Annotated in this window: 52 protein-coding genes (2 of these 52 cut by a window edge); 14 read left to right on the forward strand and 38 right to left on the reverse strand. The window is 63.5% G+C overall.

Annotated features, from left to right (window positions below):
- Positions 1-759 carry the 5' portion of a DHA2 family efflux MFS transporter permease subunit gene (locus tag EJ079_RS32240; RefSeq protein WP_127811146.1) on the reverse strand. It extends 684 nt beyond the left edge of the window, so 759 of the gene's 1,443 nt are visible here — the first part of the coding sequence; the start codon lies at positions 757-759; its stop codon lies off the left edge, out of view.
- 369 nt (positions 760-1,128) lie between these two features.
- On the opposite strand from EJ079_RS32240, the gene EJ079_RS32245 reads away from it, so the two are divergent.
- A complete protein-coding gene (locus EJ079_RS32245) occupies positions 1,129-2,145 on the forward strand; it encodes a Zn-dependent oxidoreductase (RefSeq protein ID WP_127326990.1) in 1,017 nt (338 codons plus the stop codon).
- A gap of 7 nt (positions 2,146-2,152) precedes the next feature.
- Here the strand turns inward: EJ079_RS32245 and EJ079_RS32250 are convergent, their stop codons facing one another.
- The 6 genes from EJ079_RS32250 to EJ079_RS32275 form a co-directional block, all read right to left on the reverse strand.
- Complete coding sequence (locus EJ079_RS32250) at positions 2,153-2,857, reverse strand: cyclase family protein (RefSeq protein ID WP_164873898.1); 705 nt, start codon at positions 2,855-2,857, stop codon at positions 2,153-2,155.
- Positions 2,854-3,792 (reverse strand): ABC transporter permease, encoded by a 939-nt coding sequence (locus tag EJ079_RS32255; protein ID WP_127811148.1) that lies wholly within the window; start codon positions 3,790-3,792, stop codon positions 2,854-2,856. Before EJ079_RS32255 ends, EJ079_RS32250 begins: the two co-directional genes overlap by 4 nt.
- The gene (locus EJ079_RS32260) at positions 3,789-4,763 is read right to left on the reverse strand and encodes an ABC transporter permease (RefSeq protein ID WP_127811149.1); all 975 of its coding nucleotides are present in this window, start codon (positions 4,761-4,763) and stop codon (positions 3,789-3,791) included. Before EJ079_RS32260 ends, EJ079_RS32255 begins: the two co-directional genes overlap by 4 nt.
- Positions 4,756-6,246 (reverse strand): sugar ABC transporter ATP-binding protein, encoded by a 1,491-nt coding sequence (locus EJ079_RS32265; protein WP_245481771.1) that lies wholly within the window; start codon positions 6,244-6,246, stop codon positions 4,756-4,758. The genes EJ079_RS32260 and EJ079_RS32265 overlap by 8 nt, the downstream gene beginning before the upstream one ends.
- Positions 6,247-6,259: 13 nt before the next feature.
- Positions 6,260-7,336, reverse strand: a complete 1,077-nt coding sequence (locus EJ079_RS32270; protein ID WP_127811150.1) for an ABC transporter substrate-binding protein — start codon at positions 7,334-7,336, stop codon at positions 6,260-6,262.
- Between the two features lie 62 nt (positions 7,337-7,398).
- Positions 7,399-8,646, reverse strand: coding sequence for an enolase C-terminal domain-like protein (locus EJ079_RS32275; RefSeq protein ID WP_127811151.1), 1,248 nt, complete (start codon positions 8,644-8,646; stop codon positions 7,399-7,401).
- A gap of 150 nt (positions 8,647-8,796) precedes the next feature.
- On the opposite strand from EJ079_RS32275, the gene EJ079_RS32280 reads away from it, so the two are divergent.
- On the forward strand, positions 8,797-9,558 hold the full coding sequence (locus EJ079_RS32280) for a GntR family transcriptional regulator (RefSeq protein WP_081738640.1): 762 nt from the start codon (positions 8,797-8,799) through the stop codon (positions 9,556-9,558).
- A gap of 130 nt (positions 9,559-9,688) precedes the next feature.
- Here EJ079_RS32280 and EJ079_RS32285 read toward each other — a convergent pair whose 3' ends face one another.
- The 7 genes from EJ079_RS32285 to EJ079_RS32315 all read right to left on the reverse strand — a co-directional run bounded on the left by EJ079_RS32285 (position 9,689) and on the right by EJ079_RS32315 (position 18,172).
- Entirely contained in the window at positions 9,689-10,567 is an 879-nt protein-coding gene (locus EJ079_RS32285) for an SMP-30/gluconolactonase/LRE family protein (RefSeq protein WP_127811152.1), read from the reverse strand.
- Positions 10,568-10,614: 47 nt separating this feature from the next.
- Complete coding sequence (locus EJ079_RS32290) at positions 10,615-11,577, reverse strand: 3-keto-5-aminohexanoate cleavage protein (protein ID WP_127268274.1); 963 nt, start codon at positions 11,575-11,577, stop codon at positions 10,615-10,617.
- Positions 11,574-12,521 carry a 3-hydroxyacyl-CoA dehydrogenase gene (locus EJ079_RS32295; protein WP_127811153.1) on the reverse strand — a complete coding sequence of 316 codons (948 nt, stop codon included), beginning with the start codon at positions 12,519-12,521 and terminating at the stop codon, positions 11,574-11,576. The genes EJ079_RS32290 and EJ079_RS32295 overlap by 4 nt, the downstream gene beginning before the upstream one ends.
- Before the next feature lie 10 nt (positions 12,522-12,531).
- Positions 12,532-13,338, reverse strand: coding sequence for an SDR family oxidoreductase (locus EJ079_RS32300; protein WP_127382824.1), 807 nt, complete (start codon positions 13,336-13,338; stop codon positions 12,532-12,534).
- A 13-nt stretch (positions 13,339-13,351) separates the two neighbouring features.
- Positions 13,352-15,436: an ABC transporter permease gene (locus tag EJ079_RS32305; RefSeq protein WP_127811154.1), complete on the reverse strand. Its 2,085-nt coding sequence runs from the start codon at positions 15,434-15,436 to the stop codon at positions 13,352-13,354.
- A complete protein-coding gene (locus tag EJ079_RS32310; RefSeq protein ID WP_127811155.1) occupies positions 15,433-16,965 on the reverse strand; it encodes a sugar ABC transporter ATP-binding protein in 1,533 nt (510 codons plus the stop codon). The genes EJ079_RS32305 and EJ079_RS32310 overlap by 4 nt, the downstream gene beginning before the upstream one ends.
- 79 nt (positions 16,966-17,044) lie before the next feature.
- Positions 17,045-18,172, reverse strand: a complete 1,128-nt coding sequence (locus EJ079_RS32315) for a sugar ABC transporter substrate-binding protein (RefSeq protein ID WP_127398449.1) — start codon at positions 18,170-18,172, stop codon at positions 17,045-17,047.
- 219 nt (positions 18,173-18,391) lie between these two features.
- Between EJ079_RS32315 and EJ079_RS32320 the strand changes: the two genes are divergently transcribed.
- From EJ079_RS32320 to EJ079_RS32355, 8 genes are all read left to right on the forward strand, one after another.
- Complete coding sequence (locus EJ079_RS32320) at positions 18,392-19,066, forward strand: GntR family transcriptional regulator (RefSeq protein WP_013533053.1); 675 nt, start codon at positions 18,392-18,394, stop codon at positions 19,064-19,066.
- Positions 19,067-19,298: 232 nt separating this feature from the next.
- Positions 19,299-20,126, forward strand: a complete 828-nt coding sequence (locus tag EJ079_RS32325) for a phosphogluconate dehydrogenase C-terminal domain-containing protein (RefSeq protein WP_127811156.1) — start codon at positions 19,299-19,301, stop codon at positions 20,124-20,126.
- A 328-nt stretch (positions 20,127-20,454) separates the two neighbouring features.
- Positions 20,455-21,396, forward strand: a complete 942-nt coding sequence (locus EJ079_RS32330) for a D-ribose ABC transporter substrate-binding protein (protein ID WP_127269049.1) — start codon at positions 20,455-20,457, stop codon at positions 21,394-21,396.
- 95 nt (positions 21,397-21,491) lie between these two features.
- Positions 21,492-22,136, forward strand: coding sequence for a DUF2291 family protein (locus EJ079_RS32335; RefSeq protein WP_127398397.1), 645 nt, complete (start codon positions 21,492-21,494; stop codon positions 22,134-22,136).
- Positions 22,133-23,689, forward strand: a complete 1,557-nt coding sequence (locus EJ079_RS32340) for a sugar ABC transporter ATP-binding protein (protein WP_127811157.1) — start codon at positions 22,133-22,135, stop codon at positions 23,687-23,689. The genes EJ079_RS32335 and EJ079_RS32340 overlap by 4 nt, the downstream gene beginning before the upstream one ends.
- Positions 23,682-24,746, forward strand: a complete 1,065-nt coding sequence (locus tag EJ079_RS32345) for an ABC transporter permease (protein WP_127811158.1) — start codon at positions 23,682-23,684, stop codon at positions 24,744-24,746. The genes EJ079_RS32340 and EJ079_RS32345 overlap by 8 nt, the downstream gene beginning before the upstream one ends.
- A gap of 2 nt (positions 24,747-24,748) precedes the next feature.
- Positions 24,749-25,783, forward strand: coding sequence for a Gfo/Idh/MocA family oxidoreductase (locus EJ079_RS32350; RefSeq protein WP_127811159.1), 1,035 nt, complete (start codon positions 24,749-24,751; stop codon positions 25,781-25,783).
- Entirely contained in the window at positions 25,780-27,618 is a 1,839-nt protein-coding gene (locus tag EJ079_RS32355; protein ID WP_127811160.1) for a hypothetical protein, read from the forward strand. The genes EJ079_RS32350 and EJ079_RS32355 overlap by 4 nt, the downstream gene beginning before the upstream one ends.
- Positions 27,619-27,628: 10 nt before the next feature.
- On the opposite strand, the gene EJ079_RS32360 is transcribed toward EJ079_RS32355, so the two are convergent.
- The gene (locus tag EJ079_RS32360; protein WP_023808899.1) at positions 27,629-28,342 is read right to left on the reverse strand and encodes a transcriptional regulator NanR; all 714 of its coding nucleotides are present in this window, start codon (positions 28,340-28,342) and stop codon (positions 27,629-27,631) included.
- A gap of 174 nt (positions 28,343-28,516) precedes the next feature.
- Between EJ079_RS32360 and oiaX the strand changes: the two genes are divergently transcribed.
- The 4 genes from oiaX to dhaL all read left to right on the forward strand — a co-directional run bounded on the left by oiaX (position 28,517) and on the right by dhaL (position 32,913).
- Positions 28,517-29,767: a 3-oxo-isoapionate-4-phosphate decarboxylase OiaX gene (oiaX, locus tag EJ079_RS32365; RefSeq protein ID WP_127811161.1), complete on the forward strand. Its 1,251-nt coding sequence runs from the start codon at positions 28,517-28,519 to the stop codon at positions 29,765-29,767.
- Positions 29,768-29,771: 4 nt separating this feature from the next.
- The gene (locus EJ079_RS32370; protein ID WP_127811162.1) at positions 29,772-31,106 is read left to right on the forward strand and encodes a four-carbon acid sugar kinase family protein; all 1,335 of its coding nucleotides are present in this window, start codon (positions 29,772-29,774) and stop codon (positions 31,104-31,106) included.
- 130 nt (positions 31,107-31,236) lie between these two features.
- Positions 31,237-32,244 (forward strand): dihydroxyacetone kinase subunit DhaK, encoded by a 1,008-nt coding sequence (locus EJ079_RS32375; protein ID WP_127395895.1) that lies wholly within the window; start codon positions 31,237-31,239, stop codon positions 32,242-32,244.
- 27 nt (positions 32,245-32,271) lie between these two features.
- Positions 32,272-32,913 carry a dihydroxyacetone kinase subunit DhaL gene (gene dhaL / locus EJ079_RS32380; RefSeq protein ID WP_127811163.1) on the forward strand — a complete coding sequence of 214 codons (642 nt, stop codon included), beginning with the start codon at positions 32,272-32,274 and terminating at the stop codon, positions 32,911-32,913.
- Positions 32,914-32,938: 25 nt separating this feature from the next.
- On the opposite strand, the gene EJ079_RS32385 is transcribed toward dhaL, so the two are convergent.
- From EJ079_RS32385 to EJ079_RS32495, 23 genes are all read right to left on the reverse strand, one after another.
- On the reverse strand, positions 32,939-33,376 hold the full coding sequence (locus tag EJ079_RS32385) for an RpiB/LacA/LacB family sugar-phosphate isomerase (RefSeq protein WP_013533067.1): 438 nt from the start codon (positions 33,374-33,376) through the stop codon (positions 32,939-32,941).
- Positions 33,377-33,409: 33 nt separating this feature from the next.
- Positions 33,410-34,177, reverse strand: coding sequence for a triose-phosphate isomerase (locus EJ079_RS32390; protein ID WP_127811164.1), 768 nt, complete (start codon positions 34,175-34,177; stop codon positions 33,410-33,412).
- Between the two features lie 57 nt (positions 34,178-34,234).
- Positions 34,235-35,173 carry a TIM barrel protein gene (locus EJ079_RS32395; RefSeq protein ID WP_127811165.1) on the reverse strand — a complete coding sequence of 313 codons (939 nt, stop codon included), beginning with the start codon at positions 35,171-35,173 and terminating at the stop codon, positions 34,235-34,237.
- Entirely contained in the window at positions 35,173-36,690 is a 1,518-nt protein-coding gene (locus tag EJ079_RS32400) for a glycerol-3-phosphate dehydrogenase (RefSeq protein ID WP_127811166.1), read from the reverse strand. Before EJ079_RS32400 ends, EJ079_RS32395 begins: the two co-directional genes overlap by 1 nt.
- Positions 36,687-38,246, reverse strand: coding sequence for an FGGY-family carbohydrate kinase (locus EJ079_RS32405; protein WP_127811167.1), 1,560 nt, complete (start codon positions 38,244-38,246; stop codon positions 36,687-36,689). The genes EJ079_RS32400 and EJ079_RS32405 overlap by 4 nt, the downstream gene beginning before the upstream one ends.
- 96 nt (positions 38,247-38,342) lie before the next feature.
- Positions 38,343-39,290 (reverse strand): D-ribose ABC transporter substrate-binding protein, encoded by a 948-nt coding sequence (locus EJ079_RS32410; RefSeq protein ID WP_023756738.1) that lies wholly within the window; start codon positions 39,288-39,290, stop codon positions 38,343-38,345.
- Between the two features lie 32 nt (positions 39,291-39,322).
- Positions 39,323-40,453, reverse strand: a complete 1,131-nt coding sequence (locus EJ079_RS32415) for an ABC transporter permease (RefSeq protein WP_127811168.1) — start codon at positions 40,451-40,453, stop codon at positions 39,323-39,325.
- Positions 40,454-40,479: 26 nt separating this feature from the next.
- A complete protein-coding gene (locus EJ079_RS32420) occupies positions 40,480-42,021 on the reverse strand; it encodes a sugar ABC transporter ATP-binding protein (RefSeq protein WP_127811169.1) in 1,542 nt (513 codons plus the stop codon).
- A complete protein-coding gene (locus EJ079_RS32425) occupies positions 42,018-42,674 on the reverse strand; it encodes a DUF2291 domain-containing protein (RefSeq protein WP_127811170.1) in 657 nt (218 codons plus the stop codon). The genes EJ079_RS32420 and EJ079_RS32425 overlap by 4 nt, the downstream gene beginning before the upstream one ends.
- Before the next feature lie 33 nt (positions 42,675-42,707).
- Positions 42,708-43,718 carry a sugar-binding transcriptional regulator gene (locus tag EJ079_RS32430; RefSeq protein ID WP_127326964.1) on the reverse strand — a complete coding sequence of 337 codons (1,011 nt, stop codon included), beginning with the start codon at positions 43,716-43,718 and terminating at the stop codon, positions 42,708-42,710.
- Positions 43,719-44,141: 423 nt separating this feature from the next.
- Positions 44,142-45,800 (reverse strand): glycerol-3-phosphate dehydrogenase/oxidase, encoded by a 1,659-nt coding sequence (locus EJ079_RS32435; RefSeq protein WP_164874024.1) that lies wholly within the window; start codon positions 45,798-45,800, stop codon positions 44,142-44,144.
- A 50-nt stretch (positions 45,801-45,850) separates the two neighbouring features.
- Positions 45,851-46,627 carry a DeoR/GlpR family DNA-binding transcription regulator gene (locus EJ079_RS32440; protein ID WP_127269804.1) on the reverse strand — a complete coding sequence of 259 codons (777 nt, stop codon included), beginning with the start codon at positions 46,625-46,627 and terminating at the stop codon, positions 45,851-45,853.
- A complete protein-coding gene (locus EJ079_RS32445) occupies positions 46,624-48,159 on the reverse strand; it encodes an FGGY-family carbohydrate kinase (protein WP_127811172.1) in 1,536 nt (511 codons plus the stop codon). The genes EJ079_RS32440 and EJ079_RS32445 overlap by 4 nt, the downstream gene beginning before the upstream one ends.
- Before the next feature lie 391 nt (positions 48,160-48,550).
- The gene (locus EJ079_RS32450; RefSeq protein ID WP_127811173.1) at positions 48,551-49,099 is read right to left on the reverse strand and encodes a flavin reductase family protein; all 549 of its coding nucleotides are present in this window, start codon (positions 49,097-49,099) and stop codon (positions 48,551-48,553) included.
- Positions 49,100-49,162: 63 nt separating this feature from the next.
- A complete protein-coding gene (locus EJ079_RS32455) occupies positions 49,163-50,383 on the reverse strand; it encodes an acyl-CoA dehydrogenase family protein (protein ID WP_127382048.1) in 1,221 nt (406 codons plus the stop codon).
- A gap of 25 nt (positions 50,384-50,408) precedes the next feature.
- Positions 50,409-51,197, reverse strand: coding sequence for an alpha/beta hydrolase (locus EJ079_RS32460; RefSeq protein ID WP_127811174.1), 789 nt, complete (start codon positions 51,195-51,197; stop codon positions 50,409-50,411).
- A 27-nt stretch (positions 51,198-51,224) separates the two neighbouring features.
- Positions 51,225-52,241 carry an alcohol dehydrogenase catalytic domain-containing protein gene (locus tag EJ079_RS32465; RefSeq protein WP_127811175.1) on the reverse strand — a complete coding sequence of 339 codons (1,017 nt, stop codon included), beginning with the start codon at positions 52,239-52,241 and terminating at the stop codon, positions 51,225-51,227.
- Between the two features lie 12 nt (positions 52,242-52,253).
- Entirely contained in the window at positions 52,254-53,279 is a 1,026-nt protein-coding gene (locus EJ079_RS32470) for a branched-chain amino acid ABC transporter permease (RefSeq protein ID WP_127811176.1), read from the reverse strand.
- A complete protein-coding gene (locus tag EJ079_RS32475) occupies positions 53,276-54,139 on the reverse strand; it encodes a branched-chain amino acid ABC transporter permease (protein ID WP_127811177.1) in 864 nt (287 codons plus the stop codon). Before EJ079_RS32475 ends, EJ079_RS32470 begins: the two co-directional genes overlap by 4 nt.
- Complete coding sequence (locus EJ079_RS32480) at positions 54,126-54,854, reverse strand: ABC transporter ATP-binding protein (RefSeq protein ID WP_127396228.1); 729 nt, start codon at positions 54,852-54,854, stop codon at positions 54,126-54,128. Before EJ079_RS32480 ends, EJ079_RS32475 begins: the two co-directional genes overlap by 14 nt.
- Positions 54,851-55,579, reverse strand: coding sequence for an ABC transporter ATP-binding protein (locus tag EJ079_RS32485; RefSeq protein ID WP_127396229.1), 729 nt, complete (start codon positions 55,577-55,579; stop codon positions 54,851-54,853). Before EJ079_RS32485 ends, EJ079_RS32480 begins: the two co-directional genes overlap by 4 nt.
- A 25-nt stretch (positions 55,580-55,604) precedes the next feature.
- A complete protein-coding gene (locus EJ079_RS32490) occupies positions 55,605-56,912 on the reverse strand; it encodes an ABC transporter substrate-binding protein (protein WP_127811178.1) in 1,308 nt (435 codons plus the stop codon).
- 63 nt (positions 56,913-56,975) lie between these two features.
- A protein-coding gene (locus EJ079_RS32495; protein ID WP_127396231.1) for an SDR family NAD(P)-dependent oxidoreductase crosses the window boundary here: on the reverse strand, positions 56,976-57,414 show its 3' portion. 380 nt of this gene lie beyond the right edge of the window; the window shows 439 of its 819 coding nt (coding positions 381-819); its start codon lies off the right edge, out of view — the gene reads right to left on this strand; its stop codon occupies positions 56,976-56,978.

The following is a 57,414-nucleotide window of genomic DNA, read 5'->3' on the forward strand; positions in this document are numbered from 1 at the left end:
GAAGGCGAGCAGCAGTAGGATCGCCGCGGCCAACACCAACGCTGTCGCCGAAACGGAGATGATCGGCCTACCGATGCTTTCCAGTCCGAACTGCAGCAGCGCGACTCCGCATCCGACCATCAGGAACCCGGCGAAGTCGAAGCGTTGCATCGCTTCCTCGCGGAAATCGTCGACGAAGCGCAGCGCCGCCAGAATGCCGAGACAACCGAAAGGCACGTTGACATAGAATATCCAGCGCCACGATGCATAGGTGGTCAACAGGCCGCCGAGCAGCGGCCCGATCACAGGCCCCATGATGGCGGGCAAGGTCATGTAGGTCATGGCGGTGATCAACCCGCTGCGCGGAAAGCTGCGCAGCAGGATCAGCCGCCCGACCGGCGTCATCATGGCGCCGCCCAGCCCCTGCAGGGCGCGCATCGCCAAAAGCATGCCGAAACTGTTGGCCATGCCGCACAGCGCCGAGCCGAGGGTGAAGGTGAAAAGCGCCAGCGCGAACACTTTTCGTGCGCCGAACCTGTCGGCGAACCAGCCGCTGACGGGAATGAATACGGCCAGCGTCAGGATGTAGGTGGTGATCGCCAGGTTCAGCCTGACCGGCGTCGTGTCGAGGCTGCGCGCGATGGCAGGGATCGCGGTGGTGATGATGGTGGAATCGAGCTGCTCCATCAGAAAGGCGATGGCGACGATGATTGGAATAATCAGTCTCAGCCTCGGATCGCGCTCGGTGGCAAATTGAGGCTGTTCCAATGCTGTTGCCATTCCGTCATGCAGGCGGCTGCCCCATTCCAGATGGCGCGTCCGCGTTCAAAGGCAAGGTCGCCTTCCGTGCGGCAAGCCGGCCGAGGCCCCGATCACACAGCTTATGGTCCGACGGATAGGCAAGCGGTAGTCATTTCCTCCTTGATGGAAGTCAACAAATTTTGACTGCCCGCCCCTTCGAGAGGAAACCGGCAAGGACAGCGCTTTGAGCGTCCAAACTGCGGACGCCAGGGCATTTGCGTTTCAGTGAACGCCAGTTCCGATTTCGTGTCGCAACGTCGGGTAAGAGGCTGTCTAACAGCCGCCATGAGCGCTTGACGAAACAGCGAGATTGAGCCACTTGTCGACTAGTATACAAGTGGTGAGGCCATGCTTGAAGTTCTCGTTCGCGCGCCGCAGTCGCTGGAAGTCCGGCAGGGCACGATACCCCAGCCCGGCGCCGGCGAAGTTGTCGTTCATGTCAGCCGTGCCGGCATCTGCGGCTCCGACATTCACATCCTGCATGGCTCCAATCCGTTCGCCGTCTATCCACGTATCATCGGCCATGAATTCGCCGGCACCGTAACAGCGCTCGGACGCAATGTGACCGGCATTGCGACGGGAGACCGTGTGGTGGTCGATCCCGTGGTGTCGTGCGGCCACTGCTATCCCTGCCGGGTCGGCCGCTCCAACGTCTGCGCCAACCTCGAAGTGATGGGCGTTCACCGCGACGGCGGTTTTCGCGCCTTCGTCGCGGTGCCGGCGGCAAATGCCATACCGGTTCCAAGGGATATGCCGTTTGGGCTGGCGGCACTGGCCGAGCCGTTTTCCATCGCCGCCAATGTGCTTGATCGTACCGGTTGCGGACCCGAGGACACGGTGCTGATCTATGGCGCCGGCACGGTCGGCGTCACTGTCCTGCAGGTCGCCAAGCTCAAGGGCGCACGCTGCATCGTTGCCGATATCGACGAAGCCCGCCTGGAGCGAGCGCTCCGCTTCGGTGCCGACAGGGTGATCCACTCCGTGCGCGATCCCGTGCCGGCCGCGGTGCGCGGTGAAAATGACGGTCTTGGCCCGACGCTGGTCATTGACGGCGCCGGCATTCCCGCACTTCTTGACGAGGCTTGCCGGCTGGCCAGCCCGGCGGGCCGCATCGGCCTGCTCGGCTTTTCGGACGCCCCATCCAACCTCAGCCAGCAGGAAGTGGTGCGCAAGGAACTGACCATCGTCGGCTCGCGCCTGAACCGCCGGCTGTTGCCGCGCGTCGTCGAATGGCTGGCCGACAAGCGGCTCGATCCGCAAGGCATGATCACGCAGGTGTTCGCGGCGGCGGATGCACGCGCAGCCTTCGACTTGATCGAGAAGGAACCGGAGCGAACGCTCAAGGTTCAGCTGGACTTCTCGTAAGCCGGAATTAGCCCTCGACCAGCGCGACGGCGCGCAGTGGTGATCCGGTACCGCCTTCGATCGCCAGCGGCAAGCTGATCAGGAAGCACCGAGGCGGCAAGTCACCAAGCCGTGCGAAATTCTCGCCGATCAGGATGCCGGCTGAAAGCAACGTACTGTGCGCCGGGAAATCCTCGCTGCCGAAACAATCGATCGACAGGCAGTCCGAGCCAACGATGCGCGCACCGCGCTCGACCAGCAATTCGCTTGCTTGCCGCGATAGGCCGGGCCAGTCGGCGAGAAACGCGGCCGGATCGTCCCAGAACCGGTCCCAGCCGAAATGGAAGAACACGGCGTCGCCCTGCCGTACGCAGCCATGTTCGGCCTCGAAAGCGAAGATAGCATCCGGCTCGACCGCCTGCCGGGGACGACAGCCACGCGCATCGATCGTCACCATGCGGCCGAAGAAACGCTCGACCGGAATGCCGGAGATGGCAGCACCGCCGCGGATGAAATGGACCGGCGCGTCGAAATGCGTGCCGGTGTGCTCGCTCATAGCCAACGCATGATTGCAGGCGACATCGCCGCGGTCATAGGATTCCACCATCTCCTGGCAGTAATGCGGGTGCGTCGGCCACACCGGCATGCCGGGCTTCATCGGATGCGTCAGATCGACGAAAGAAACTGCCTTTGTTTCGAACAGCCCGGCGAGCGTATCGGTGGCGGGTTTCATCTGACGCGAGGCCTCGGCACGAGAGCGACGATCAGGATGATCAGCACGCCGGTCAAAAGGAAGCGCACGCCTGCCTGGATGCCAAAGGTGTTGAGCATGGTAGACATCAGGTTGAAGAACAACGCAGCCCCCCATATGCCTACCGCGTTGGCCTGCCCACCAGCGACGCTGGTGCCGCCAAGCACCACCACGGCGATCGATTCCATCAGATAGGCGTCACCCATGTTGAGTGCTGCCCCGCCGCTGAAGCCGGCAAGCAGGAAGCCGGCGAGCGCCGCCGCCGTGCCGCACAGCATATAGGCAATCAACCGCACCCGTGCGACGTTGATGCCGGAAAGCCGCGCCGCCGGTTCGCTCTGGCCGGTGGCCAGCACTTGCCGGCCCCAGACCGTGCGTTTGAGAGCGATCATGGCGGCCAGCGTCAGCAGCATCACCGCGATCGGCATGAATTGCACGCCGCCAAGGTTCATCGAGGTGAACCGGGAAAGGCCTGCCGGCGGCTTCAGCGTCGCCTGGCCGCCGAAATTGAAGGCAAGCGACTGAAAGACGAAGCTCCAGGCGAGCGTCGCGATGATCGGCGGCAGCCTGAGCGCGACGATGGCAAGGAAGTTCGCGGCACCCGCGACAGCGCCGACGGCAAGTGCTGCAAGCAGGCCAGGCAGCAGCATGCCGTCGGACCCTTGCATGACCGTCATCGACACATAGGCGGCCAGCGTCAGCACGGATGGCACGGACAGGTCGATATTGCCCGGCCCGGAGGCGACCACGAACATCTGCCCGGTTCCCACCACCACGCTGAAGGCACCGAAGGCGAGCGCGCCCGACAGCGTGGCGCCGGCACTGCCGATGCCCGAATAGGCTGTCGTCGCCAGCCACATTGCGAGCGCCACGATGAAGCCGTAGGTCCACGGGGCGAGGCTCAATCTTCGGGTCATCGCGTCCGCTCCGACAAAAGCACGCGCCCGGCCAGCACGAGAAACAGGATGACGCCCTGGGCGCCGATCTGCCATGTCGGCGGCACCTGCAGGAAAGACAGAAGCGAGCCCGCGAGCGACAGCGTCAGAGCGCCGATCACCGTGCCGACCGGCGAGACGACGCCACCGGTGAAAGCGCCGCCGCCGAGGATCACCGCGCCGACGCCGAGCAGCGTATAGGCCGGCGCGACATTGGCGTCGCCCGATGTGGTGAGGCCGGTCAGCGTCAGCCCGGCCAGACAGGCGAGCAGGCCGGCGACCGCATAGACCGCGACCCGGATGCCGATAACGGACCAGCCGGCGCGCTCGACGGCGCGCGGATTGCCGCCTGCGCCGCGCAGCACCACCCCGTAGGAGGAGCGTGAGATGACGAGATGGCCGGCGAGTGCCGCCAGTGCCGCCAGCCAGATCGACAGCGGCAGCAAAGGCGGCTGCCAACTCATGAAGGCGGCAAGCCATGCAGGTGCCGAGCCACCCGGTGCCGGCAACAGGATGACGGCGATGCCGAGCCAGATGAAGGACATGCCCAGCGTCACGATGATCGAGGGCAATTGCCGGGCATGAATAAGCAGGCCGAAACCGGCATAGGCGGCGATCAGGACGATGTAGCACAGCGCCGCGATTGCCGGCGCGTCCCCGAGATAGAGCGCCGTGACGCAGGTGATCAGCCCGACAAAGGCGCCGTTCGACAGGTCGATGTCGCCCAGCATGATCACCATCATCTGCGCCAGCGCGGCAAAGACCAGCGGCACCGAGAGCTTGAACAGCAGATGGAAGCCGAAATAGCTCATCGCCGCCGGGCGGATGCTGAAGATGATGGCCAGCATAACCAGCAGCGCGATCGCCGGCAGGCCGACCTGCAGCGCATTGAGCAAGGCCGGGCGCGCCTTGGAGGACGATCGGGCGGGAGGACGGGCTACGGCGTCAGACATGCTCGCCTCCGAACGACGCCTGCAGGATACGGCCGGTCTCGATGGCCTCATCTTCCAGCCTGGTCACGGCGCGGCCCTCGCGGAAGACATAGATGCGCTCGCAATTGGTCAGCTCTTCGAGCTCGGTTGTGTACCAGACGAAGGCGCGTCCGTTCTCGGCCTCCGCGCGGATCAGCCGGTAGACCTCCTGCTTGGTGCCGACATCGACGCCGCGCATCGGATCGTCGAGGAAGATCACCTCGGCGTCCGACGCCAGCGCACGAGCGAACAGCACCTTCTGCTGGTTGCCGCCGGACAGCGACATGATCGGCGTGTCGATCGAAGGCGCCTTTACCTTGAGCCGCTCCGACCAGGTCTCGGCCAGCTTGCGAGCGGCGGCGCCTGAAATCATGCCGCCCCGCGTCAGCGCATTCAGGCTGCGGATGGTCAGATTGTCGGCGATAGACCACAGTGAGAACACGCCTTCAGAGCCGCGGTCGCCGGCAACATAGGCACCCGGCAAGGCCTCGCGCTGCCGGCGCGCGGCATAGAACATCGCGCGCAGCCGCTCGCGCTGGCCGTGGCCGTCGAGCCCGGCGAAACCGATGATCTCGCCCTTGCCGACTTCGATGGTCAGATCAGCGGTGTCGCGGCCGGCATGCCGGATAACCGGAGCTTGCACCGACGACGCCTTGCCTACGGAGCGATCGCGGGGCCGCTCGATGCTGCCCATCAATTCGACAAGCGCGGCGCGCGACAGGTCGGCGGTCGCCCGCTCGGCGACGACCTTGCCGTCGACCATGACGACGGTGCGGTCGCAGACGGCGAGGATCTCGTTCAGTCGATGGGTGATCAGGATGCAGGCGATACCACGTCCGGCGGCACGACGAATGTAGGTGAGCAGTTGCTCCGTCGCCTCATGGCCGAGCGCCGATGTTGGCTCGTCGAGAATGACGGCGCGCAATTTGACGCTGGTCTGCGTGAAGGCGCGGGCGATCTCGACCATCTGTCGCTCGCCGATCGACAGGTCGGCGACCTTCCTGTCGAGGTCGATTCCGTGGCCAGGGAAGATCTCGTCCAGCACCGGACCGATTACCTGGCGCGCGCGCCGCCGCCAGCCCAACCCACGCAAGGACCTGTGCACGATGCGGGTGTTTTCCGCCGACGTCAAATTGGCGCAGAGCGACAGTTCCTGAAAGATACAGCGCAGACCGGCCTGCTGGGCACTGGCCGCACTCCAGGCACCGATCTCACGTCCGCCGACGCGAAAGCTGCCGCTGCTGCGCTCGATGGTGCCGGCCAGCACGTTCATCAGCGTCGACTTGCCGGCGCCGTTGTGACCGACCAGGCCAACGACCTCGCCGGGGTTCAGATGAAAATCCACGCCGCCCAAGGCATGCACGGCATCATAGCTCTTGCGGACATTGCCTACCTCGACAAGAGGGCTGTCAGCATCGCCTCTCTCTGCTGCGTCCTTTTTGGGCGACGTGGGATCGTTCATCATTCGGCCATGCTGCTCATTTCGGCGCGGGTACGCCGGGCAGAGGTTCTTTCTTTACGTTGGCGTCGATGATCTTGGCCACCAGCTCCTGCGGATATTCGGCATTGACAACGCCGCCTGCGGGAACCGTCTTCAGCCAGGCGTCGAGGTCTGGCTGATTGATCTGCAGGAGCGGCACCTCGACGAATTTCGGCACCTGCTTGCCGGCCAGGATCTGCTGCGCGACCCAGAACGCGACCTGCGAGACGCTGGGCGTGGCGCCCAGCGAGAAAGTTTCGTAGCCGCCGGCATCATGCTCCTGCTTCCACAGCGCCAATTCGTCCTGGCGGTTGCCCATGATGATGATCGGCAGCGGCCGGTTGGCGGCCTTGAATGCCTGCGCCGCGCCATAGCCGTCGCCGCCCTGCGTCAGCACCGCATCGACCTGAGGCAGCGACGGCAGGATGCCCGACACTTCCTTTTGTGCCACGGTGGCCGTCCACTGACCATAGACCTCGCCGACAGCCTTGTAGATGGCGTGCGCCTTCATCGCCTTCTCGACGCCCTCATGCAAGCGCTTGTCGAAACCGTCGCCGGCCATACCGCGGATCTCGAGGATGTTGGCCGGCTTGTCGCCGAGCTTGCTGGAGATGAAATCCAGTTCGGCCTTGGCATAGGAATCGAGGTTGTAGTCGACGACATAGGCGCAAGGCTCGGTGACGCCGCTGGCGAAGGCGACGACCGTGATACCGGCATTGCAGGCATCCTTGATGGCGCCGTTGAGTGCGGTGTCGGAGCCGGCAAGGACGATGATCGCATCGTAGCCCTGCAGGATCAGGTTCTCGATCTGGCTCGCCTGTTCGGTCACCGAATTGTTCGAGCTGACGACGGCTGTTGCGGCGACCTGCTTGTCGGCCACGGCCTTGGCGCCCATTTCCTCGAAGCTCTTGATCATCACCTGGCGGAAGGAATTGCCGGCGTAGGAATTGCTGAAGGCGATCTTCTTGGCCGAAGTGTCGCCCTTGGCGACGCCGTCATCGGCGCGCGCATGCAGCGCTGCAAAGCTGGTGCAGCCGAGCATGGCTGCAACGAATAAAGCTGTGGTCCTGTTCATTGTTGTTCTCCTCCGGTTGAAAGTCATAGCGTCCTCCCGACGATCCTTTCGAACGAAAAAAGTCAGCCCAGCCCGAGATCAGGCACGGCATCGTTCAAGTGGTCGGCGAAATTCGTGTTGGGCAGCAGCGGATACCAACCCGGACGGCCGGGATCGCGGTCGTAGGCATAGCCGCCCAGCGAGCGGTAGAGTTCGGCATAGGTGGCGAGTTTGTCGCGATCGAGCTCGACGCCGAGACCCGGTGCCTCCGGCACCGCGATCGCACCATTCTCGTAGCGCATCTTGCCGCCGATGATGATGTCGTCGGCAAGGTGGTGGTAATGCGCGTCGGCGGTGAAGACGAGGTTGGGCAGCACAGCGCCAAGATGCAGCATGGTGGCGAGCTGGATGCCGAGTTCGCCAGAGGAATGCACCGCAATACCGAGACCGAACGTGTCGCAGATCTGCGCCGCGCGCACGCAGGCGCGGATGCCGCCCCAGAAGGTGGTGTCGAGCAGGATCACGTCAACCGCAGGGTCGCGCACATTGGTGGCGAGCTGTTCGAAATCGATGACGATGGTGTTGGTGGCCAGCGGGATGGAGAGCTTCTCGCGCAAGCGGCGCATGCCGGCAAGGCCCCAGGTCGGATCCTCGAAATAGTCGTTCCTGAGATCGGAAATGGCTTGGCCGAAACGCAGCGCCTCTTCGACCGACAGGGCGGCGTTCGGATCATAGCGCAGCGTGTCGGCAGGAAATTCGGCGGCGAGCGCCCTGAAACACTCCAGCTCATAGTCGGGGTGAAACACGCCGGCCTTGAGCTTGTGGGCGTGAAAACCATGTTCGGCCTTGAGCGCGCGGGCATGCTCGAGCAATTGATCGATGGTGCGGACCTCGCCCTTGCCGCTGCGGCGGTCGGCATAACGGAAGAACAGATAGGAGGCGAAGCCGATCCGGTCGCGCACGCGCCCGCCAAGCAATTGGTAGACCGGCACGCCGAGCTTCTTGCCGATGATGTCGAGACAGGCGAATTCCAGCGCTGCGTGGAGCTGCGTGCGATTGTTGTAGAGCGACGCCGTCGGATTGCAGATGGCATAGCGCATCCGGTTGAGATCAAAAGGGTCATGGCCGACCAGGTAGGATTTCAGCCCGGCGAAAGCGAGTTCGGCGCCGGCGCCGCCACCGCCCATCTCGCCGAGCCCAACAATGCCTTCGTCGGTCTCGACCTCGACCACGGTGCGGACAAAGCGTCCCCAATGCGTACCGTTGCTGTGCCGCAATGCTGCTTCCAGCGGAACGGTGATGGTGGTCGCCTTGATGTCCGTGATCTTCATGCCGGCTCCTCTCCCCCTAGCCTGCTGGCGTCATACACACTACCATGGTAGTATGTCAATACAGCGTCATTCCTGCTTGCCGCTTGAGTTGGGGCGTGCGCAGTGTCATGACCGGAGCAGTGCAGCGCCATTCACAGCAACGGATTCGTCATGGGGACCAAGCTTTCGGGGGCGACCAGGTTTTCAGGCAATGCTGCCAGGCTGAAAAACGCCGGTCAGCGCGAACCCTCGCGGGTTCTGGAGCCGGTCAACAATCGCATGCCGATCTCGCCGCAGATCTACGAGCGCCTGCGCCGCGCCATCACGACGCTGGCGATGTTGCCGTCGGAAGCGCTCAGCGAACAGGACCTTGCCCAGCAGCTCGGTGTCAGCCGTACACCCGTGCGCGAGGCGCTGATCCGGCTTGCCGATGAAGGGCTGATCGACATCCTGCCGCAACGCGGCAGCTTCGTCGCGCCGATCCGGCTAAGTGACGTTGAGGAAGCGCAGTTCATTCGCGAGGCGCTCGAAGTCTCCGTCGTGCAGAAGCTGGCCGGACACGGTTCGAGCGCCTTCATCGCGGCAGGCAGGGTGAACCTTGCCCAACAGGCCAAGGCAGTGGCCGAGGGCGACCGCGAACTGTTTCTCGAGCTTGACGAGGGCTTCCATCGCAGCCTTTGCGAAGAGGCCGGCCTGCCCAAGAGCTGGCGGGTGATCCAGGTGGTCAAGCTGCAGATGGACCGTGTGCGCTATCTGAGCCTGCCAGAGCCCGGCCACCTCGAAACGCTGCTCGCTCAGCATGTGGCGATCTTCGAGGCCGTGGAGACCGGCGAGGCAAAGCAGGCAGGCGCGCGTATGGCGGCGCATTTGCGCGAAGTGCTTCGCACGGTTCAACGGCTCAACGTGGCCCGCCCGGACCTCTTTGGCCAATGATCCGTTGACCGCTCATTGTGCCATTGGGTGAAGAGCAGACGCCACGGACGTGCTGCCACATTTTTAATGAGGGATTCCTGCGCGCCAAGGCCTGATCCGCGTATGCTACGGGCGCTTCGCTTGCCTGGCGTCAACCGCCGAAGCGCGGCTCCGCGACGCCCGTGATGCCAAGGCCCGTGATGGCGAACAGACTGCCGCGCAAAACGCCGTCGCCGGGAAAACGCGGCAGCGGCGGCTTGGCCATCGAGGTGACGTAAAGGGTGTCCAGCTTCGGCCCGCCGAACATGACGCTGGTGATCTTCTTGACCGGCATGTCGATGACACGGTCGATGTTGCCATCGGGCGCATAGCGCACCAGTCTTCCGTCATAGACCAGCGCATTCCACAGATAGCCCTCGGCATCGACGGTCGAGCCGTCCGCCGCACCGCCCCGGCTGGTGTCGACGCGCACGAAGGTGCGCCTGTTGGTGGCGGCACCGGTCGCGATGTCGTAGTCGTAGGCCCATATCTCGCCGGTCCAGGTGTCGGCGAAATAGAAGGTGCGGTCGTCGGGGCTCCAGCATGGACCATTGGAACAGATGATGCCGGAATCGATCCGGGTGACGGAGAAGTCCGGATCGAGCCTGTAGAGCCCGCCGGACGGCCCCTCTTCCATCGTATCCATGGAGCCGGCGAAGAAACGGCCGTACCGGTCGACCTTGCCGTCGTTGAGCCGGTTCATCGGCTTGTCCGGCTCGGGATCGTGGATCAGCGTCACATCGCCGGAGGCGAAATCGAGCAGATGGAAGCCGCGCTGCAGCGACACCACGGCGCCGCTGCCATCCTTACGCAGCGCCATCGAGCCGATCTTCATCGGCACGTCCCATGACCGGATCTCGCGTCCGTCGGCGGTCGCCCGAAACACGCGCCCGTCGAAGCTGTCGATCCAGTAGAGTCGTTCCTGTTCGACGTCCCACAGCGGCCCCTCGCCCAGTGTGGTCTTCACGTCCACCACGACTTCGATCTTCATGCCGTCCTCCTCCGTTTTTGCGTCTCGCGGCGATTGCCCGGGCCGCCTCAGAAAGCGACCTTGTCGCCGCCTTTCAATGACAGGATCTCGCGTGCCTCGTCGGGCGTCGCGACCTCCATGCCGAGCCCTTCGATGATCTTGCGGGCCAGCAAGACCTGCTCAGCGTTCGATTTGGCAAGCTTGCCTTTGCCAGCCCACAGACTGTCCTCCAGCCCGACGCGGATGTTGCCGCCAAGCGCTGCCGATTGCGCGGCGATGCGGAGCTGGCTGGCGCCAGCGCCGAGAACCGACCAGCGGAACTGGTCGCCGAACAGCCGGTCGGCAGTGCGCTTCATGTGGGCGACGTCTTCGGGATGGGTGCCGATACCACCGAGCAGTCCGAACACCGACTGCACGAAGAAAGGCGGCTTCACCAACCCGCGGTCGGCGAAGTGGGAAAGGTTGTAGAGATGGGCGATGTCGTAGCACTCGAACTCGAAACGCGTGCCGTTGTCGTAGCAGGTCGCCAGGATGTACTCGATGTCCTTGAACGAGTTGCGAAAGACGAGGTCGCGGGTCGCTTCCAGATGCGGCTTTTCCCAGTCGAACTTGAAGGTCTCGTATTTGTCGGCGAGGTGATAGAGCCCGAAATTGATCGAGCCCATGTTGAGTGAGGCGACTTCCGGTTTGAACTGGGCGGCCGGGCGCACGCGCTCCTCGACCTTCATGTACGGGCTGCCACCGGTGGTGATGTTGATGGCGGCGTTGGTGCCTTGCTTGACGCGCGGCAGGAAGCGAGCGAAGGCCTCCGGCGTCTGGTCGGGCTTGCCGGTTTCCGGATCGCGCGCATGCAGATGCAGGATTGCGGCACCGGCTTCGGCAGCCGCGATCGCCTCCGAAGCGATCTGGTCTGGCGTGATCGGCAGATAAGGCGACATCGTCGGCGTGTGGATGGCACCTGTCACCGCGCAGGTGATGATGACCTTGCCCTTGGTCTGTGCAGGCCCCGGCTTGCGGCTGGTTTGCGTCATTCTCCGAACTCCTGATCCGATTTTCTCTTGTGGGCGGCGAGCGCCATGAGCCGGCGGTCACGCCACACCTGCCGGTCGCCTAGGCTTTGCTGTGGCAGTCGCTTGCGGCGATCAGCCTCGACCGTGTCGATGACCTTGCCGGCCCAGTCGACGCGTCGCTGCATCTGGGGAAAGATGTTGGAATAGATGCCCTGATAACGCTCGACATAGTCGCGCACGCCGCCAGGCGCATTGAGATCGATGGTCTCGAATGGACCCATGAACGACCAGCGCAGCGCCAGCCCGTCGCGGATGCCGATGTCGACATCCTCGACACTGGCGTAGCCGTCGGCGACAAGCCGGAAAGCCTCCTCAAGCAATGCGCCTTGCAGGCGGTTCATGATGAAGCCGTCGAGTTCGCGCTTCATCACCAGGGGCGCATGGCCGGCGTCGATGAGGAAGGCGCGGGTTGTCTCGACCGTCTCGGCGGAAGTCCATGGCGCCGGCACGATTTCGGCCGCCGGAATGAGATAGGGCGGATTGATCGGATGCACGACCAGACAGCGATGCCGCCCTTGCAGATGGTCGGTGAATTTCGACGGCAACAGCGCCGAGGTGGAACTGGCGATGACTGTCCGCGGATCGGCAAGCCTGTCGATCAGGGCAAACACCTCCCGCTTCACCTCGAGGTCTTCGGGTGTGTTCTCCTGGATATGAACGGCACCCGCCAAGGCCTCTTCAAGCTCGGCGACAACGGAAATACGGTCAAGCACGTCACCGGCTTGCTGTCCCCGCAGAAGATCGTTCGCGGCGAGATCACCGAGCACGCCGGCAATGTAGTCGCGGGCGCCACCCGTGGCAGTGGGCAACTGGTCCCACATCCGCACATCATGGCCGGCGCGGGCAAAGCTGATTGCCCAGGCCCGCCCGATAAACCCGCTTCCGACGATCGCGACATTGGCCATGGCTTGTTCCTCAAAGTGTTTCGACGTTGCCGTCGACGCCGAGCGACTGGCCGGAAATGTTGATCCCCGCATCGGAGAGCAGGAAGGCGACCATCGACGCCACATCATAGGGGCTGGTCATGCGGCGCAGCGAGATGTTCTGCAGATAGCGTCCGGTCATCTCCTCGTGGCTGATACCGACCTGCTTGGCGCGCGCCGAGATAACACCTTCGATGCGGGGCCCCTCGATGATGCCGGGCAGGATGGCGTTGACCCTGATGGCGTGCGGTCCGAGCTCCTTGGCGAGACTCTGCGTGAAACCGATGACACCGAACTTGGCCGCCGAATAGGGTGTGCGGAAGGCGTAGCCATGGCGGCCGGCGGCAGACGACATCGAGACGATCGAACCACCGCCCGCCGCCTTGATCAGCGGCACGGCGCGCCGAGCGCACAGGAACTGGCCGGTCAGGCAGATGTCGATGCAGCGCCGCCAGTCGGAAGGGTCGATCTCGTCGACACCGCCGGTCGGCCCGGCAATGCCGGCATTGTTGATCAACGCATCGAGCCCGCCGAGTTTTTTCTCGACCGCCTCGAACAGGCGGTCGACATCCTCGTCGCGCGAGACATCGGCCTTGACCGCAGCGACAAGGTCGATCTTGCCGGGAGCAGCGGCCAACGCCTCGTCGGAAACATCGCAGACGACGATGCGAGCGCCGAGGCGTGACAGCGTGTCGGCTATGGCAAACCCGATGCCGCCGGCGCCCGCCGTGACCAGCACGCGCTGGCCTTTCAGCCCGGTCAGAAATTCGTCCGCCGATTCCGGCGCCCTTGTGCTCATGGTCCTGTCCTTTTCATTGCAGCCGCCGTTCGCGCAACGCCATGACGGCGCCCAGAACGACCAGTCCGTAAAGAATTGCCCTCGTGGCATAGGGAAGCGTGGTGCCGGCGAGCAGCATCTGCAGTGCGGTCAGCAACAACACGCCGCCGAGCATGCCGAGATAGTGGCCGCGTCCGCCGGTGATCAGCGCGCCGCCGACCACCACCACGGCGATCGACGGCAACAGATAGTCGTCGCCCATGCCAAGGCTTGCCTGACCCGAAAAGCCGGTCAGCATGATGCCGACAACAGCCGCGCAGACGGCCGAAAGCATATAGACCAGGATCAGCGTGCGCTCGACGCCGATGCCCGACAAGCGCGCCGCGCGCAGCCCATTGCCGATGCCGTAGACGCGTCGTCCGAATGGGGTGCGGCCAAGCAGCAGTACCGCCGTGACGACAAAGACGACCATCAGCAGGACGATTGGGGTCAGCAGGCCGGCAAGCTTGGCCGTCATGACCCAGCGCAGCATCGGCGAGGAAAACCCGGCCGGCGTTCCCTGCGAATAGAGCAGCGCACAGCCTTGCAGAATACCGTTGGTGGCGAGCGTCATGACGATCGGCGAGATGCCGAGATAGACGATGCCGAAACCATTGGCGAAGCCAATGGCGCAGGCCATCACCAGGACGACCGGCAAGGCGTAGACAAGGGCGGCGTCGGAGCCGTTGACCATGCCTGCCAGGATGATGCCGGAGATGCCGATCGTCCACGGCACGGAGAGGTCGAGGCCTCCGGTCAGAATGACGGTTCCCTGCCCGAGCGCCAGGACGGCTAGGAAGGACGACAGCACCAGCAGCGAATTCCAGTACCCCGGATTGAGGATGGCGCGGCCGAGCCAGACCTGCGTGACGACCACGATGAGCAGCAGGCAGACATAGGCGGGCAGCGCATAGCGCAGCGTTTCCGCATTGCGCAGATGGAAGGCAGGGCGCGGCGATGCCGGACTGCGCTGGGCATGGGCTGGCTCGGCGATCTTGAGACGCCGGTCCACGCGCTCGAGTTGCGAGGGCAATATGCCGGCGCGCCAGGCGGCAAGCCGGGCGCGCGCGGCGCGCAATTGCACGGCAAGCACCGATGCATGCGAGATCGAGCCGGCAAGTGCCGCCAGCACCAGAATCGTGCCTTCGGCAATGGTCGAATAATAGGCCGATACGTTGAGCACCAGCAGGATGTTCACCACGATCATCAGGATGTAGGCGCCGAAGACAGAGCCCACCGGGCCGCCCTGCCCGCCACCGAGGCGCGTGCCGCCGACGACGACCGCCGCGAACATTGACAAGAGCAGCGGATTGCCGACCAGCGGATCGCCGCTGCCGGTCTGGGCGCTGATGAACACGCCGGCAAGGCCATAGCAACCGCCGGCGATGACATAGACGGCAAAGCGCACCAGCACGACATTGATGCCGACGGAAGCGGCCGAGTCCGGATCGCTGCCGACCGCATAAAGTGCTGTGCCGAAGCGGGTTCCCTTCAGCCAGAACCAGGCGAGCAGGACGACGCCGATCACCACCAGCGGCATCGGCAGCCAGCCGGTGATCGCGTCGCCGAGATAAAACGTGCCAAGATCGGGCGACACGAAGCCGCCGGGCTTGTCCATCACCAGCAGCGTCACGCCTTGCAGGATGAACATGGTCGACAGCGTCACCACGATGGGCTGCATGCGCAGCACGGCGATGAAGAAGCCGTTGAAGGCGCCCACCGCCATGCCGACGCCGATGCCGACGGCGGTCCACAGGATGATGCTGGCGCCTGGCGCCATCGGGTCCATGCTCGATGCCAGCACGGCATTGACCAGCGATATCACCGCCCCGGCGGACAGGTCGAAGCCGCCCGACAGGATGACGATGGTCTGACCGATCGCCGCGAGCGCCGAGGTGGCGCCGCCGCTCGACAGGAACGACACGTCGAAATAGGTCAGCGGCCCGGCGCTGATCCAGTCGACGACGAAGAGCAGGATCGCCAGGACGGCCGCGGCGATCAGCGCGCCGCGATTGCGCACCAGCGCACGGCGCAGTCCGAAGCGGCCGGGAACAGGGGATGAGGATGCTGCGCTGCTCATGCGGCGGCTTCCCCGGCTTGCCCGAGCGCCGGGCGCATGATGGCCGGTTCGGTGATGGCGTCGCCTTCGAGTTCGGCCGCGATGCGCCCGTCATAGAGGACCAGGACCCTGTCGCATTGGTGAACGAGTTCGGGGATCTCCGTCGAGTGCAGCAGGATCGAACCGCCCGAACCCACATAGTTTCGCATCATCACATAAAGCTCGTGCTTGGTGCCGACGTCGATGCCTCGGGTGGGATCGAACAACAGAAGGATGCGGCTCTGCGCCACCAGCCATTTTGCAATGGCGATTTTTTGCTGGTTGCCGCCGGAAAACGCACCGGCCCGCGTCCAAAGCGCGCGGCGGTCGACCTCGACAGTGTCGAATGCCGCCTCGACGGAGCGGGTCTCGGCTTGCGCGTCGACAAGGCCTAGCCGAGTGAAGCGCGATATCACCGGCAGAGTGGCATTCTGGCTGCCCGACAGTTTCAGGAACAGGCCTTCGGATTTACGGTCTTCCGGCACCAGGCCGATGGCCATGTTGGGGCGCAAAGCATCGGCCGGCGAACCGAGCCAGACCTTGCGGCCGTCGACGAGTATGTGGCCGCGCTCGATCTCGGCCATGCCAAAACAGGCCAGGAACAGGTCCTGCTGGCCCATGCCTTGCAACCCGGCGACGCCGAGGATCTCGCCTTTGCGCAGATCGAAGTCGGCGCCGTCGAGCTTGCGCCCGACCTTGAGGTCGCGCACGCCCAGAACCGGCGGCCCGAAAGCCTGGGCGCTGTCCGGCTTAGGCGGGAAGGTCTGTTCGATGCTGCGGCCGATGATCTTTTCGATGACGTCGGCATCCGAGACATCGGCGACCGGCGCGGTGACGATGTGGCGGCCGTTTCTCAGGATCGTCAGCGTGTCGCAAAAGGCGCGGACTTCGCGCATGCGATGGGTGATGAAGACGATGGTGGTGCCCGCCGTCTTCAGCCTGGCGATGATCGCGCCCAGCCAGTCGACGTCGCGGCCGGCGAGCGTCGAGGTCGGTTCGTCAAGCAAAAGGATGCGCGGCTTACGGTAGACGGCACGGGCGATTTCGATCTTCTGGCGCACCGAAAGCTCAAGTTCACCCACCTCGGCATCGAGATCGACGGAAAAACCGAGATCTTCGATATGGCGACGGACGGCCTTGCGGGCAGCACCGCGGCGGATCAGGCCGGAGACGCCCACGGGGGCGTAAGGCAGCATCATGTTGTCGAGGACGGAGAGGTCGCGCACCAGGGTCATCTCCTGGAATGCAGTCTGCATGCCGAGTGCATGTGCTGCGCGCGGTGCGCCGTAAGCGATCTCCTTGCCGAAGACACGGACATGGCCTTGGCTCGGCCGGACCAGCCCGGACAGCAGCTTCACAAGTGTCGACTTGCCGGCTCCGTTTTCACCGAGCAGGGCATGGACGCTGCCGGGCGCGATCGCAAACGACACGCCGTCCAGCGCGACGGTCGGGCCGAACGCCTTGCTGATGCCGTCGATCTCGATGGCGGGGAGCTCGGAATGTTCTGTCATTGTCCTCGATCGCCGGCTTGGCATGGATTGACGATGCACGGACAACTGTCCGTGCATCGTCACACGCGCCTTGGGAGGCTTAGTTCTCCGGTTGTCCGACGAGGGCAGCATTAAGGCCGACCTCGGGTGTCTGGTCCGAGAAGATCGAGGCAAACCAGCCCGGATTGGAGACCAGCGACGGCTTGAAGGCGTTGCAGCCGGCCTTCATCTCCGCCCATGTGCCTTCGTCGCACAGCTTGATCGTCTCATTGGTGACGACCGGCAGCGGCAGGATGGTGGTTTTCGGCACGTCCTTGCCTTCGATCGCCTCGACGGCAAGCTTCAGCGCCAGCGCACCCGAATAAGGCGGCGAGGCATAGGAAATGCGTTGTGCGCCGGCCGGCGCGTAGGGCGGGGCCGCACCTTCGACTGCGGTGCCCTCCGGCAGCATCTGGATGCGGCCGCCATTGGAGCCCTCACCGGCACAAGGCAGGAGTTCGCTGGTCTTCTTGCCGGCCTCGAGCTGCATCGAGTTGGCGGTGAAGCAGCCGACCTGCATCCACAGCCCGTTGATGTCGTCCCAATTGCGGGTGGCCAGGATTTTCGAAAGCTCGGTGCGGGCGACCGCCTGGCTCCACATGCCGACAGCCTCACCGACGATCTTGATATCAGGATATTTGGCGAAGACTTCCTTGGCGGCTTTTGTCCGCTGATCGTCAACGGATGTTCCCGGGACACCCGTGATGGCGATGATGTTGCCCTTGCCGTTGAGCTTCTTGACCAGCCATTCGGCGGTCACCCTGCCGGCTTCCAGCTGGTCGATGTGGACGTTGTAGGCGCAAGGCTCGGTGATCTCGGCGTCGTAGGCAAAGACCTTCACGCCCTTGTCGCAGGCATTCTTGACGACCTGGTTGAGCGCGGTCGGCGAGATCGGATATACGACGATGGCCTCGGCGCCGCTTTGCACCATTGCGTTGATCTGCTGAATCTGGCGTTGCGCGTTGGGGCCAGCGACCTGGACCTGCAGGTCGACCTTGTCGGCCAGGCTCTTGTGGGCGGCCATGGCCTTGACCATGTTGGCCGCCTCCGCCTGCCAATCATTGCCGATGTAGCTCATGCTGAGAAAGATCTTGTGCTTCTCGGCTGCCTGCGCGGCGGACAGGCCGAAGGCGCATGCAGCCATCCCAGCCAGCAGCGCGAGCCGCCGGACTTTCGATCCGATACCCATGTGAAACTCCTCCCAAACAGAACGACCGAATGCCTCCCAAGGGCACAAAACGTAACCCTTGCCATTCGATGCCAGCGACCGTAACATGGTTTGATCAAATATCAATGATGAAATCGTTTATATCAAAACGGGCTATGTCGGCCGCTTGACGTGGCACCACGAACCTTGCATTCCCAGACAAGCAATAGTGTCGCCCTTGGGCGGGAAGGTTGACCGGAGATGGCTGGATCGGCGTTCAGGAAGCCTGGTGTCGAGATCATTCCACTGTCCAAGGAAACTCTGCAGGACCGGGTCTACAATCAGGTCACCGAACTGATCCTCGACGGCAGCATCGTACCGGGCGAGATGGTCACGGTTCAGAGCCTCGCCGACGCCTTTGGCGTCAGCCCGATGCCGGTCAGGGAAGCGCTGCGGCGCCTGACGGCAGCCAACGCGCTCACTGTGGTATCCGGACGCTCCATTGGTATTCCGGCGCTCAGCCGCGAGCGGCTCACCGATTTGCGCAATGTACGTTTTGAGATAGAGGCCATCGCCGCCGGCTGGGCCTCACAGAACCGGAGTGATGCGGATCTTGCGATTTTCGCGCGCGATCTGGACTCGCTGGAACGCGCGAATGGCGCGGACGACGTAAAGGCCTATCTCAGAGCGAATTACACCTTCCACTTCGCAATCTACCGAGCAGCGGGATCCGAAACCCTGCTCAAGATCATCAAGGATCTATGGCTGCAGATCAGCCCCTATTTCAATATGCTGCATGGGTCCTACTCGACCGCGAACACATACCATCAACAGATGTTTGCGGCCCTGCGCGACCGGGACGAGCAGGCAGTTCAGGCGGCGGTTCGCGGCGATATCGATGCGGCTTTCGACATGCTGGTCGATCTTTTGAAGTAGCGCCCGGCCCGGCCTCCGACCCCTATCACATGCCTCCTATTTCTGGGGATGGCAGAGCAGCACTCATGCGCACTCAGCGGGCAAGCGCGCTGGAGCTTGCCGGCGGCAGCCGATGACGCGGCGAACGCACGCATGGTCATTATCGGATTGCCAAAATCTGGTAGCGTGATTATACCAGTTGATCAGTTGACGACGGGCGATGCCGTCGGCGAAGAACAGGAGTGGTGACCAGATGACAACGATTGCGCTGTTCGGGGCTGGCGGGAAAATGGGCTACCGCCTGTCGACCAATTTTCGCGGGTCGCCCTACACGATACGCCATGTCGAGGTCAGCGATGCCGGCCGCGAACGGCTGAAGACCGGACTGGGTTTCGATACGGTCAGTGCCGACGAGGCGCTCAAGGACGCCGATGTGGTGATCCTGGCCGTCCCCGACACGCATATCGGCAAGGTCGCGGCCAGCATCGAGAGCAAGCTGGCGCCAGGCACGATGGTGGTGGTGCTCGACGCGGCGGCACCTTTCGCCGGCCATCTGCCGAAGCGGTCTGACCTCACCTATTTCGTCACTCACCCCTGCCATCCGCCGATCTTCAATGACGAGACCGACATGGCAGCCAAGAAGGATTATTTCGGCGGCGTGAAGGCCAAGCAGCATATGGTCAGCGCCCTGATGCAGGGGCCGGAAGAAGACTACGCCAAGGGCGAGGCGATCGCGAAGATCATCTGGGCGCCGGTGATGCGTTCGCACCGCGTCAGCGTCGAACAGATGGCGCTGCTCGAGCCTGGCCTTTCGGAGACGGTGTGCGCCTCGTTGCTGGTGGTCATGAAAGAAGCCGTCGACGAGGTCGTGGCGCGCGGCGTCGACCAGCAGGCGGCACTCGACTTCCTGCTCGGCCATATGAACGTGCTCGGCGCCGTCATTTTCGGCGAGACCAAGGGCGTTTTCTCGGACGCCTGCAACAAGGCGATCGAGTTCGGCAAGCCGGTGCTGATGCGTGACGACTGGAAGCGCGTGTTCGAACCGGAAGAGATCGCCGCCAGCATTCAGCGGATCACCTGAGAGAAGACAGGTGCTTGACGCAGCACCTCGAAGGCCCGGCATGCCATTGCCGATCCTCGGTTTTGGTAGCTCATCAGGTACATGTCACCTGAATTTGTGGTTGACTCATCATACCAGTTGGCTTAGCTGTTCATGGCTCGGATCGACAAGGTTTCGCAGGGAGCACGATGCCTGGGCAAGTGGAGGATGGCTGGGGAGCAACGATCCGTCCTGGGTAAGCCGGCAACGGTTTTCGACCCAAGCGATCCGCGGCCCGGGCTGCCTGACGAATTCGGATGCAGACAAAGCCATTGGCCGATCAAGGCAATTTTTCAAACGGGAGGACTTCATGAAACTCACACGCAGAATGACGCTTGCGGCTTTCGCCGGCATGCTGGCGCTTGGCACGGCAGTGCCCGCCTATGCGGCGGATCTCATCGCCATTATCACGCCCTCACACGACAATCCGTTCTTCAAGGCGGAAGCCGTCGGCGCGGAAGCCAAGGCCAAGGAACTCGGCTATGAGGCGCTGGTGCTGGTCCATGACGACGACGCCAACAAGCAGTCCGAGCTGATCGACACCGCGATCGGCCGCGGTGCCAAGGCGATCATCCTCGACAATGCCGGCGCGGACGCCACCGTCGCCGCCGTGCAGAAGGCCAAGGATGCGGGCATTCCGTCCTTCCTGATCGACCGCGAGATCAACGCCACCGGCGTGGCCGTGGCGCAGATCGTCTCCAACAACTACCAGGGCGCCCAGCTCGGCGCGCAGGAATTCGTCAAGCTGATGGGCGAGAAGGGCAATTTCGTCGAACTGGTCGGCAAGGAATCCGACACCAATGCCGGCATTCGTTCCAAGGGTTATCACGACGTCATCGATGACTATCCGGACCTGAAGATGGTTGCCCAGCAGTCGGCCAACTGGAGCCAGACGGAAGCCTATTCCAAGATGGAATCGATCCTGCAGGCCAACCCCGACATCAAGGGCGTGATCTCCGGCAACGATACGATGGCGATGGGCGCCTATGCGGCACTTGCCGCGGCGAACCGCAAGGACGTCATCGTCGTCGGCTTCGACGGATCGAACGACGTACGGGACTCCATCGCGTCGGGCGGTATCAAGGCAACCGTGCTGCAGCCGGCCTTCGCGCAGGCGCAGATGGCGGTCGAGCAGGCCAACGACTTCATCAAGAACAAGAAGTCGCCGGCCAAGGAAAAGCAGTTGATGGACTGCGTTCTGATCAATGGCGACAATGCCGCCAAGCTGGAGACCTTCGCGCTGACGAACTGAGCCAGCGTGATTTCAATAGCGAGGGGCGAACATCGGTTTTCGCCCCTCGCCGCCATTTTCCGTGGGCCGCCCACGATGCTGAACGACAGGCCGCCATGCTGAACACCAAGCCGAACTGGCCGACCCTTACCGTAATGGTCGGCATCAGCCTGACCGCCTGCAAGATCCTGCCTACGAAATCGGAAGCCGGAGACAACGCTCCCGCCTTCAATCCAGACAAGATGGTCGAAGAGACATGGGCGGCAAAGGTCGTGCCCTATCTCCAGCAGAAAGCCGGACCGTTTGCGCAGGTTCACACCCTGGCGACAACCGATCCATCGGCTGCCGGCGCCAAATACGGCAATCCGAACAAGCAGGCGAATTCGCCTTGGACTTTCGCGGTTCGCCTGGAAGGCAAGATCGTCGCGGCCAACACGCAGTCGCGGGCCGCAACCGTCGACGTCGATGTCGACGGCGACGGCAAAGCCGATGCACGAGTGCAGATCGGACCGGCGGTGCGCGGTACCGCGCTGCGCGACAGCCTGGACTTCATCCAGTTCAACGACTTCACCAACCAGATCGACTTCGCCCAGTTCGGCAAGGCGTTCAACGCTTATGCCGACAAGACGGTGCTCTCCAAGCTGCCACGCGATGCGCTGCAAGGCCGCAGCGCCAAGGTGCTCGGCGCCTATACGCTGGGGAGCGGCCAGGACCTGCCGCTGGTGACGCCGGCGGAGGCAGAGATCGGGCCGAAGCCATGAGCGCGACAACTGAGCGCGAAATCATCCTGAAGCTCGAGGACGTCTCCAAGGTCTATTCCGGCACCGTTGCGGTCAAGCGCGCCAATTTCGAGGTGCGCAAGGGCGCGGTCAACGTGCTGGTCGGTGAAAACGGCGCCGGCAAGTCGACGCTGATGAAGATCATCGCCGGTGTCGAACGGCCGACCGCCGGCCGCATCCTGCTGGAAGGTAAAGAGGTTTCCTTCTCCTCGTCCGCGGACGCGGTGAACCGCGGCATCGGCATGGTGTTCCAGGAGCTGAACCTGTTCGGCAATATGAGCGTCGCCGAGAATATTTTCGCCACCCGGGAGATCACCAACCGCTTCGGCAAGATCGACCGCGAGCAACAGGAAAACCGCGCTGCGGAATTTCTGGAACGCCTGCAAGCCGGCATACGGCCAGACATGCTGGTTGAGGATCTGCGCATCGGTCAGCAGCAGCTGGTCGAGATCGCCAAGGCGGTCTCGCTCGACGCGCGCATCCTGATCATGGACGAGCCGACCTCGGCGCTGAGCGCTGCGGAAGTCGAGATCCTGTTCAAGGTGATCGCCGACCTCAAGGCACGCGGCGTGGCGATCGTTTATATCTCGCACCGGCTCGAAGAGCTGATCCGCATCGGCGACTACATCACCGTGCTGCGTGACGGCCGCATCACCGGCCAGGAAGAGATGAAGAACGTCGACACGCAATGGATCGTTCGCCAGATGATCGGCTCCGACGCCAAGGACTTCGCCAAGGCCGACGGCCATCTTCCGGGAGAAGAGATTTTTCGTGCCGAGGAGATCTGCCTGCCCCGCGCCACGGGCGGACTTGCCGTCGACCATGTCTCACTGTCGCTGCGTGCCGGCGAGATCCTCGGCATTTACGGCCTGATGGGCGCCGGGCGCAGCGAGCTGTTCGACTGCATCATGGGCCGTCACGGCCATTCGACGGGCGAGATCTTCATTGGCGGTATAAAGGTCAAGGAGCGCGATACGACGCGGCGCATCCGGCGTGGCCTGGCATTGATCCCCGAAGACCGTCAGCGCGAAGGGCTGGTCTCGATCCTCTCGGTCGCCAGCAATTTGACGCTGGCCAGCCTGTTGCGATTTGCCCGCCTGTTTCATATCCGTGGCGCCGACGAAAGGCAGGCGGTGACGCAGATGGTGCGGGAGCTGGCGATCAAGGTCGCCGACCCGGCGCAGGAGGTGTCGTCGCTGTCGGGTGGCAACCAGCAGAAAGTGGTGATCGGCAAGGCGCTGCTCACCGAACCCAAGGTGCTGCTGATGGACGAGCCCAGCCGAGGCATCGATGTCGGCGCCAAGGCCGACGTCTTCCGCACCATGCGCAAACTGTCCCGCGACGGTTTGGGGATTTTGTTCGCGACCTCGGATCTCGACGAGGTCATGGCGCTGTCCGACCGCATCGCGGTGATGAGCAACGGAAAACTGACCGGCATGTTCGACCGCGCCGAAGCGACGGAGGCGGCACTCGTGGCTGCATCCGCGCTTGGCCACGGACCGGCCCCACGCACGGAGAGCACCGCCCATGACTGACATCCCAGCCAAGGCGGCCGCTCCCTCCACTTCCAGCGGCTCGGTGCTGCTGACCGTGATGAAGCTTCGGACGTTCATCGCGCTGATCGCCGTGCTGATCTTCTTCTCGATCGCGGCGCCGAATTTCCTGTCGACCGCCAATCTGATCCTGATGTCGAAGCACGTGGCGCTGAACGCATTCCTGGCGATGGGCATGACCTTCGTCATCATCACTGGCGGCATCGACCTTTCGGTCGGCTCGATCGTCGGCCTGTGCGGTATGGTGGCCGGCTATCTCGTGCTCAACGGCATCGACCTGCAGATCGGCTACACCATCTATTTCAACGTCTTCGAGATCGCGCTGATCACACTGGCCGTCGGCATATTGATCGGCGCCGTCAACGGATTGCTGATCACCAGGCTGAACGTTGCACCGTTCATCGCCACGCTCGGCGTGCTCTATGTCGCGCGCGGGCTGGCGCTGCTGTCGTCGGACGGCCGCACCTTCCCCAACCTCGTCGGCAAGCCGGAACTGGGAACCACCGGCTTCGGTTTCCTCGGCGCCGGCCGGCTGCTCGGCCTGCCGGTGGCGATCTGGATCCTGATCGTCGTTGCGCTGGGAGCCGCCTATCTCGCCAAATACACGCCGCTCGGCCGCCACATCTTCGCGGTCGGCGGCAATGAACGGGCGTCGCGGATTTCGGGCGTCCGTGTCAACATGGTGAAGATGTTCGTCTATATGTTCTCCGGTTTCTGCGCCGCGATCGTCGGCCTGATCATCTCGTCCGAGCTGATGGCTTCGCATCCGGCGACAGGCGAAAGTTTCGAGCTCAACGCCATTGCGGCGGCGGTGCTTGGCGGTACCTCGATGTCGGGCGGGCGCGGCACGATCGGCGGCACCATCGTCGGCGCCTTCGTCATCGGCATTCTTTCGGACGGGTTGGTGATGATGGGCGTGAGTTCGTTTTGGCAGATGGTGATCAAGGGTCTCGTCATCATCGTCGCCGTTGTCGTCGACCAGGCACAACGCCGGCTTCAACAGCGCGTCACCTTGATGCAGATGGCGAAGGCGGGTTGAGCATGGCGGAGTGGCGTGGAGCGCTGATCGGCTGCGGCTTCTTTGCCGTCAACCAGATGCACGCCTGGCGCGGCATAGCGGGCGCCTCGATCGTCGCCATCTGCGACCGTGATCCGGAACGGCTCAAGATCGTCGGCGACCAATTCGGCATTGCGAAGCGCTATACCGATGCGGCGGAACTTTTTGCCGGCGAAAGCCTCGACTTCGTCGATATCGCCACCACCGCGCCCAGCCATCGTCCGCTTGTCGAAATGGCGGCCGCTCATCGCGTTCCGGTGATCTGCCAAAAGCCATTCGCGCCGACGCTGGCCGACGCCAAGGCCATGGTCCGGGCATGCGCACAAGTAGGCGTGCCGCTGATGGTGCATGAGAATTTTCGCTGGCAGTCGCCGATCCAGGCGGTGCGCGCCGTGCTCGACAGCGGCGAGATCGGCACGTCTTTCTTCGGGCGCATCTCCTTCCGCTCCGCCTATGACGTGTTTTCCGGCCAACCCTATCTGGCGACGGGAAAGCGTTTCATCATCGAGGACCTCGGCATCCATGTCCTCGACATCGCCCGTTTCCTGCTCGGCGACGTCTCGACCATCACGACGCGAACCGCCCGCATCAATCCTAGTATCGCGGGCGAGGATGTGGCGACCATGCTGATGGACCACAAGAGCGGCGCGACCTCCGTGGTCGACTGCAGCTACGCGACGAAGCTTGCGACCGAGCCGTTTCCCGAGACGCTGATCGAGATCGACGGCAGCGACGGAACGATCCGGCTGGCGCAGGAATACCGGCTCACCGTCACCGGCAGGAACGGCACGGTCGTCACCGACGTCTCGCCGCCGCTGCTGCCATGGGCGTCGCGTCCCTGGCACAACATCCAGGAAAGCGTTGTCGCCATCCAGCAGCACTGGGTAGACTGCCTGGCAAAGGGGATCGAACCGGCGACCTCGGGAGCGGACAATCTCAAAACGTTCGCGCTGGTCGAGGCGGCTTACGCCGGTGCCGCGAGCCGGCAACCGGTGCAACTCGACGCCTTGCTGAAATGACCGACGACGCCTTCCTGCTCTACGGCACGCGTACGGTCGAAGCCGAGCCGGTCAGGCTGCGCGCGGGCGCGCTTAGCGCCGACTTCGTCAACGGCAACCTGCGCACCATCCGCCATGGCGGCACCGAAGTGCTGCGCGCCGTCGCCTATATCGTGCGTGACCGCGACTGGGGCACCTATGAGCCAAATTTGATGGACCTGATCATCGACCAGGCTGCCGACGCTTTTTCGGTCAGCTATTCGGCAAGCTGCCTGGCCCCCGATGGAACCCGGCTCGGCTTCCGCGCCACCATCAAAGGCTCCGCCGATGGCCGTCTGGTCTTCGAGGTCAGCGCCCTTCCCGAGAGCGATTTCGAAACCAACCGCTGCGGCTTCTGCATCCTTCACCCGATCGCCGACCTCGCCGGCAGCCCGGTCAAGGTCGAGCATACGGACGGCAGCGTGGAGGCGACAAAGCTTCCCGAACTGATAGACCCCTGGCAGCCTTTCAAGGATATCCGCGCCATCACCCATCAGGTTCGGCCTGGCGTCACCGCCGAATGCCGGATGGAAGGCGATACTTTCGAAATGGAGGACCAGCGCAACTGGTCGGACGCCTCCTACAAGACCTATGTGCGACCGCTGGCGCTGCCCTGGCCCTATGTGCTGCCTGCCGGCCAAACCCTGCGCCAGACGATCAGCCTGCGCATCGCAGGTGAAGGCAAAGCGCCGGCTGCCGCCGTGGCCAGCGAACCGGTCCGCGTCGAACTCGGCGAAGCAGGGCCAACGCTGCCGGATGTCGGCGTGGTCATCTATCCCGAAGATGTCGAGACGGCACTGGCGAACCTCTCCACGCTGACGACACTCGGCCCACAACAGCTGCTGTTTCACTACGATCCGACGCGCGGCCACGGGCTCGACGCCTTGCGCGCTTTCGCCCGGCTCGCAAATGCCCACGCTGCCGCAACGACCCTCGAATGCGTCGTTGTGTGCGCCGGCGATCTTGACGCCGAGATGTCAGGTGTCGCCGACCTGGTGCGCCAGGCCGGGCTAAAACTCTCGGCCATTGCCGTGTCGCCTTCGGTCGACCGGCAGTCGACACCGCCGGGCAGCACGTGGCCGGACTGTCCGCCGCTCGAGGACGTTTACGCGGCCGCGCGGCGCGCCTTTCCGGATATCCGCCTCGGCGGCGGCATGTTCAGCTACTTCACCGAACTCAACCGCAAGCGCGTGCCGGCGGACCAGCTCGATTTCATCACCCATTGTACTTGCCCGATCGTGCATGCCGCCGACGATCTCAGCATCATGCAATCGCTGGAGGCGCTGCCTTTCATCACCCGATCGGCGCGGGCGATCTTCGGGGCAAAGCCCTATCGGATCGGCCCGTCGACGATTGCCATGCGCCAGAACCCCTATGGCAGCGCGACCAAGCCCAATCCCGGGGGACAGCGCGTTGCCATGGCCGACAGCGATCCTCGCCACACCGGTCAGTTCGCTGCTGCATGGACGATCGGCTATGCCGCGCGTGTCGCACCGGTCGGACTGGAGATGTTGACACTTTCCAGCTTCACTGGACCTTTCGGCGTGCTCGCTTCATCAGGGGAACCTGTCGCGGAAGGATCACACCGGCCAATCTTCCAGCCCATCAAGGGGCTTTGCGAGCTGGCCGGCCTTGCGCATGTGTCGGCAAGGACGAGCGATGAAACCAAGGTGCTGGCGCTGGCCGGGCGCTCCGCCTCGGGCAAGACAATCGCGTGGCTGGCGAACCTGACGGCGGAAGACGTGCAGGTCGACATTTCAGCTTTTGGCCGAGGCCAGGTCGCAATGACGCCTTACGCGATCGTTCGGATCGGCTGAACCGCCGAGATCATTTTTCAGAATTCATCACATAGAGCGCGCGCGAGCGTTCGAGATGCTTGATCATCGCCTTCTCGGCGCCATCGGCATCCTTCTTCTCGATGCGGCCGATGATCTCTTCGTGCTCGGTCAGCGTGAACTTTTCCTTGCCGGTCCAGATCAGCATTTCGGTGTGGTATTCCTTCAGCCAGCCCAGCATCGCCTCGCTGACGGCAACATAGATCGGGTTACCGGAGATCGCGGCGATCTGCGTATGGAATTTCATGTCGGCGGAGATGAAGGCTTCGGAATCACCGCGAAAGCCGCGCTGTTCGGCAACAGTGGCCCGCAGCCGCTGCACATCCTCAGCGGTGGCCTTCTCGGCGGCTTCCCGAACCATGCCGCGCTCGAAGAAGATGCGCGCGGTCTTCAGGTGCTCAAGCGTGTCCTTCGACGACGACAGAATGATCTTGGCGGCGCCGTCGACCTGCTTGATGATCGACTTGGCGGTGAGTTGCAGCACCTTGGCGCGTTCGCCATGCGAGATCGCCACCAGGCCCATATTGCTCAGCGCCTGCATCGCCTCGCGAATCGCCGGCCTGCCGACCTCGAAGCGCTCCATCAGTTCACGCTCCGACGGCATGTCGTCGCCCGGCATCAGCTCGCCGCTGGTGATCAGGCGTTTCAGCCGCAAGAAGACCTCATCGGAAAGCTTGCGCCGGACAATCGGTTCCGAACGGTTCATCGTCGCGAATCACTCCCTTGACCCGGCCTTATCTAACACTGCCGCCACAATTCCCGGAATTGCCGTCTGTCGATCCCTCTGCCGGATATGACTTGCAATACTTATGTACTCATTATACCAGATTTGAAACACCGGTGAACCTTTTTCGAACGCCTCGGCTTGAGACAGCGGACCATGATCACGCTCACCTACCGCATCGAAACGCCTGGAAGCATCGAAGTCCTGGCGGCCAAGATCGCCAGCGATCAGTCGACCGGCACCTTCGTCGCGCTGCCCGGCGAGACCGAGGAACTGAAAGCCCGGGTGGCGGCGCGCGTGCTGGCGATACGGCCTCTGGCCGATGCCGAGCGGCCGTCGCTTCCCGACAGCGGCAACGGGCCGTTCAGGCGCGCCGATGTCGATATCGCCTTTCCATTTGATGCCATCGGCACCGACCTTTCGGCACTGATGACCATTGCCATCGGCGGCACCTATTCAATCAAGGGCCTCACCGGGATTCGCATCGTCGACATGAAATTGCCGGAGGAGTATCGCGGCGCGCATCCCGGCCCCCAGTTCGGTGTCGCCGGCAGCCGTCGGCTGACCAATGTGACGGATCGTCCGATCATCGGCACCATCGTCAAGCCGGCGCTGGGCTTGCGGCCACATGAGACGGCGGCAATGGTGGCGGAACTGATCGCCGCCGGTGTCGACTTCATCAAGGACGACGAGAAGCTGATGAGCCCGGCCTATTCGCCCCTGTCGGAACGAGTGAAGGCGATCGTGCCGCTGATCCTCGACCACGAGCAGAAGACCGGCAAGAAGGTGATGTATGCCTTCGGCATCTCGCATGCCGACCCCGATGAGATGATGCGCAACCACGATATGGTGGCGAAGGCTGGCGGCAATTGCGCTGTTATCAACATCAATTCGATCGGCTTCGGTGGCATGGCGTTCCTGAGGAAGCGCTCCAGTCTGGTGCTGCATGCTCACCGCAACGGCTGGGACATCCTCACCCGGCACCCCGGGCTAGGCATGGACTTCAAGGTCTGGCAGCAATTCTGGCGACTGCTCGGCGTCGACCAATTCCAGATCAACGGCATCGCCTCGAAATACTGGGAACCGGATGATTCTTTCGTCGAATCGTTCAAGGCGGTGACGACACCGATCTTTTCACCCGAGGACTGCGCCTTGCCGGTGGCGGGCTCTGGCCAGTGGGGCGGCCAGGCTCCTGAGACATATGCGCGGACCGGCCGGACGGTCGATCTTCTCTATCTCTGCGGCGGCGGCATCGTCAGCCATCCGGACGGGCCGGGCGCCGGCGTGCGTGCCGTGCAGCAAGCCTGGCAAGCGGCGGTCGACGGCATTCCGCTGGCGGACTTTGCCCTGAACCATCCCGAACTGGCGCGGTCGATCGAAAAATTCGGCGACGACAAGGCAGGCTGAAGCCATGCAGGACCTGCTTCTCAGCTATTATGGCGACGACCTGACCGGCTCGACCGATGTCATGGAGGCGCTCGAACTCGGCGGCGTGCCGACAGTGCTGTTCATGCGCCAGCCGGACGCGGCCCTGCTGTCCCGGTTTGGCCATTGCCGGGCGATCGGACTGGCCGGCACCAGCCGCAGCGAGACGCCGCAATGGATGGACACGCATTTGCGCGATGCCTTTGCCTGGCTGAAGACGCTGAACGCCGAGATTTGCCACTACAAGGTCTGCTCGACCTTCGATTCCAGCCCGACGATCGGCAGCATCGGCCGGGCCATCGAGATCGGCCGCTCGGTGTTCGCGCAAGCCAGCGTGCCGCTGCTGGTCGGCGCGCCGCAGCTCAAGCGCTACACCACCTTCGGGCACCTGTTCGCCGCCTATCGCGACCAATATTTCCGCATCGACCGCCACCCGGTGATGAGCCGCCACCCGACGACGCCGATGGATGAGTCGGATTTGCTGATCCATCTGTCGCGGCAGACGGCGCTGAGCTCGGGGCTGGTCGACCTTGCGACGCTGCAGTCCGCGTCGCGGTCGGCGGCGTTCGATCGGCTGACCGGAAACGGCACCCCCATCGTGCTTGTCGATGTCGACAATCTGGAAACGCAGGCTCTGGCCGGCAAGGAGCTGTGGCGCGTTCGCAAGCCCGGCGGTTCTTTTGTCGTCGGCTCGTCAGGGGTCGAGTATGCGTTGCTGGCCGAATGGGCGTCGAATGGCATCGTCAGCGCCGGACATGGCTTCACGCCACCGGGCGCAGCCGAGCGGATAGCCGTCGTGTCGGGAAGTTGCTCGCCGACCACCGAACGGCAGATCCAGCATGCCCTGACCGACGGTTTCGACGGCATCGAGGTCGATCCAGTCGAACTGGTTTCGGAGGCTTCGCAGCAGGCGATCGCGCGCGCAACGGCAAGCGGCCGTGCCAGTCTGCAAGCCGGGCGCAGCGTCATCCTCTACACCGCGCTTGGCCCCGATGCCGACAGGGGCGCCGAAATCGACCGGCAGGAAGGCGCCCGCCACAGGCTTGGCCGCGGACTCGGAGAAATCCTTCGCGGCCTGACGATCGAACAGAGCCTGCGGCGCGTGGTCATTGCCGGCGGCGACACGTCGAGCCATGCACTCGGCGAAATGGGTGTCGATGCCCTGACAATCCGCATGCCGCTGCCCGCTTCGCCGGGCTCGCCGCTCTGCGTTGCTCACGCGCGCGTCAAGGCGATCGACGGACTGGAGGTCGCGCTCAAGGGCGGCCAGGTCGGAACTGATCGCTATTTCTCAGCCATCCGCGACGGCCTCGGCGGTTGAAACAACTAACGCCTACGTCCAGGTGATAGCCTGCGGGAACACCTCTGCGCACGAAATGCTCCTTGCCGGGTGGAAATCCCGGTAACACCCGGTATTATCTGCGAAAATGCCGAAATCGGGAGGATGCCGGGTGCAGACCAAGAAGATCATCAATGCCGGCAACCGCGCCGTCGACGAGATGCTGGAAGGCATCCTGGCAGCGCATCCCCGCCATCTCAAAAGCGTGGACGGCAGTCCTCGCTCCATCATCGCCTGCGACGGACCGCGCCAGGGCAAGGTGGGCCTCGTCATTGGCGGCGGCTCGGGCCACGAGCCGAGCTTTCTTGGCTTCGTCGGCAAGGGATTGGCCGATGCGGCGGCCATCGGCAATGTCTTCGCCTCGCCACCGCCGGACCCGATCCTCGAATGCGCAAAGGCAGTCAGCGGCGGCGCCGGCGTGCTGTTCATGTACGGCAACTATGCCGGCGACGTGATGAATTTCGACATGGCGGCCGAGATGGCCGCCATGGACGACATCGAGGTGCGCACGGTGCTGAGCACCGACGACGTCGCCTCGGCACCGCGCGACCAGCGGCACAAGAGGCGCGGCGTCGCCGGCAATTTCTTCATCTTCAAGGCGGCCGGTGCCGCCTGCGACCGGATGCTGTCCTTCGACGAATGCGAGCGCATCGCCGGCAAGGCCAACGACCACACCTTCACCATGGGCGTGGCGCTGTCGCCCTGTTCGCTGCCGCAGACCCGCCGGCCGAATTTCGAGATCGGGCCGGACGAGATGGAGATCGGCATGGGCATCCATGGCGAGCCGGGCATCGCGCGCGAAAAGTTGAAAACAGCCGACGAGATCACCGACGAGATGCTGGACAGGATCCTCGACGAGATGGCGCCTACGCGCGGCGACAAGGTCGCGGTGCTCGTCAATTCGCTGGGCTCAACGCCGCTGATGGAACTCTACATCATGAACCGGCGCGTGAAGCAGAGGCTCGACGAGATCGGTGTGTCCATACACGCAAGCTGGGTCGGCAATTACTGCACCTCGCTCGAAATGGCAGGGGCCTCGATCACTCTGCATCGGCTGGACGGCGAGTTGCAGACGATGCTGGACCACCCCTGCGACTGCGCCATGTTTCGCGCCGGCTAAACCCACTTCTGTGGCAAGGACTAAGACATGACGACAATCGACACCGCCCACCTTGTCGCGATGTTCGCGGCGATCGCAACCGCCATGTCTGCCGACCTGGACCGACTGTGCGCGCTTGACGGGGTTATCGGCGACGCCGACCACGGCATCGCGATGGAGCTTGGATTTTCCGCTGCACGCGATGCCGTCGCCGCACTGGATGCAGAGGCAACCGACCCGACCACCTTGCTGAACACCGCTGCCAAATCGTTCCTGAATGCCGTCGGCGCCTCCTCCGGGCCGCTCTATGCGACCGCGTTCATGCGGGGCGCGGCAGCCGTCAAGGGCAAGACGACGCTCGACGATTCGGACGTGGTCGCCCTGTTCCAGGCTATGGCCAAGGGCATTCAGGATCGCGGCAAGGCCGAGCCTGGCGAAAAGACGATGATCGATGCATGGGCGCCGGCTGCGCAGGCAGCGGGCGAAGCGCTGACCTCCGGCAAGGATCTGGCGGGCAGTCTCGAAGCTGCTGCACAAGCGGCAAACGCAGGCGCGGAGGCTACTAAGTCGATGGTCGCCACGAAAGGCCGGGCATCGCGTCTCGGCGAACGCTCGCTTGGCCACATGGACCCGGGCGCCGCCTCCGCCGTAACCGTGATCGAGGCGATGCGGGTCGCCTTGACCAGTTAACTCAGTAACGGGTTTCCCGCGTCTTTCAGCGCTTGGCGTCGAGCTTGTCGATGGCCTGCACGTTTGTGGCGGAGGGGCCATTCGGATCGAACTCCGAGGCCAACCATGCGTCGGCGATCGATTTCGCCAGTTCGGGGCCGATGACGCGGGCGCCCATGGTGATGATCTGGGCGTTGTTGGACTTGGCGGCGCGCTCAGCGGAATAGGTGTCGTGGGTCAATGCGGCGCGAATGCCCGGCACCTTGTTGGCTGAGATGCTGACGCCGATGCCGGTGCCGCAAAACAGGATGGCCCGGTCGTAATTGCCGTCCAGGATTTCGTGGCCTACCGAGGCGGCGATGTCGGCGTAGAATCCGGCCTGGCTGAGGTCGACGACCTGCAGTTCGGGTTTGGTGGCGAGATGCTTGGCGATGACGTCGAGCAGCGGCTTTCCGGCACTGTCGGCTCCGAGTGCGATCTTCATGATGATGAACTCCTTTGCTAGGTCTTTTGGCAGTCAGCGCGCGATGGCGGCCGACGCCTTTTTCAGAATGTCGATATAGCCTTCCGCTTGCCACGCCGAGCGGCCGATGAACAGGCCATCGATATGCGGCTGGCCGATGAGTTCGGCCGCGTTGCCTGGATTGACGCTGCCACCATAAAGCACAGGTGGAGCAATCGGCAGCCGGTCGGCGGCAACCTTCTTGATCAGCTGTTGCTGTTTGTCGGCATAGTCGGCGCTTGCGGGAATGCCCTTCTCGCCGATTGCCCAGACGGGCTCGTAGGCAAAGAGGATTTCCGCCTTCAGTTGATAGCCGCTCAGCTCTTGCAGCGCGCCGAGAACCTGTGCCGTCAGCACCGCCTCGGCGCGGCCTGATTCACGCTCAGCCAGCGTCTCGCCGACGCAGATCAGCGGCACGAAACCGTGCCTGACTGCGGCCGCCGTTTTCAGTCCCACAGTCGCATCCGTCTCGCCGAAATGCTCGCGGCGCTCGCTATGGCCGAGTTCGATCACATCCAGCCCGCAGTCTTTCAACATCACCGGCGAAATCTCTCCCGTCCAGGCGCCCGCGTCGGCCCAATGCATGTTCTGGGCCCCAACTTTGACGCGGGTGTCGGCCAGCGCCGCCTTGACCTGGCGCGCTGCGGTGAACGGCGGAATGACGAAAGGCTGTATTGCCGGATCGAAATCGGGCACAAAGGCCGCCAGCGCATCGGCGAACTGCAACGCCTCCGACAGCGTCTTGTTCATCTTCCAGCTCGTGCCGACCCAATATGGGGCCATTCTTCTTCTCCTTCGATACTTTTGCGGCCGAAGCCGGCTTTCGGGCGACGTATTCGCTCAAGTCCGAGGCTTGAGGCTGTCGCGGCCACTGTCGACGTAAGGCGCCCAGAAATCCACCGACTCGCGGATCATCTCGATAACCTGATGGTCGACTGGTTCCCTCTCCCTGAAGGAAAGTTCAAGGCAAATTTCATTGTCGGTTCCACCGCCCTGCCGAACCGCGTCCAGCAACTTCTGCGGCACTATGCGGCCGTCCTTGTTGTAGGCGGCCGTGAACGGCCAGTGCCCGCCCTTGTTCATGGAAGACTGCTTGATGTGGATGATCGGCGATTGCAATGGAAACGCTTTCGCCCAAGCATAGGGATCGGTATCGGCAGGATCGGCCGAGGTCACGTCGCCATGGTCGATATCCACCATCATCTTCATCGGTATGGGCAGCTTCGCCGCATCGATGGCGCCTTGCAGCGTGGCGCAGCTTTCGATCGTGTGGCCGAACTCGCGGCCGACCGACATCGGCTCCCAGAACAGGTATGTCAGACCCGCCGCCCTGGCGTGTTCGGCCACCTCGCGCCAGCATTCGAGCGCGATATCGAGAAGTGCTGCCCGCCGTTGCGGATCGTCAAAGTCCTTGTGGGTGAAGATGGCGAACTGCGTGCCCATGCCGGACGCGCCGAGATCGGCGGAAATGTCGGCGAAGGTCTTGAACCAGTCGACATAATAGCGCCGCACATCCGCATCCGGGTGGCCGAAATGGTTGAGCCGGCCATAAGGCCCCGTCATGCCGGAGGTGATCCGCACGCCGGTCCGCGAAAGTGCGCTGTTGAACAGGCGCAGGAATTTGGCAATCGTCGCCGCCGGCCAGCCCGGATTGACGAATTCATGCGTCAGCTGCACGTCGCGGATGCCGATGCCATAGGCGATCGCGTCGATCAGATCGTCTGGATCGGCGAAACGATTGACCAGCGGATTGGTGTTGAGGGAAAGCGTGAAGGCCATCAGTCTGCCGCCGCCATGATGTTATCGAACCAGTCTTCGAATCCTTTCCGCTCGGCCGCATTGAGATGCAGGCCATGTTTGGTGCGGCGTTCCAGGATATCGGCTGATGTGCCGGCCCATTCGGTCTCGACCAGGAACTTTGCCTCCCGTTCATATAAATCGGGACCGAAGCGTCGGCCGAGATCAGCCTCGCTTTGCGCGCCGGCGAGCAATTGCCGGGCGCGGGTGCCGTAGCTTCGAGCGTAGTGCTTCACCAGCGACGGGCTGAGCCACGATAACTCGGAATGCAGATCGCTCAGGAATTGCTCGAAGTCCGCATTGGGCAGGTCGCCCCCCGGCAAGGGAAATTTGGCCGTCCAGGCTTTCTTCATCGTCGGAAAGAACGGCTGGATCTTTTCCAGCGCATGTTCGGACAGCTTGCGGAAGGTGGTGATCTTGCCGCCGAACACCGAAAGCAGCGGTGCGTTGCCATTGGAGGCGTCGAGTTCGAAAATATAGTCGCGCGTCACCGCGCTTGGATTGTCGGCATTGTCGTCATAGAGCGGACGCACGCCCGAGAAACTGTAGACCACGTCCTGTGGCGTCAGTTGCCGCTTGAAATAGCGATTGACCACCTTGATCAGATAGTCGACTTCGCTGGCCTCGGCGACCACTTCCTCGGGCCTGCCTTCGTAGGGAATGTCGGTGGTGCCAATCAGCGCCAGATCGTTCTCATACGGATTGACGAAGATCACCCGCTTGTCGTTGTTCTGAATGAGATAGGCTTGCCGCCCCTCCCAGAATTTGGGCACGACGATATGGCTGCCTTTAACGAGCCGAACATTGCGCGTTGAATTCTGCCCGGCGACGCGGCTGACAATGTCGTTGACCCAGGGACCTGCCGCGTTGACCAGCGCCCGCGCCCGGACCTTCGTCACCGCACCCGTGCGACCATCCTGCATGTCGATCGACCACAGTCCGTTTTCGCGGCGGGCCGCGACACAGGCGGTGCGCGTAAGCACTCTGGCACCGCGCTGCCTGGCATCCAGGGCGTTGAGCAGCACCAGGCGCGCATCGTCGACCCAGCAGTCGGAATATTCGAAACCGCGCTTGAACTCGTCCTTGATTGGCGCGCCTTCCGGCGCAGTCTTGAGGTTCAGCGTTCTTGTCCCCGGCAGGCGTTTACGGCCGCCAAGGTGGTCGTAGAGAAACAGCCCGAGCCGGACCAGCCATGCCGGCCTGTCTTGCGGGCTGTGCGGAAGAACGAAGCGCATCGGCCAGATGATGTGCGGCGCCGCCTCAAGCAGCACCTCGCGTTCGATCAGCGCTTCGCGAACCAGCCGGAATTCATAATATTCGAGGTAGCGCAGGCCGCCATGCACCAGCTTGCCGGAGCGCGAGCTCGTGCCTTGCGCGAGATCGTCCTTTTCGCACAGGATGACGGACAGCCCGCGACCTGCCGCATCACGCGCTATGCCGGCTCCATTGACGCCGCCGCCGATCACGAAAAGATCGACGACATCTGTTGTATTGCTCAAGATCCTGCTCCTGTGCGGTGCGCCATGCCCTTCCACACCGGCCGAAGCGCCTGACGCGCTGCAACGAAGGAAGGGAAGAGGGCATCGTAGGTTTGCGAAAGCGCCTCGTCATAGGCATCGCAGTCGCCGAGAAGCGGCGTCACCCATTCGGCGGCGCAGTCTTCCATCGAGCCATAGACGCCGAGGCCGACCGCGGCCATCATCGCGGCGCCTGCCGCGCCGGCTTCCTGGCGACTGCTGGTGCGCACCTGTGCCCTTGTCGCCGCTGCGATGATGCGGCGTAGGGACGGGCTGCGCGCGGCGCCGCCCGACAGGCGGATTTCGCCCGGCACGGCGCCCATCGCCTGGTAGCAATCGCGTGCGGCGAAGGCCAGTCCCTCGAGGACGCCGCGTGCCAGATCGCCAAAGCCGTGCTTGACCGAAAGGCCGATGAAGCCAGCGCGTGCGTCAGGATCGACGAACGGTCCTCTTTCACCGGCCAGCGATATGTAGGGCTGGTAGATCAGCGAACCAGGCTCCGATGCTTCCACCCAAGCGTCGAGGGCCTTCAGCAACTCGTCATGAGAAGACTTGCCGCCAGCCGTGGCGAGCACGTCGCGCGCAAGGCCAAGCAGCCAGTCTATGTTGAGCGTCGCCGCCATGTTGGATTGCAATTGTGCAAAGGCACCCGGAATAGGCATGGCAATCGTGTAGCCGGAGCCATCGTCGTTCAGCACGACATCGTCGGGCGTGGCGGCGAAGCGCGTGTGTATGCCGGTCGAGCCGATGACCGTGCAGCCGACATTGCCCGACGGATCATAGAGGCCGGCTCCGAGCGCCGTCATGACCATATCGACGTAACCCAGCACCACCGGGGTGCCTTCGAGCAGGCCAGTCTCTGCCGCCGCCGATCGCGACAACGGATGATGGTCGGCGGTGCCTTCGAGCATGGAAGGCAACAGGCGGCGATGCGTCGTCAGATCCAGGATGTCGAGGGCTTCGTCGGAATAGGTGCGCGACCGAAAATCGCCGAAGGTGAAGGTTCCCTCGGAGGGATCCGTGGCGCGTTCGCCCGTCATTTTGAAGTAGAGCCAATCCTTGCAATGCAGTGCGGTCGCCGCCCGCTCCAGCATGTCGGAATGGTTTTTTTTCATGAAGGCAAGCTGGGCGCCTTGCTGGCAGGAATTCAGGCCCGTGCCGGTCAGCTCGAACCGCCTGCGATCCCGGGGATCGGCGCGCATCTCGTCCACCAAATGTCCGGCGCGGGCATCGAGCCACAGCCAGGCGCGCGAGACAGGCAAGCCCTCGCCATCGATCAGCCAGGTTCCGTCGCCCTGCCCGGTGATAGCAACCGCTGCGGTTCGTTGCGCGAGGTCGGGAACCTTGGCCGCGAGATCGCGAACGGTCCGCGCCATGTCGCGCCAGGTCTGGTCGAGGTCCTGCTCGGCGCCGCCGCCTTCCAGCGTGACGAAGCTGTTGGGCACCGACGTCATGGCGAGCTGCTGCCCGGACAGGTCGAAAGCGATCGATTTGATCACCGACGTTCCCGCGTCGATGCCGATCAGCAGGTCTTTCATGCCGCAAATTCCGGTTGGTTGCGAAGGCAGTTCACGAGGGTAGTCATTTCGTAGAAGAGGCAGGGAGTGTCCGCAAGGACACCCCCTGTGCAGGTTTCATTCCGACAGGACGAAGGGAGCGGTGTACTTATCGACATTGTCCTTGGTGATGAGAAGGCAATCGAACAGCTGCTTCTCGGTCGCCGCGCCGGTGGCTCCGGTCTTGATGAACGAGTCCGCCTGCTGCACGGCCTTGGCCGAGAAGATGGCGACCGGCTGAAGCACGGTGTACTGCAGTTCGCCGGACTTGATCGCCGCAACCGCATCCGGGGAGCCGTCGAAGCCGCCGACCTTGATGCCAGCGAGCTTGCCGGCTTCCTTCAGCGCCGCAACCGCGCCAAGCGCCATCTCATCATTGCCGCTGATCACGGCGATGATGTCGGGATTGGCCTGCAGCATGCTCTGCATCTTGTCGTGGCCCTGGGTACGATCCCAGTTGGCGACCTGCGAAGCAGCCTTTTCGAGATCCGGGTACTGGCTCAGCACAGTCGCGTACCCGTTCGAGCGCGTGGCGGCGTTGTTGTCCGACGGAGCGCCGAGCAGTTCGACATATTTGCCCTTTTCGCCGACGGCCTGCACCCACTGCTGGGCACCGAGAGCAGCACCTTGCGCGTTGTTGGAAACGAGCTGACCCTTGGCGAGGCCTTCCTGATTGATCTCGGCATTGACGAGGAACACCGGGATGTTGGCTGCAATCGCCTTCTTCACCGCACCGACAGAGCCGTCAGCGTTGGCCGGATCGAGGATGATCGCCACCGACTTGTTGGTGATGGCGGTGTCGATCAAATTGCTTTCGGTATTGGTATCGCCCTTGTGGGCGCCGACATTGGCCGTGTAGCCAAGCTTCTCGGCCTCGGCCTTGGCGACGTTGCCCTCGGTCAGCCAGTAGGGGTTGGCCGGATCGTTGACGATGATCGAGATCAGGCCCGCGGCTGACGCGGCGGCCGTGAATCCGACGACCATCGCGGCGGCGAGCAGACTTTTCAGCATGGTTTTCATGTACATTCCTCCAATGATTACGCGGTGTTGCTGCCAGTTCACCTGGCAGTCTTCCCTTGGGCAGGATTGGCCGGTTCGGCCTTCCCCCGTTTCTGAGAAGTCGGGTGGCCACCTGTCGCGCTTGGGAGCTTGCTGCGGCGGCGATACTGAACGGCATTGAGGAGCACGGCGAGCACGATGACCGCGCCCGTGAACACTGTCTGCCAGTAGGATGAGATGCCGATGATCACCAGACCGTCGGACAGGAAGCCGATGACGAAGGCCCCGAGCAGGGTTCCGCGGATGTTGCCGCGGCCGCCGGTCAGTGCCGCGCCGCCGATGACGACGGCCGCGATGGCCGTCAGTTCGTAGGTGGTGCCGGCGGTCGGTCCAGCCGACGTCAACTGCGAGGACAGGATCAGGCCCGCGATGGCGGCACAGATGCCCGACAGCACATAGACGGAAATCTGGACCGTCTTGACCGGAACGCCGGAGAGTTCGGCCGCGCGTTCATTGCCGCCCGAGGCGTAGAGCCAGCGCCCGAAAGCGGTGCGGTTCAGGACGATGCTGCCGATGAGCGCGATAATCGCGAGAACCACGACGCCCGTCGGCACGCCGAACAGACGGTTGAAGCCAAGCGCATCGAAGCCGGTGTTTCCGAGCTCCGGCTTGCCGCCGAGATTGTTATAGGTCAGGCCGCTGGTCATCAGCAGCGCCAGGCCGCGTGCCATGTACATGACGCCGAGCGTGGCGACGAACGCCGGAACCTTGAAGCGCGCAATGAGCACGCCGTTGATCAGCCCGACGACCGCGCCCAGCATGCAGGCCAGCACCGCGACCACCCAGACCGGCGGATAGAGAACGACGCCCAGCCAGGTCAGCGTCACCCCTTGCATCAGGAATCCGGCAACGACGCCGGCCAAGCCTAGCGTCGACCCCACCGACAGATCGATGCCGCCATTGAGGATGACGAGCAGCATGCCGATCGCGAGGATTCCGAAGATGGCGACATGCGAAGCCATGGTCAGGAAGTTCGCCACCGAGAGGTAGTAGGGCGACAGGATCGAGAAGACGACGATGATGACGATCAGGGCAAAGAAGGCACGGCCCTCGAGCAGCAACTTGGCGAGATCGAAGCCTTCGCTCGCGCTTGGACTGGACTGTTTTCTGGCCTGGCTGACGTCGGTCATGGGTCTGGGCTCCGAAATTCTGGTGATCAGGCGACCACGGCTTCGCCGGAGGCGGCCATGATCTGCTCTTTGGTGGCGTTGGCGCCGAATTCAGCTGAAATCCTGCCACGCCGCATGACGACGATGCGGTGGGCAATGCTGAGGCATTCGTTGACCTCAGAGGTCGAGAAGATTACCGCAAGCCCTTGAGCGGCGCGTTCGCTCAACAAGCGGAAGACCTCGGCCTTGGCGCCAACATCGATGCCGCGGCTCGGCTCGTCGAGGAGGATGACCTTGGGGTTGGTCGTCAGCATCTTGCCGATGACGACCTTCTGCTGATTGCCACCCGACAGCGATCCGATCATGGCGTTGCCACCTGCGGTCTTGACAGTCACCTTGCGGATCGAGTCTTCGACCAGCTCTCGCTCCCTGGAACGGGACAGAAACAGCCCCTTGGCGAACGCCTCGATGCTGGCAAGCGAGAGATTGCGGCCGACGGTCATCGTTTGCACCAGCCCGTCGCGCTGGCGGTCCTCGGGGACCAGCACAAGCCCTCTGGAGATGCGCTGGGCAATGCTCAACCCCGAGACGTCCTCGCCTTCCAGAAGCGCGCGACCGCCCGCCATCGGCACTCGTCCGGCGACGGCCTCCAGCAATTCCGTGCGCCCGGCGCCCATTAGCCCATAGATGCAGACGATCTCGCCGGCCCTGACGTCCAGCGACAGGTGATCGACGACGGAATAGCCCGAGCCCGAAGTGTCAACGACGCTGACGTCCTCGATCGAAAGGGCGACCTCGCCGAACGCATGACCGGTCGGCGGCGAGCCGAGATCGAAATTCTCGCCGACCATGTTGCGCACGATCCACTCGAGGTCGATGTCCCTGGCCTCGGCCGTCGCCGTTATGGCGCCGTCGCGCAGGACAACGGCGTAGTCGGTGATCTGCAGCGCCTCTTCGAGGTGATGTGAAATGTAGACGATGGAGACGCCGCGGCTGGTCAGATCGCGGATCACCTTGAACAGCACCTCGACCTCGGTTGCACTGAGCGCGGAGGTCGGCTCGTCCATGATGAGGATGCGTGAATCGACCGACAGCGCCCGCGCGATCTCGACGATCTGCTGTTGACCCAGGCGCAGATCCTCGACGAGAGTCATCGGGTCGATGTCCTCTTCGAGATCGGCCATCAGCGCGCGCGCCTGGCGCGATTCTTCGGCGAAGTCGAGGCCGGTTCTGGTGCGCAGTTCGCGGCCCATGAAGATGTTGTCGCGAACGCTGAGGTTCGGCGCCAGGCTGAGTTCCTGGTGGATGATCGAGATGCCGCGATCGCGCGCGTCCGAGGATGAGGAAAAGCTGACGAGATTGCCGTCGAGCACGATGTCGCCGGATGTCGGCGTGACGACGCCGGACAGGATCTTCATCAGCGTCGACTTGCCGGCGCCGTTCTCGCCGAACAGCGTCGTGACCTTGCCGCGATGGATGTCGAAATTGACGCCCTTGAGCGCATGAACGCCGCCATACGACATGACGATGTTGCGCGCCGAAAGCACGGCGTCGCCGGTCGCGGGTCCGGTGCCTGCAGCCGCGCTCATTTGACCTCCAGCCTCACCGGAGTGACCAGCCAGCTCTTCGGGTTGACCAGCTTGAATGCGCCGACCACCGATACGGTCTTGCCGGTCAAGGTGCTGGTGTCGACCTTGGCCAGGACTTCCTTCTTCATCTCGTTGTTCAGCGCCGAACCGGCGTCCTGGTATTCGATCTGGTTGGTGAACTGGCCGAATGTGATCTTGCCGGTGGCGTCGCGAAGCTCGGTGCCGTTGATCGCCGGTCCCGTTTGCACCCGGATCATCAGCGTGGCCGGCACGCCTTCGACGGCGACCTTGTAGATGCCGGATTTTCCTTCGCCGACGACACCGGTGAACTTGACCGAGATGACCGGTCCGACGCCCGCCGGCACTCCATATTCCTTTTCCGCCGTCGCCCTGTCCTTGGCGATAGCAGCAGCCACCGTCACCGCGTCGGCGGCACGTGCCTCGACATCGGCCTGCACCTTGGGAAACTCCGACTTGCCGTAGTCAGCGGCGGAAAACACGGCGCTGCGGACATCGCCGGCAGAGCCGATCCTGACCACCTTGGTGTCGAGCGCCATGGCGCCGAGCAGGACGACAACCGCGGCGCCGGCAAGTGCCCGACGCAGGGCGGGCGAAGCCGGCCTGGTCGATGCGGTGGCGGCTTTCGCGCTCATGACGCAACCGCCAGCAAGGCTGATCCGCGCTTGTCACGCATTTGACGATCCTCCGTTCACATGGCGCTTCGCGCCATTGGGTTTGTTCTGTTCGACAAGGGCACGAGCGGTGGACTCGTCGGTGATCAGGCCACTCAGATAGCGGCTTTCGAGCACCGCTTTGATGGCACGCACTTTGATCTTGCCGCCGGCGACGGCGACGATCCGGCGGCCCTTCAACTGGTCCCGCGGAAGCGCGAGAATTCTGTCCGACAGCGCCGTTTCCACCGGGCGCCCCTTGTCGTCGAAGAAGTGGGCGAGCAGCTCGCCGACGCCGCCATCGCGTTTCACCTCATCGATTTCGGAATGTTCGATCATGCCGGTAGCGACCAACGAAGCTTCCCGCTCGGCGGTCCCTATGCCGACGAACATCAGGTCGGACCGGCTTGCGAGGTCGAAGACATCGCTAATGCCGCGCTGACCAAGCAGCACTTCACGGTCCTCGGCGGTGTTGGCGACGAAAGGCACCGGCATCACATAAGCCTGCGCGCCGGTCCGCTCGGCCAGCCGATGCATGACATCGTGCGGGTTGGCCGCGAATTTGCGCGTCACGCCGCCAAGCAGCGAGACGAAACGGATATGGGCAGCGGCGGTGCGCGTCAGATACTCGACGCTTGCGGCAAGGGTACGGCCATGGCCGACGCCGATCAGCATGTCCTCGCCGCGATCGATCTCCCGCTTCAGAAACTGAGCGCCGGCGATGCCAAGCGCCTTCAGCGGCAGCTCGTCCTGATCGAGATCGGGAACGACCTCGCAGTAATCGAGCCCGTAAGCATTGATCAGCTGCTGCTCGAGGTCGATGCATTCGCCGACATCGCCGTCGATGATCACCCTGACAAGGCCATCCTGGGTGGCCCGGGTGATGAGCCGATGCGCCTTGAGGCTGGTCAGGCCGAGCCGCTTGGCCACCTGGGCCTGCGTCAGACCCCCGGCATAGTGAAGCCAGGCCGCGCGGGTGGCGAGGCTGGACTCATGATCGCGGTTAGTGGCTCCGCCGGATTTCAAGACATCTCCTCCCTGAGATGATATTATTATCTTTGTGTGCAAAAATTTTCACATCCCTGCATCGCTGTCAATCCCTCGCCGGATTTGGCGCATGCACATATGGGGAATTCACAGGTCTCGCCCTTCCCGAAACGCCGGTCTGCCGGCATTTCGGCGGGCAACATCGACCTATTAGGAGGTGAGCATGTTACTCGATCATACGGCTATGTTAATTTAACGTCAATCTGTGTTATTTCGTGCCTGAGCCAGTAGAATTGGACAGCCATCGGCTATCTAATTTTTTTCTAACTAGCTGTTTCTCCATAATAATATCTGACATCGGCAAAATCCCAATCCACCTGTGAGTTGAGCGATTGGGGATGCGACGCATCCTTAGGCAAACCGACCGGATTGCCTTGGGAAAGAGCATCGGCGACGGAATGATCAGCCCAGCCGCATCAGGTTCCGGTCCTCGAGTTCCAGGGCGGCGGCCTCGACTTCCTCTGCGAGGCGCCCGGCGCTCCAGCCCAGCGCCCGTCCGGCAATCGTCGCAATCTCCTGCAGATCCCGGCCCGTCAGTGACCCTGATATCGCCAGGGTGCTGCGGCGCATGACGATATCGGCCAGATGTTCGACGAACTCGGTGCGGACGATGTAGTCAATTTCCGATCGGCTGTAGCTTTCTGAATCCGGCAGTCGGCCCTCATCATCCGGCTCATGTGTGGCGATCTGCGTGGCTCTGGTGCCATATCGCGACAGCAGCGCCTCGAGACGCCGTTCTCCAGCGCCCGTCTCCGAGTGAGCCAGAGCCAGCCAACTTGCTCGCGCTGCAGCATCAGCCGGGAAATCCCTGCCGCCGCCGATCGGCATGGTCTGCGTCGTCACCTTGCGGCTGCGCTGCAGGCGGCCGAGCACGGTGTCGGCGACTTCCTCGGCGAAGCCGCGAAAGGTCGTCCACTTGCCGCCGATCAGCGAGATGACTGCGAAAGGTCTGTTCCGATCCGGCTCGGCGACGGGCGCCGAGTGGTCACGGCTGATCAAGCCGGGCACCGATGCATCCGAGGCCGGCAGCGGCCGGATGCCGCTATAGGCATAGACGATCTGGTCGCGCTCGAACGCCATCCCCGGCAGCAGCGTCCGTACGCTGTCGAGCAGGTACTCGACTTCGTCAGGTTCGCAGCGCACCGCGTCGGGGTTGTCGGCCTTGATGTCGGTGGAGCCGACCAGCGCCAGGCCGAGATAGTCGTAGACAAGGCAGATGCGGCCGTCATCGGCTTCGAAATACAGCATGCGTCCGGCCAGGCTTTTGACCAGCTCGTCGTGCTTCAACAGGATGTGCGAGCCCTTGGTGCCGCCGATCATCTTCGACGGCGCGCCTAGCGAATCGTTGACATCGTCGATCCATGGACCGGCGGCATTGACCACCAGCTTCGGCCGCACCGAAAAGGCCGCGCCGTTTTCCGGCTGGAAGGTCAGCACGCCATCGGCAGACTTCGCCAGCGCCGTGTAGTTCGCGCTGGCGGAGGCCGCGTTTGCCTGCAGCCCATCGAGGATCAGTTCGAGCACCAGCCTTTCGGGATGGCTTATCTTGGCGTCGTAGTAGGTGCCGGTGGCGACGATCGAAGGGTTGAGCGCCGGCATCTCACTGAGCGCTTGGCGCCGCCCGACCATGCGGTGACGCGGCATGACCTGATTTCGCGAGCCATAGAAATCATAGATCATCAGGCCGATCTTGATCAGGACGGCGCCACGGCTGCGCGGCGCGCTGGTCGAGCCGAACAGCGTCCGCAGCGCCGCCAGCATGCCTTTGCTCCAGGAAAAGATCGGGATGACGGTCGGCAGCGGGCTGACATAGTGCGGCGCGTTTTTCAAAAGCAGATTGCGTTCGAGCGTCGACTGCGCCACCAGCCCGAACTCGCCGGTTTCGAGATATTTCAAGCCACCATGAATGAGCCGTGACGGCGCAGCACTGGTGCCGGAGCCGAAATCCGCCTTGTCGACGATCAGGCAGCTGACGCCTTGCGCGCACAGATCGCGAAACAGCCCTGCCCCGTTGATGCCGGCGCCAAGAATGACGACGTCGACCTCCCCGGCTCCGGCCATGGCGGCCAGACGCCCGGCTGGATTTTCCGTACGTATTGCTTCGCTCGAGCTCATGGCGCTTTCGTCTTGACGATGCGCAGCTTCACGCCGGCCCGTTCGAGGGCTTGCGCCCGCGCATCGCCCAGGCCTTCGGTCGCCAGCACGACATCGAAGCTGGTCAGATCATCGAAGACATGCAGCGCGATCCTGTCGAACTTGGCATGGTCGATCAGAAGGATACGCTTGACCGATGCGGCCATCATCGCCTGCTTGACCCGCACGACATTGGGATCCTGGATGAAGGCGGTGGTTCCGGTGATGGCCGAAGCCGAACAGATCAGCACATTGGCGCGAAGCTGTGCCACCGCGTTCTCGCAGACGATGCCGATATAGGCGTTGTAGGTGTTGTGGTACTGGCCGCCGAGACAGATGAAGTCGAGTTCGTCGACATGGGTCAGCAGTGCAGCCGTCGCCACTGAGTTGGTGATGACGGTCAGCGGCTTGACGTCGAGCAGGAGCGTAGCGACCGCATTTGCCGTTGACGAATCGTCCAGCATCACCACCTGGCCAGCTTCGATATAATCGAGTGCTGTCCGCGCCAGCGCATCCTTTTCGGCCCGGTTGACCGTCACCCGGTAGCGGAAGGCGCTTTCGTAGAGACCGGAAGGCTGAACCGTGACCGCACCATGCAGCTTGCGCAACACGCCCTGCTGCGCCAGCCGGTCGATGTGCCGGTGGATGGTCATGCGCGACACGCCGAAATGCTCGACCAGATCGTCGATGCGTACCTGGCCGAGCTTGATCACATAGTCGGCGATCTCTTCGCGTCGTTCGTCGGCCTTGATCATGCGGTCCCCTCGGTGTCTGGCCGCGCCAGCTTCTCGATGTCGGGCCAATGCGGCACGAGCGCACCGGCTATGCGGCCATAGAGGGAAAAGCGCTCGTTGAACACAGCACTCGAGGCCAGCACTGGCTCGTATTGGCGCGCCGTCATGCCGACCTGCCGGGCGCCTTCTTGCGGCGTCGCGAAGATGCCAACCGCCGCACCAGCGCAAAGCGCAGCGCCAAACGCCGCAGCCTCGTCGGTCGAGGTGACGGTGACCGGGGCGTTCAGCACATCGGCAAACATCTGGACGAAGGCCGGATTGCGCGAGCCGCCGCCCGTCAGGCGGATTTCGCTGATGGCAAAGCCGTCGCGCAAGGCTTCGACATGGGTACGATGATTGAAAGCAATGCCCTCCAGAACCGCCTTGAGCATATCGCCGCGATTGTGCCAGCCATGAAGGCCGACAAAGCTGCCGCTGGCGACATCGCCAAAGGGGGAGCCGAACAGATAAGGATGAAACAGGATGGTCGACCGCTTTTTAAGCGCCTCGTCGATCTCTGCCGCCAAAACCTCGTGGATCGAGCCACCACCGACCGATGCCCTCTCCTGTTCCGAGCGGCAGAACGTGTCGAGAAACCAATCGTAGTTCGCGGTCGAGGCCGGCGAGATCGCCATGTTGTTCCAGCGGCCGGCGTCGATGGCGTTGCGACAGAGCCAACGCGGGTCGACGCGCGGTTGCGAAGAGACCACTTCGTTGATGGAATAGGTCCCGGCGACAATGGCAAGCACACCCTCCTCATGGCCGCCCATGCCAAGTGCGGAGGCAGTTACGTCATGCAGGCCGCTCGCCACCGGTGTCCCCTTGGCAAGGCCGGTCATGTCGGCGGCCTCGGCGGTAACGTGGCCGGCGATCTCGGCCGAATGCGCCATCGGCGGCAGCGCGTCGAAAAGATCGTCCAGTTCGAAGATGCGCATCGCTTCCAGCGCGTAATCCTGCGTGCGGAAATCCGTGAATGAGGTGCTGGCCTCGGTACGGTCGGTGCCGATCGTGCCGGTCAGGCAAAAGCGCAGCCAGTCCTTGCAGGCCAGTATATGCCCGATGCGGCCATAGCGGTCGGGTTGGTTCTTCCTGATCCAGGCCAGCAGCGCCGACGGAGCCGAAACGTGCGGCGCCTGGCCTGTTCGACCTAGCGCATCTTCGAAGACCCGGTCCGCCGACCATCGCTCGACAATCTTGCCAGCGCGGCTGTCGAGCGACAGGATTCCAGGCCCTAGCGGCCGACGATCCTTGTCGAGCAAATAGAGGCCGTCGCCATGCGCGGTCGCCGCCACCGCCCTGATGTCGTCCGCCGGGCGGCCACAAAGGGCAATCGCCTCCTTGATTGCATCGCCGGTCGCTTGCCAGAGGCCGGCCATGTCGCGCTCCACCCAATGCGGATGGGGTATCGATTGTGGAACCCGCCGACGCGCCACCGACAACTGCGTGCCATCGGCATCGAAGATCACCGCCTTGGTGACCGTGAGACCGTTATCGATTCCGAGCAGACTGGGCATGGGCGCCGCCGCTTTCAGCAACTGGTGAAGGGCGCTGCAAGGCAAACCTGCAGGTTGGGATAGGGATGACAGGCATGACGACAATCAACGAGCAACGGTGATACAAAAGCGACGCATCCGACGCGGTAAAAAGACCATAGTAGCATGTTAAGTTAACGTCAATACGTGAGATATTTTGCGGATATGTCTGACGTCATCTGCGACGAAAATTGCCATCCCCTCGTACCGCATCCGATGCGGACGAAGTTCCGGCTAGTGCCCAACTGGCCGGATAGGCTTCAACCCCGCGCTGGGAGCCAGAGAGCACGGTACGATTGACGCCGAACGCGCTTCGACTGGCTTTGCGAGTTCCTGCGCAACGACCTGATAACCCGCGCCGCTTCGGCGCCGTTCAAAGAAAACGCGACGACTCAAGAAGCTCAGCCACCCCGTCCAGTTCCTTGTGCAGGCGATGCCAGCGACGGTCGAGATAAACAAGCGAATGCGCCTCCGGGGGGACCTCGTCCGGCTGTACCTCGCCGTCAAGGAGTTCGGCCGCGACCAGTGTCGCGCCCTCGATCGGCAGGACGCCGAGCCGACGGGCGCGGAACCAGGTCGAAACGCCGGTATAGCGCGGTTCGCCGGTGGGCAGCCGCGCCCAGGCGCCTCCCGGAGGGAAGCGTTCCGCGCCGCTCGACGCGCAGAGCTGCGCCAGGTCGATATCAGTGAAGCGCAGCAGGTGGATCACCATGGTCTCGGCCCGCAGCAAAGGCTCGGACGAAGTCGATTTCATCGAGAGCGAGAAGGCGACGACCGGCGGCGCGGCACTTACCGAGATCAGCGAGGATACGGTCATCGCCACCGGCCTGCCGCCGGGATCGGCCGTGATCACGGCAACACCGGCCGGATGGTGGCGAAAGGCTTCGCGGAAGGCGTTGGTCATCGGATGCGGGAAGCTCATCGACGTCTCTCTTCTGCAGCGTGAATAAGGGCCGGACGGCGTCTGCCGGACGGCCCTTGCGGACTACTTCTTCTCGATCAGGTCGTAGAACTGCCAGGTGCGATCGCTCCACAGGCCGCCGATGTCGCGACCGGCCGAGGTGACGATCGACGGCGCGATCGTGAAATGGTTGGCCGCCACCATCATCTCGCGGAAGGTGCGCTGGATCACGCCGGCGCGCAGCGACGCGCCGCCGCCGGCGCGGTAGGCGAAATTGCAGATATCCACGCCAACCTCGTGAATCTCGGATTTGGCCAGATGGACAAGGCTGATCTGTCGCGTCGATACGCTGTTGCCGGCCTCGACCGTCGCCTCAATGTCGCGCCAGACTTCGAAGACGAAGGCGCGGGCAGCGCGATAGCGGGCTTCGGCGCGGCCATAGTCGTGCCAGAACTTCTCGCTCTCGCCGATCAGGCCGGCGCGACCCGATTTGCTGCGGGCGAACTTGGCGATCTCGTCCAGCATCCGCCGCCCAGTGCCGAGAGCCCAACCGGTATGCCCGATTGCGGCGAGGCCGACGACACCGAGACTGAAGAACTCCTTCTGACGCAGCGGCGGTGCGGTCAGGATCGGGAAAACGAGATCGTCGGCGATGAAGACGTCCTCGGCCGCATAGTCGATGCTGCCGGTACCACCGAGGCCCAGAACGTCCCAATTGCCGAGCTGCTTGTGCTGAGAGATCGGGGCATGGGCGCACATGATGATCAAGTTGCCCTTCTCGTCCTTGGCGGGCTTGCCGGTGCCGTCGTCGACGAAGGCGGCACTGTGGCTGTAGGTGGCGTGGCTGAAGCCGCTGCCATAGCTCCACTTGCCATTCAGCCGGTAGCCGCCATCGACTTTCTTCAGCATACCGAGCGGCGCGCCCTGCCCCGAGAACCGGTTTTCGGTGCCCGGCGCGAACAACCGCTCGACCGCGCTGTCCGGCAGAAAGGCTGCCGACATCGCACCGATGCAGCAATGCACCATGGAAACCCAACCAGCCGCCCCAGAGTGCCAGGTGATCGCCGCCAGCAGTTCGAGACCCTGGGTGGGTCGCAGCTGCGCACCGCCGAGGCTCTCCGCGGCGAAGATATGCGACATGCGCAGCGGCTTCAGCAGCTCGAACGTGGCCGCAGTCAGTTCGCCATTCTCCTCATCGGCGGTGGTGTTGGCTTCCAGGGCCGGCCCGATCTCCGTGATCTTGCTGAGCAAGTCGCGATAGTCGGTGGTCGTCCCCCACGAGCCGTGCTTGATGGGTTTGTTCATTGTCTTCTCCTCCTTTTCAATGCGGTCAGCCGGCGAGGAAATCGCCGATCTTCCTGAGTGTTTCGGGTTTCTCCTGCATGACGAAATGGCCGGCATCCTCGACCAGGATCAGGCGTGCGTCGGGCAGGGCTTCGACGAAGAGCGGCGCCTGGCCAGCCGGCAGCAGACGGTCCCTGGTGCCCCAGACGACCAGCGTCGGATTGGCGATACGCGCCAGAAAGCGCCGCAGGTTGGGATGGCCCATGCCGAACGGCGCCAGCAGCCGGCCGAGCGTGTCGCCTTCGCGGACGCGGTCGGCGCCGAAGGCCTCGGCAAAGGCGGGGTCTGAGCCGTCCGGGAAATAGCGCAGCGCCACCGAGACGTCATGCGCCAGATAGGCCGGCAGCTCCTGCGGCGCGACCGCGCCCAGATCGGTGGCCGGATGCGCGGGGTCGTTGAGCCCGGCGGGAGCGATCAGCACCACCCTGTCGAAACGCTCGCGCGCAAGGCCGGCGAGCTCGGTCGCCATCCAGCCGCCCATGGAAAAGCCGATGAGATGAGGCTTCTCCGGCAGGTTCAGAACATCGAGCAGGTTCAGGTAGTGCAGAACCAGGTCGGACATCGCAGCGACATGCGGCGCCGGGCCAGAAAAGCCGAAGCCCGGATGGCTCGGGCAGAGCACGCGGAAGCGGTCGGCGAGGCCCTCCGCGAAGCCGAAGCCTTCAAGCGTCGAGGCGCCGTGCAGGAACAGCACGGGCTTGCCTCTACCGATGGCCTTCACCACCGTTTCCGTGCCGCCGATATCGTATTCGAGCGTTTCGAATTGAACGGCCATTTTCACTCTCCTCAAACAGGTGCGGCCTCAAACAAGGTCCGGCTGAATCAGCACTTTGCATTGCGTGGTGCGGCGGCGAAGGCTCTCGAATATCTGCGGAACTGGCGAGAGATCGATCCGGTCGGTGACCAGAGCTTGGGGTGCGAAAGGTCCGCCGCGCAGCGCATCGAGGGCGACGCCGAATTCGTTGCGCTGATGGAAGAAGACCGAGAACAGCAGGTTCACTTCCTTGGTCAGCGCAATGAACGGATCCCATTCGTCGCCGCCGATACACAAGCCGACGCCAACCACCGTGCCCTGCAGCCGCACCGCTTCGACCGCCGCGCCGATGAGGCCGCGCTTGCCGACGCATTCGAAGACAATGTCTGGCGCTCCGCCACAGAGATCGGCGAGGTTCTCGCTCAGCTTTTCGCCCGAAAGCGCGAAGCCGGTCGCGCCGAGAGCAAGCGCACGCTCGCGCTGATGGCCGTGGATGTCGGCCACCACGACACGCGACGCCCCCATCCGCCGCGCCCAGAAGGCGACGAGCAGTCCGATCGGCCCAGCGCCCAGGATGGCGACCCGATCCCCCGGCTTCATGCCCGAGCGGACGATGCAATGCAGAGCGACCGACAGTGGCTCGGCCAACGCACCATCCTCGAGCGCCACATCGCCGGGCAGGATATGACACTGGCGTGCGGCCACGGTCGCGTATTGCGCATAGCCGCCGCCGATCAGCTCCATCTCGCGACAGCGCGCCGGATCGCCGCGCTCGCAGGCTTCGCAGTGTCCGCAACCGCGCATAGGCGCGACGGCGACACGGTCACCGATCCGAAGGCCTGTTGCCTCCGATCCGACCGCGACGATGTCCCCAGAGAATTCATGGCCGAGCACGAAGCCTGCCTCGATGCCGAAAGGCACGGGGTCCTCGGTGATATGCAGATCGCTGCCGCAGATGCCGCAGGCGGCGACACGCAAGACGACCTCGCCCGGTGCCGGCGTCGGGTCCGGCACCGTGCCGATCCGCAGCGGGACGCCGACCCTATCGAAGATGGCGGCTTTCATGAATCCTCCTCGTCAGCGGTTCGGGTCGACGAGCTTGCGTCGGATCGGGAACCATGGTGCATCCCACCGTTTCGAGATCAGGCCCCAGATGCCCGTCCGGGCGTAGAGCGCGACCAGAAGCGTCATCAGGCCGAGGACAACGAAATAAGTCGCGCCGTATTCGCCGAACCAGCGGTCCGCGATGAAGAAAATCAGGGATCCGATCAGAACGCCCTCGATGGAGCCGATTCCGCCGACCATGACGATGAAGATCGCGACGTTCGCCCACATCGGATCAAAGGCCGATCCCGGGGTGATGCGGAGCTGCGCCATGAAATAGATCGCCCCGGCAAGACCGCAGCCGACCGCCGACGCGACGTAGATCAGGAAGCGCAGCTTGACGACATTCACGCCCTGGCTCGCGGCCGCGACCGGATTGTCGCGCATGGCGATCAGCGCAAGGCCGAAGCGCGAGCGAAGCAGCCAATAGCTGCCGCCCAGCGTGACGAGCAGCATCCCCGCGCAGAGCAGCGACATGGCGACATTCCGCTCGAAGGCCGAATAGTCCTTCATCACGCGAAGCGACATGCCCGCGCCGGAATTGACGAGCGGCAGGTTCGAGGCGGTCAGCCGGAAGACCTCGGCCACCACCCATGTGCCGATCGAAAAATAGGGGCCATCCAGGCGATGCAGCAGCAGGTAGATCGGCACGGCCAGCGCGGCCGGCACCAGCAGCGAAAGGAAGACCGCCACAAACGGATTGATGCCGTAAGTCTGGGCCAACACGAAGAGCGCATAGCCGGCCGCTCCCATGAAGGCATGCTGACCCACCGAGACGAGGCCGGCATAGCCGGCGAGCAGGTTCCACAGCTGAGCGACGGCGATGTAGCAGCACAGCACCAGAATCGACCGGATCGTGCCGGTCGTGGCCCACCATGGCATGGCGGCGACACCGATCAGCGCCAGCACAGCCAGCGTCATCGCGATGCGACCGGACCGGGTCTGGCGTTGGACCAGGACCTGAGGCACCTCGGTTGCCACATAGGGGATCGCACTCATGACAATGCCTTTCCGAACAAGCCCTGCGGGCGGGTCGCCAGCACGATCAGGAAGACGATATGTCCGGCGAGCACGCCGAAGCCCGGATCCATGCGGAAGCCGATGGCCTGCGAGATGCCGAGCACCATCGAGCCGGCGAAGGCGCCCCATACCGTCCCCATGCCGCCGATGATCACCGCTTCGAAGGCGTAGATCAGCTGGGCAGGTCCGTCGGCCGGCGCGACGGTCGACCGCAACGCCTGGAAGACGGCTGCAAAGCCGAGGATGCCGACCGCTGCCGCTGTCGCCATCGCATAGACGGCGCGCGGATTGATGCCGGTCATCGCCGCTGCCTCGACATCGGCCGACGCGGCGCGGAGCGCCCGGCCGAAGCGCGTGCGCTTCAGAGTCAGGTCGAGGCCTCCTGTCAACCCCGTGGCGACGGCCAGCACGATCAGCGGCAGGAGGCCGACATAGATACCGCCGATCTCGATGGATTGACTCTCTATTCCATGGCCGGGCAACGATCGGCTGTTCGCGGACCATATCTGCAGCATCAGGTTCTGCAGCGCGATCGACAGTCCGAAGGTGGCGATCAGCGAGGGCAGCGGATCGCTGCCCACCACGCGGTTCAGCACGGCCTTCTGCAGCACCCAGCCCATCAGCACCGCGAGCGGCACCAGTAAGATCAGCACAGGCAGCGGTCCCAGACCCCAGGCCGTGGCTATCGAAATGCCTATCAGCGACAAAAGGATCACCAGATCGCCATGGCTGATGTTGACGATCCGCATGACGCCGAACATCAGCGCCATGCCGAGCGCATACTGGGCATACATGCCGCCCAGCAGGACCCCCTGCACCAAGGCGTCAAACCACTCCATGGCCCGCTCCAAAATAGGCTTTGCCGATCTGCTCGCGCGTGATTTCGGCGGACCTGCCGGTCAGGGTCACGCGCCCCTCCAGCATGCAGTAGAGGCGGTCCGTAGCGGTTCGAGCGAGGCCGACATCCTGCTCGACCACGATCATCGCCGTTCCGGTGGCGCGGATTTCGGGCAAGGCGGCATAGATCTCGCGGATCACCTTCGGCGCAAGACCAAGGCTGATCTCGTCGCAGAGCAGCACGCGCGGCTGGCAGAGCAGCGCGCGGCCGATCGCCACCATCTGCTGCTGCCCGCCCGAGAGGCTTTGCACCTGCGTGCGAGCCTTCTCCTTGAGGATCGGGAACAGCTGATGCAGACGCGGCAGCGTCCATCCGCCCTTGGCGCCCATGCGCGCAGCCTGGTCGATGGCGACGCGCAGATTGTCCTCGACCGACATGCCGGTGAAGAGCCGGCGGCCCTCCGGCACAATGGCGACGCCCTTCTGCACCATGCGGTCGGTGGCGGTGCCGCCAACAGCCTCGCCGTGCAGCAGCACCATCTCGCGCCCGACCGGGAGCAGGCCCATGATCGAACGCAGGAGCGTGGATTTTCCGGCCCCATTGGCGCCGATCAAGGCCACGGCCTCACCCTGGTGCAGCTCTATGTCGACGCCGTAGAGCGCCTGGAAATCGCCATAGCGGGCCAACAGCCCGTGGGTGGAAAGAACGGGCGTCATCCCTCGATCCCCATGTAGACGCGCTGGACCTCGGGCAGCGCAATCACTTCGGCGGGCACGCCTTCGGCGATCTTCTCGCCGAAGTTCAGCACCAACAGCCGGTCGGCCACCGCCAAGAGCGCGTGCAACACATGCTCGATCCACACAATGGTGATGCCGCGGTCGCGTATGCGGCGCACCAGCGCCACCAGCGCCTTCGATTCATCGTCGGTCAGCCCACCCGCGATCTCGTCCAACAGCAGCAGCTTCGGATCCGACGCCAGCGCGCGCGCCAGCTCCAGCCGCTTGCGATCGAGCAGAGTGAGCGCGCCGGCCGAGACATTGGCCTTGTCGGAGAGCTCGCAATCGCGCAGGACCTGGGCGCAGAAAGCATAGCTCTGCTTCTCGGATCGGCCGCCGCCGAAAGCGGCGGCGACCAGCAGGTTTTCGAAGGTGGTCATGCCGGAATAGGGACGCGGGATCTGATAGGTCCGCCCGATCCCCATCTGGCAGCGCCGGAAGGGCGGCTCGCCGCGAAGCGCGGTGTCGCCGAGCTGGATCTCGCCGCCGGACGTCTTCAAATCGCCGCTGATCATGTTGAACAGCGTCGTTTTGCCCGCCCCATTCGGGCCGAGGATGCCCAGCACCTCGCCCCGATGCACGTCGAAGCTCACCTCATGCAGGACGCGGACAGCGCCGAAGGACTTCGACACGCCGTGCGCTTTCAGCAGGATTTCCCTACCCATAACTCTGCCCGCGTTCCCGCTCATGTCACCAGGCGATCGGCTGGATAGCCTGCTGCGGCGCGAAGAGCTGATTGACAGTGTTGTCGACGATCTTCAGGTCATAAGGCCATTTCTCGCCCTTCACCCACTGGCCGCCGAAGATCGGCGTCTTGCAGATGTTCTTGTGGGGCGAGCCGTCGAACTTGATATGACCGACCAGCGTCTGCAGATCGGTAGCGACCAGAGCGTCACGATTGGCCGCACGGTCGAGCGGATTGGAAGAGCGCTTCAGTATGTCGAGGGCGACCTCGAGCAAGGCATGCGAATAGCCCAGCGGCTGCGTCCACTGGCGCTTCGTATCGGCTTCCCATTCGCTGGCGATGTCGCTGCTGACCTGGCCGGTCAGCGACGACTTGAACGGGAAGGCCGGGGTCCACCAGACCTCCGAGGACATGCCGTTGCCTAGAGGACCCATGGCCTCGACGCCACCCGGGAACAAGAGCGCCGCCGCCACCGTGACCGCCTTCGGCTTGAAGCCCTGCTGGTTGCACTGGGTGACGAAGGTCTTCAGATCGTCGGGATAGGTAATCCCGCCGATGATCTCGCAGCCCTGCTTCTTGAACTCGGCTATCTGTGCGGAAAAATCATTGGTGCGGGGCTGGAAATAGCCGGGCACCACGACCTCGTAGCCGGCATTGCGGGTCGGCGCTGGCAAGCCATATTCGTCGTTGCCCCAGGTCTCGCCGTCGATGTTCTGGGGGAACAGCATCCCGACCTTCTTGTTGGTCTCCAGATGGTTCCAGAGCCCGACGAAGGTGTTCAACGCCTCGTCGAGGCCCCAGAAGAAATGATAGGTCCAGTCGAAGGTCTGCTTGCCGCCGCCGCGCGGCATGATCACCGCTTGCCAGGGAGCGCCCGAGGAAATGCAGGGCGTTTCATAAAGCTCGGCCTGCTCGGCCGCGGGCAGGATCGTGTCGGTGGTCGAGGCCGGCACGAGCAGATGCACCTCGTCGTTCAGGATCAGATTGCCGGCGATTTCCGATGCCTTGTTCGGATTGGACTGGCTGTCGCGGTCAAGAATCTCGATTTCGTAAGTATTGCCGTCGGCGCATTGCAGCTGGCCGCCGAGCAGGGCGCGGATCTTCTGCAAGGTGTAGCCATCCGTTTCACCAAACAGGGCGAGCGGTCCGGTCGTCGGGCTGAGATAGCCGAGCTTGATCTTTCCCGCCGTCGCGGCGCGCACATAGGCCGGCATGCCCAGCGTGCTGGCGGCAAGGCCGGCTCCAATCCCCTTCAGGACGCTTCGGCGGCTGGGCCGCAAGCCCGATTTCACCAGTCTGTTGTAGTAGCTCATCGTCGGTTCCTCCCTGGGTTAAGTTTCTCCGGCCCACGGGACCGGTCTCAGTTCAAAGCGGCTTCAGGTCATCCTCAGCAGTGAGCCGCCATCAATGACGATCAGCGAGCCCGTGACGTAGGACGCGGCCGGCGACGCCAGATAAAGCGCCAGGCCCTTGATCTCTTCCGGGTCGCCGATCCGACCGAGCAGCGACTGGGCCTCGAAGGCCTTGCGGTCCGCCGGATTGCGCAGCCGGCCGCCGGCGATGTTGGTGATGAACGGTCCGGGCAGGATGGCATTGATGCGGATGTTGTAGGCGCCAAGCTCCATCGCCATGTGGCGAACGAGATGGTTCACCGCGGCCTTGGCGGGCATGTAGGGTGTACCCACGATGCTCTCGTTGATCAGAGAGGCGATGGACGACGTGACGATGATCTGGCCGCCGCCATTCGGCTTCATGTGCCGCACGGCATGCTTGATCGTGGTGTAGACCGAGGTCAGGTTTATCTCGATCACCTTG

It is taken from the genome of Mesorhizobium sp. M7A.F.Ce.TU.012.03.2.1 (genome assembly GCF_004006095.1).
Classification (GTDB): domain Bacteria; phylum Pseudomonadota; class Alphaproteobacteria; order Rhizobiales; family Rhizobiaceae; genus Mesorhizobium.

Bases quoted from the DNA above. Each gene is read 5' to 3' on its own strand.
- EJ079_RS32395 (WP_127811165.1), bottom strand. From the start codon at position 35,173: ATGGCCTTCACGCTTTCCCTCAACACCAATCCGCTGGTCAATCGTTTC.
- EJ079_RS32300 (WP_127382824.1), bottom strand. From the start codon at position 13,338: ATGAGCACAAGGGCGCCGGAATCGGCGGACGAATTTCTGACCGGGCTG.
- EJ079_RS32435 (WP_164874024.1), bottom strand. From the start codon at position 45,800: ATGGCCGGAGCCGGGGAGGTCGACGTCGTCATTCTTGGCGCCGGCATC.
- EJ079_RS32360 (WP_023808899.1), bottom strand. From the start codon at position 28,342: ATGAACCGTTCGGAACCGATTGTCCGGCGCAAGCTTTCCGATGAGGTC.
- EJ079_RS32310 (WP_127811155.1), bottom strand. From the start codon at position 16,965: ATGACAGAACATTCCGAGCTCCCCGCCATCGAGATCGACGGCATCAGC.
- EJ079_RS32370 (WP_127811162.1), top strand. From the start codon at position 29,772: ATGCAGGACCTGCTTCTCAGCTATTATGGCGACGACCTGACCGGCTCG.
- EJ079_RS32385 (WP_013533067.1), bottom strand. From the start codon at position 33,376: ATGAAGATCGCACTCGGAGCCGACAGTGCCGGAAAGCCGCTGCTCGAC.
- EJ079_RS32425 (WP_127811170.1), bottom strand. From the start codon at position 42,674: ATGAGCGCGAAAGCCGCCACCGCATCGACCAGGCCGGCTTCGCCCGCC.
- EJ079_RS32445 (WP_127811172.1), bottom strand. From the start codon at position 48,159: ATGCCCAGTCTGCTCGGAATCGATAACGGTCTCACGGTCACCAAGGCG.
- EJ079_RS32355 (WP_127811160.1), top strand. From the start codon at position 25,780: ATGACCGACGACGCCTTCCTGCTCTACGGCACGCGTACGGTCGAAGCC.
- EJ079_RS32455 (WP_127382048.1), bottom strand. From the start codon at position 50,383: ATGAACAAACCCATCAAGCACGGCTCGTGGGGGACGACCACCGACTAT.
- EJ079_RS32270 (WP_127811150.1), bottom strand. From the start codon at position 7,336: ATGAACAGGACCACAGCTTTATTCGTTGCAGCCATGCTCGGCTGCACC.
- EJ079_RS32335 (WP_127398397.1), top strand. From the start codon at position 21,492: ATGCTGAACACCAAGCCGAACTGGCCGACCCTTACCGTAATGGTCGGC.
- EJ079_RS32480 (WP_127396228.1), bottom strand. From the start codon at position 54,854: ATGACGCCCGTTCTTTCCACCCACGGGCTGTTGGCCCGCTATGGCGAT.
- EJ079_RS32290 (WP_127268274.1), bottom strand. From the start codon at position 11,577: ATGACGCAAACCAGCCGCAAGCCGGGGCCTGCACAGACCAAGGGCAAG.
- EJ079_RS32470 (WP_127811176.1), bottom strand. From the start codon at position 53,279: ATGAGTGCGATCCCCTATGTGGCAACCGAGGTGCCTCAGGTCCTGGTC.
- EJ079_RS32320 (WP_013533053.1), top strand. From the start codon at position 18,392: ATGGCTGGATCGGCGTTCAGGAAGCCTGGTGTCGAGATCATTCCACTG.
- EJ079_RS32250 (WP_164873898.1), bottom strand. From the start codon at position 2,857: ATGAAACCCGCCACCGATACGCTCGCCGGGCTGTTCGAAACAAAGGCA.
- EJ079_RS32410 (WP_023756738.1), bottom strand. From the start codon at position 39,290: ATGTACATGAAAACCATGCTGAAAAGTCTGCTCGCCGCCGCGATGGTC.
- EJ079_RS32415 (WP_127811168.1), bottom strand. From the start codon at position 40,453: ATGACCGACGTCAGCCAGGCCAGAAAACAGTCCAGTCCAAGCGCGAGC.
- EJ079_RS32420 (WP_127811169.1), bottom strand. From the start codon at position 42,021: ATGAGCGCGGCTGCAGGCACCGGACCCGCGACCGGCGACGCCGTGCTT.
- EJ079_RS32350 (WP_127811159.1), top strand. From the start codon at position 24,749: ATGGCGGAGTGGCGTGGAGCGCTGATCGGCTGCGGCTTCTTTGCCGTC.
- EJ079_RS32450 (WP_127811173.1), bottom strand. From the start codon at position 49,099: ATGAGCTTCCCGCATCCGATGACCAACGCCTTCCGCGAAGCCTTTCGC.
- EJ079_RS32390 (WP_127811164.1), bottom strand. From the start codon at position 34,177: ATGGCCCCATATTGGGTCGGCACGAGCTGGAAGATGAACAAGACGCTG.
- EJ079_RS32260 (WP_127811149.1), bottom strand. From the start codon at position 4,763: ATGTCTGACGCCGTAGCCCGTCCTCCCGCCCGATCGTCCTCCAAGGCG.
- EJ079_RS32475 (WP_127811177.1), bottom strand. From the start codon at position 54,139: ATGGAGTGGTTTGACGCCTTGGTGCAGGGGGTCCTGCTGGGCGGCATG.
- EJ079_RS32490 (WP_127811178.1), bottom strand. From the start codon at position 56,912: ATGAGCTACTACAACAGACTGGTGAAATCGGGCTTGCGGCCCAGCCGC.
- EJ079_RS32465 (WP_127811175.1), bottom strand. From the start codon at position 52,241: ATGAAAGCCGCCATCTTCGATAGGGTCGGCGTCCCGCTGCGGATCGGC.
- EJ079_RS32330 (WP_127269049.1), top strand. From the start codon at position 20,455: ATGAAACTCACACGCAGAATGACGCTTGCGGCTTTCGCCGGCATGCTG.
- EJ079_RS32295 (WP_127811153.1), bottom strand. From the start codon at position 12,521: ATGGCCAATGTCGCGATCGTCGGAAGCGGGTTTATCGGGCGGGCCTGG.
- EJ079_RS32315 (WP_127398449.1), bottom strand. From the start codon at position 18,172: ATGGGTATCGGATCGAAAGTCCGGCGGCTCGCGCTGCTGGCTGGGATG.
- EJ079_RS32340 (WP_127811157.1), top strand. From the start codon at position 22,133: ATGAGCGCGACAACTGAGCGCGAAATCATCCTGAAGCTCGAGGACGTC.
- EJ079_RS32485 (WP_127396229.1), bottom strand. From the start codon at position 55,579: ATGGGTAGGGAAATCCTGCTGAAAGCGCACGGCGTGTCGAAGTCCTTC.
- EJ079_RS32275 (WP_127811151.1), bottom strand. From the start codon at position 8,646: ATGAAGATCACGGACATCAAGGCGACCACCATCACCGTTCCGCTGGAA.
- EJ079_RS32325 (WP_127811156.1), top strand. From the start codon at position 19,299: ATGACAACGATTGCGCTGTTCGGGGCTGGCGGGAAAATGGGCTACCGC.
- EJ079_RS32265 (WP_245481771.1), bottom strand. From the start codon at position 6,246: ATGATGAACGATCCCACGTCGCCCAAAAAGGACGCAGCAGAGAGAGGC.
- EJ079_RS32285 (WP_127811152.1), bottom strand. From the start codon at position 10,567: ATGAAGATCGAAGTCGTGGTGGACGTGAAGACCACACTGGGCGAGGGG.
- EJ079_RS32245 (WP_127326990.1), top strand. From the start codon at position 1,129: ATGCTTGAAGTTCTCGTTCGCGCGCCGCAGTCGCTGGAAGTCCGGCAG.
- EJ079_RS32440 (WP_127269804.1), bottom strand. From the start codon at position 46,627: ATGATCAAGGCCGACGAACGACGCGAAGAGATCGCCGACTATGTGATC.
- EJ079_RS32405 (WP_127811167.1), bottom strand. From the start codon at position 38,246: ATGAAAGACCTGCTGATCGGCATCGACGCGGGAACGTCGGTGATCAAA.
- oiaX (WP_127811161.1), top strand. From the start codon at position 28,517: ATGATCACGCTCACCTACCGCATCGAAACGCCTGGAAGCATCGAAGTC.
- dhaL (WP_127811163.1), top strand. From the start codon at position 32,272: ATGACGACAATCGACACCGCCCACCTTGTCGCGATGTTCGCGGCGATC.
- EJ079_RS32345 (WP_127811158.1), top strand. From the start codon at position 23,682: ATGACTGACATCCCAGCCAAGGCGGCCGCTCCCTCCACTTCCAGCGGC.
- EJ079_RS32460 (WP_127811174.1), bottom strand. From the start codon at position 51,197: ATGGCCGTTCAATTCGAAACGCTCGAATACGATATCGGCGGCACGGAA.
- EJ079_RS32255 (WP_127811148.1), bottom strand. From the start codon at position 3,792: ATGACCCGAAGATTGAGCCTCGCCCCGTGGACCTACGGCTTCATCGTG.
- EJ079_RS32280 (WP_081738640.1), top strand. From the start codon at position 8,797: ATGGGGACCAAGCTTTCGGGGGCGACCAGGTTTTCAGGCAATGCTGCC.
- EJ079_RS32305 (WP_127811154.1), bottom strand. From the start codon at position 15,436: ATGAGCAGCGCAGCATCCTCATCCCCTGTTCCCGGCCGCTTCGGACTG.